Annotated in this window: 54 protein-coding genes (2 of these 54 only partly in view); 5 read left to right on the top strand and 49 right to left on the bottom strand. The window is 39.0% G+C overall.

The window, feature by feature from the left end:
- The 34 genes from topA to MHH88_RS04965 form a co-directional block, all read right to left on the bottom strand.
- Positions 1 to 1,396 carry the 5' portion of a type I DNA topoisomerase gene (topA, locus tag MHH88_RS05130; RefSeq protein WP_069510146.1) on the bottom strand. 683 nt of this gene lie to the left of the window's left edge, so 1,396 of the gene's 2,079 nt are visible here — the first part of the coding sequence; the start codon lies at positions 1,394 to 1,396; its stop codon lies beyond the left edge, outside the window.
- Positions 1,397 to 1,487: 91 nt separating this feature from the next.
- Positions 1,488 to 2,384, bottom strand: coding sequence for a DNA-processing protein DprA (dprA, locus tag MHH88_RS05125; RefSeq protein WP_339261733.1), 897 nt, complete (start codon positions 2,382 to 2,384; stop codon positions 1,488 to 1,490).
- A gap of 28 nt (positions 2,385 to 2,412) precedes the next feature.
- Positions 2,413 to 2,604: a hypothetical protein gene (locus MHH88_RS05120; protein ID WP_339261732.1), complete on the bottom strand. Its 192-nt coding sequence runs from the start codon at positions 2,602 to 2,604 to the stop codon at positions 2,413 to 2,415.
- Position 2,605: 1 nt separating this feature from the next.
- Positions 2,606 to 3,508: a succinate--CoA ligase subunit alpha gene (gene sucD, locus MHH88_RS05115; RefSeq protein ID WP_024362047.1), complete on the bottom strand. Its 903-nt coding sequence runs from the start codon at positions 3,506 to 3,508 to the stop codon at positions 2,606 to 2,608.
- A gap of 17 nt (positions 3,509 to 3,525) precedes the next feature.
- The gene (gene sucC / locus MHH88_RS05110; RefSeq protein ID WP_024362048.1) at positions 3,526 to 4,686 is read right to left on the bottom strand and encodes an ADP-forming succinate--CoA ligase subunit beta; all 1,161 of its coding nucleotides are present in this window, start codon (positions 4,684 to 4,686) and stop codon (positions 3,526 to 3,528) included.
- 140 nt (positions 4,687 to 4,826) lie between these two features.
- Entirely contained in the window at positions 4,827 to 5,150 is a 324-nt protein-coding gene (locus MHH88_RS05105) for an EscU/YscU/HrcU family type III secretion system export apparatus switch protein (protein WP_024362049.1), read from the bottom strand.
- Positions 5,147 to 7,042 (bottom strand): hypothetical protein, encoded by a 1,896-nt coding sequence (locus MHH88_RS05100; protein ID WP_339261731.1) that lies wholly within the window; start codon positions 7,040 to 7,042, stop codon positions 5,147 to 5,149. Before MHH88_RS05100 ends, MHH88_RS05105 begins: the two co-directional genes overlap by 4 nt.
- 15 nt (positions 7,043 to 7,057) lie before the next feature.
- The gene (locus MHH88_RS05095) at positions 7,058 to 7,813 is read right to left on the bottom strand and encodes a ribonuclease HII (protein WP_069510150.1); all 756 of its coding nucleotides are present in this window, start codon (positions 7,811 to 7,813) and stop codon (positions 7,058 to 7,060) included.
- A gap of 277 nt (positions 7,814 to 8,090) precedes the next feature.
- Positions 8,091 to 8,966, bottom strand: coding sequence for a ribosome biogenesis GTPase YlqF (gene ylqF / locus MHH88_RS05090; protein ID WP_069510151.1), 876 nt, complete (start codon positions 8,964 to 8,966; stop codon positions 8,091 to 8,093).
- A gap of 121 nt (positions 8,967 to 9,087) precedes the next feature.
- Entirely contained in the window at positions 9,088 to 9,654 is a 567-nt protein-coding gene (lepB, locus tag MHH88_RS05085) for a signal peptidase I (RefSeq protein WP_024362053.1), read from the bottom strand.
- Positions 9,655 to 9,760: 106 nt separating this feature from the next.
- Entirely contained in the window at positions 9,761 to 10,105 is a 345-nt protein-coding gene (gene rplS / locus MHH88_RS05080; protein WP_024362054.1) for a 50S ribosomal protein L19, read from the bottom strand.
- Between the two features lie 126 nt (positions 10,106 to 10,231).
- Positions 10,232 to 10,960 carry a tRNA (guanosine(37)-N1)-methyltransferase TrmD gene (gene trmD, locus MHH88_RS05075; protein WP_339262996.1) on the bottom strand — a complete coding sequence of 243 codons (729 nt, stop codon included), beginning with the start codon at positions 10,958 to 10,960 and terminating at the stop codon, positions 10,232 to 10,234.
- Positions 10,960 to 11,475, bottom strand: a complete 516-nt coding sequence (rimM, locus tag MHH88_RS05070; protein WP_024362056.1) for a ribosome maturation factor RimM — start codon at positions 11,473 to 11,475, stop codon at positions 10,960 to 10,962. Before rimM ends, trmD begins: the two co-directional genes overlap by 1 nt.
- A gap of 222 nt (positions 11,476 to 11,697) precedes the next feature.
- Positions 11,698 to 11,931, bottom strand: a complete 234-nt coding sequence (locus MHH88_RS05065; protein WP_004269410.1) for a KH domain-containing protein — start codon at positions 11,929 to 11,931, stop codon at positions 11,698 to 11,700.
- A 15-nt stretch (positions 11,932 to 11,946) separates the two neighbouring features.
- Positions 11,947 to 12,219 carry a 30S ribosomal protein S16 gene (gene rpsP, locus MHH88_RS05060; protein WP_024362057.1) on the bottom strand — a complete coding sequence of 91 codons (273 nt, stop codon included), beginning with the start codon at positions 12,217 to 12,219 and terminating at the stop codon, positions 11,947 to 11,949.
- A gap of 94 nt (positions 12,220 to 12,313) precedes the next feature.
- Positions 12,314 to 13,672 (bottom strand): signal recognition particle protein, encoded by a 1,359-nt coding sequence (gene ffh / locus MHH88_RS05055; protein WP_069510152.1) that lies wholly within the window; start codon positions 13,670 to 13,672, stop codon positions 12,314 to 12,316.
- A 12-nt stretch (positions 13,673 to 13,684) separates the two neighbouring features.
- Positions 13,685 to 14,020: a putative DNA-binding protein gene (locus tag MHH88_RS05050; protein WP_024362059.1), complete on the bottom strand. Its 336-nt coding sequence runs from the start codon at positions 14,018 to 14,020 to the stop codon at positions 13,685 to 13,687.
- A 190-nt stretch (positions 14,021 to 14,210) separates the two neighbouring features.
- Entirely contained in the window at positions 14,211 to 15,455 is a 1,245-nt protein-coding gene (gene ftsY / locus MHH88_RS05045) for a signal recognition particle-docking protein FtsY (RefSeq protein WP_339261730.1), read from the bottom strand.
- Positions 15,452 to 19,033, bottom strand: coding sequence for a chromosome segregation protein SMC (smc, locus tag MHH88_RS05040; protein ID WP_339261729.1), 3,582 nt, complete (start codon positions 19,031 to 19,033; stop codon positions 15,452 to 15,454). The genes ftsY and smc overlap by 4 nt, the downstream gene beginning before the upstream one ends.
- A gap of 3 nt (positions 19,034 to 19,036) precedes the next feature.
- Entirely contained in the window at positions 19,037 to 19,795 is a 759-nt protein-coding gene (gene rnc, locus MHH88_RS05035; protein ID WP_172583037.1) for a ribonuclease III, read from the bottom strand.
- A gap of 280 nt (positions 19,796 to 20,075) precedes the next feature.
- Entirely contained in the window at positions 20,076 to 20,312 is a 237-nt protein-coding gene (acpP, locus tag MHH88_RS05030; RefSeq protein WP_024362063.1) for an acyl carrier protein, read from the bottom strand.
- Between the two features lie 60 nt (positions 20,313 to 20,372).
- Positions 20,373 to 21,119, bottom strand: a complete 747-nt coding sequence (gene fabG, locus MHH88_RS05025) for a 3-oxoacyl-[acyl-carrier-protein] reductase (protein WP_024362064.1) — start codon at positions 21,117 to 21,119, stop codon at positions 20,373 to 20,375.
- Positions 21,112 to 22,065, bottom strand: coding sequence for an ACP S-malonyltransferase (gene fabD, locus MHH88_RS05020; RefSeq protein WP_339261728.1), 954 nt, complete (start codon positions 22,063 to 22,065; stop codon positions 21,112 to 21,114). The genes fabG and fabD overlap by 8 nt, the downstream gene beginning before the upstream one ends.
- A gap of 19 nt (positions 22,066 to 22,084) precedes the next feature.
- On the bottom strand, positions 22,085 to 23,077 hold the full coding sequence (gene plsX / locus MHH88_RS05015) for a phosphate acyltransferase PlsX (RefSeq protein WP_069510161.1): 993 nt from the start codon (positions 23,075 to 23,077) through the stop codon (positions 22,085 to 22,087).
- Positions 23,074 to 23,652: a transcription factor FapR gene (gene fapR / locus MHH88_RS05010; RefSeq protein ID WP_024362067.1), complete on the bottom strand. Its 579-nt coding sequence runs from the start codon at positions 23,650 to 23,652 to the stop codon at positions 23,074 to 23,076. Before fapR ends, plsX begins: the two co-directional genes overlap by 4 nt.
- 127 nt (positions 23,653 to 23,779) lie before the next feature.
- Positions 23,780 to 25,825, bottom strand: coding sequence for an ATP-dependent DNA helicase RecG (gene recG, locus MHH88_RS05005; RefSeq protein WP_339261727.1), 2,046 nt, complete (start codon positions 25,823 to 25,825; stop codon positions 23,780 to 23,782).
- A 650-nt stretch (positions 25,826 to 26,475) separates the two neighbouring features.
- Positions 26,476 to 27,396 carry an L-serine ammonia-lyase, iron-sulfur-dependent, subunit alpha gene (gene sdaAA / locus MHH88_RS05000; protein WP_024362069.1) on the bottom strand — a complete coding sequence of 307 codons (921 nt, stop codon included), beginning with the start codon at positions 27,394 to 27,396 and terminating at the stop codon, positions 26,476 to 26,478.
- A 14-nt stretch (positions 27,397 to 27,410) separates the two neighbouring features.
- The gene (sdaAB, locus tag MHH88_RS04995) at positions 27,411 to 28,073 is read right to left on the bottom strand and encodes an L-serine ammonia-lyase, iron-sulfur-dependent subunit beta (protein WP_339261726.1); all 663 of its coding nucleotides are present in this window, start codon (positions 28,071 to 28,073) and stop codon (positions 27,411 to 27,413) included.
- A gap of 348 nt (positions 28,074 to 28,421) precedes the next feature.
- Positions 28,422 to 30,077 carry a DAK2 domain-containing protein gene (locus tag MHH88_RS04990; protein ID WP_339261725.1) on the bottom strand — a complete coding sequence of 552 codons (1,656 nt, stop codon included), beginning with the start codon at positions 30,075 to 30,077 and terminating at the stop codon, positions 28,422 to 28,424.
- Positions 30,078 to 30,095: 18 nt separating this feature from the next.
- On the bottom strand, positions 30,096 to 30,458 hold the full coding sequence (locus MHH88_RS04985) for an Asp23/Gls24 family envelope stress response protein (protein WP_024362072.1): 363 nt from the start codon (positions 30,456 to 30,458) through the stop codon (positions 30,096 to 30,098).
- 410 nt (positions 30,459 to 30,868) lie between these two features.
- The gene (locus MHH88_RS04980) at positions 30,869 to 32,500 is read right to left on the bottom strand and encodes a M20/M25/M40 family metallo-hydrolase (protein ID WP_339261724.1); all 1,632 of its coding nucleotides are present in this window, start codon (positions 32,498 to 32,500) and stop codon (positions 30,869 to 30,871) included.
- A 39-nt stretch (positions 32,501 to 32,539) separates the two neighbouring features.
- Positions 32,540 to 33,910, bottom strand: a complete 1,371-nt coding sequence (locus tag MHH88_RS04975) for an amino acid permease (protein ID WP_339261723.1) — start codon at positions 33,908 to 33,910, stop codon at positions 32,540 to 32,542.
- A gap of 159 nt (positions 33,911 to 34,069) precedes the next feature.
- Positions 34,070 to 34,831: an arginine deiminase family protein gene (locus tag MHH88_RS04970; RefSeq protein WP_339261722.1), complete on the bottom strand. Its 762-nt coding sequence runs from the start codon at positions 34,829 to 34,831 to the stop codon at positions 34,070 to 34,072.
- Between the two features lie 16 nt (positions 34,832 to 34,847).
- Positions 34,848 to 35,720: an arginine deiminase family protein gene (locus tag MHH88_RS04965; protein WP_339261721.1), complete on the bottom strand. Its 873-nt coding sequence runs from the start codon at positions 35,718 to 35,720 to the stop codon at positions 34,848 to 34,850.
- 212 nt (positions 35,721 to 35,932) lie between these two features.
- Between MHH88_RS04965 and MHH88_RS04960 the strand changes: the two genes are divergently transcribed.
- Together MHH88_RS04960 and rpmB are read left to right on the top strand one after the other, a co-directional pair.
- Positions 35,933 to 36,673 (top strand): IclR family transcriptional regulator, encoded by a 741-nt coding sequence (locus tag MHH88_RS04960; RefSeq protein WP_339261720.1) that lies wholly within the window; start codon positions 35,933 to 35,935, stop codon positions 36,671 to 36,673.
- Between the two features lie 208 nt (positions 36,674 to 36,881).
- The gene (gene rpmB / locus MHH88_RS04955) at positions 36,882 to 37,070 is read left to right on the top strand and encodes a 50S ribosomal protein L28 (protein ID WP_024362078.1); all 189 of its coding nucleotides are present in this window, start codon (positions 36,882 to 36,884) and stop codon (positions 37,068 to 37,070) included.
- Between the two features lie 119 nt (positions 37,071 to 37,189).
- Here rpmB and spoVM read toward each other — a convergent pair whose 3' ends face one another.
- The 15 genes from spoVM to MHH88_RS04880 all read right to left on the bottom strand — a co-directional run bounded on the left by spoVM (position 37,190) and on the right by MHH88_RS04880 (position 51,624).
- On the bottom strand, positions 37,190 to 37,294 hold the full coding sequence (gene spoVM, locus MHH88_RS04950) for a stage V sporulation protein SpoVM (protein ID WP_103977638.1): 105 nt from the start codon (positions 37,292 to 37,294) through the stop codon (positions 37,190 to 37,192).
- Positions 37,295 to 37,312: 18 nt separating this feature from the next.
- Positions 37,313 to 37,966 carry a thiamine diphosphokinase gene (locus MHH88_RS04945; protein ID WP_339261719.1) on the bottom strand — a complete coding sequence of 218 codons (654 nt, stop codon included), beginning with the start codon at positions 37,964 to 37,966 and terminating at the stop codon, positions 37,313 to 37,315.
- Positions 37,963 to 38,631, bottom strand: coding sequence for a ribulose-phosphate 3-epimerase (gene rpe / locus MHH88_RS04940; RefSeq protein ID WP_069510176.1), 669 nt, complete (start codon positions 38,629 to 38,631; stop codon positions 37,963 to 37,965). Before rpe ends, MHH88_RS04945 begins: the two co-directional genes overlap by 4 nt.
- A gap of 2 nt (positions 38,632 to 38,633) precedes the next feature.
- The gene (gene rsgA, locus MHH88_RS04935) at positions 38,634 to 39,518 is read right to left on the bottom strand and encodes a ribosome small subunit-dependent GTPase A (protein ID WP_339261718.1); all 885 of its coding nucleotides are present in this window, start codon (positions 39,516 to 39,518) and stop codon (positions 38,634 to 38,636) included.
- 11 nt (positions 39,519 to 39,529) lie between these two features.
- A complete protein-coding gene (gene pknB / locus MHH88_RS04930; protein ID WP_069510180.1) occupies positions 39,530 to 41,500 on the bottom strand; it encodes a Stk1 family PASTA domain-containing Ser/Thr kinase in 1,971 nt (656 codons plus the stop codon).
- A 2-nt stretch (positions 41,501 to 41,502) separates the two neighbouring features.
- On the bottom strand, positions 41,503 to 42,252 hold the full coding sequence (locus MHH88_RS04925; RefSeq protein ID WP_024362083.1) for a Stp1/IreP family PP2C-type Ser/Thr phosphatase: 750 nt from the start codon (positions 42,250 to 42,252) through the stop codon (positions 41,503 to 41,505).
- Between the two features lie 6 nt (positions 42,253 to 42,258).
- A complete protein-coding gene (gene rlmN / locus MHH88_RS04920; RefSeq protein WP_339261717.1) occupies positions 42,259 to 43,401 on the bottom strand; it encodes a 23S rRNA (adenine(2503)-C(2))-methyltransferase RlmN in 1,143 nt (380 codons plus the stop codon).
- On the bottom strand, positions 43,401 to 44,762 hold the full coding sequence (gene rsmB, locus MHH88_RS04915) for a 16S rRNA (cytosine(967)-C(5))-methyltransferase RsmB (protein WP_069510183.1): 1,362 nt from the start codon (positions 44,760 to 44,762) through the stop codon (positions 43,401 to 43,403). The genes rlmN and rsmB overlap by 1 nt, the downstream gene beginning before the upstream one ends.
- Positions 44,759 to 45,700, bottom strand: coding sequence for a methionyl-tRNA formyltransferase (gene fmt / locus MHH88_RS04910; RefSeq protein ID WP_339261716.1), 942 nt, complete (start codon positions 45,698 to 45,700; stop codon positions 44,759 to 44,761). Before fmt ends, rsmB begins: the two co-directional genes overlap by 4 nt.
- Position 45,701: 1 nt before the next feature.
- On the bottom strand, positions 45,702 to 46,196 hold the full coding sequence (def, locus tag MHH88_RS04905) for a peptide deformylase (protein WP_069510187.1): 495 nt from the start codon (positions 46,194 to 46,196) through the stop codon (positions 45,702 to 45,704).
- Between the two features lie 123 nt (positions 46,197 to 46,319).
- Positions 46,320 to 48,734 (bottom strand): primosomal protein N', encoded by a 2,415-nt coding sequence (priA, locus tag MHH88_RS04900; RefSeq protein ID WP_339261715.1) that lies wholly within the window; start codon positions 48,732 to 48,734, stop codon positions 46,320 to 46,322.
- Entirely contained in the window at positions 48,731 to 49,738 is a 1,008-nt protein-coding gene (coaBC, locus tag MHH88_RS04895) for a bifunctional phosphopantothenoylcysteine decarboxylase/phosphopantothenate--cysteine ligase CoaBC (RefSeq protein WP_069510191.1), read from the bottom strand. The genes priA and coaBC overlap by 4 nt, the downstream gene beginning before the upstream one ends.
- 129 nt (positions 49,739 to 49,867) lie before the next feature.
- Entirely contained in the window at positions 49,868 to 50,095 is a 228-nt protein-coding gene (gene rpoZ / locus MHH88_RS04890) for a DNA-directed RNA polymerase subunit omega (RefSeq protein WP_024362090.1), read from the bottom strand.
- A gap of 4 nt (positions 50,096 to 50,099) precedes the next feature.
- The gene (gene gmk / locus MHH88_RS04885) at positions 50,100 to 50,717 is read right to left on the bottom strand and encodes a guanylate kinase (RefSeq protein WP_024362091.1); all 618 of its coding nucleotides are present in this window, start codon (positions 50,715 to 50,717) and stop codon (positions 50,100 to 50,102) included.
- A 43-nt stretch (positions 50,718 to 50,760) separates the two neighbouring features.
- Positions 50,761 to 51,624 (bottom strand): YicC/YloC family endoribonuclease, encoded by an 864-nt coding sequence (locus MHH88_RS04880; RefSeq protein WP_339261714.1) that lies wholly within the window; start codon positions 51,622 to 51,624, stop codon positions 50,761 to 50,763.
- A gap of 317 nt (positions 51,625 to 51,941) precedes the next feature.
- On the opposite strand from MHH88_RS04880, the gene MHH88_RS04875 reads away from it, so the two are divergent.
- The 3 genes from MHH88_RS04875 to MHH88_RS04865 form a co-directional block, all read left to right on the top strand.
- Positions 51,942 to 53,636, top strand: coding sequence for an NFACT RNA binding domain-containing protein (locus MHH88_RS04875; RefSeq protein ID WP_339261713.1), 1,695 nt, complete (start codon positions 51,942 to 51,944; stop codon positions 53,634 to 53,636).
- A 721-nt stretch (positions 53,637 to 54,357) separates the two neighbouring features.
- On the top strand, positions 54,358 to 56,043 hold the full coding sequence (locus MHH88_RS04870; RefSeq protein WP_339261712.1) for a methyl-accepting chemotaxis protein: 1,686 nt from the start codon (positions 54,358 to 54,360) through the stop codon (positions 56,041 to 56,043).
- An 851-nt stretch (positions 56,044 to 56,894) separates the two neighbouring features.
- Positions 56,895 to 57,671: the start of a peptide ABC transporter substrate-binding protein gene (locus tag MHH88_RS04865; RefSeq protein WP_339261711.1), read on the top strand. The gene runs 879 nt beyond the window's last position; the window shows 777 of its 1,656 coding nt (coding positions 1-777); the start codon lies at positions 56,895 to 56,897; its stop codon lies beyond the right edge, outside the window.

Raw genomic sequence — 57,671 nt, 5'->3', positions numbered from 1 at the left:
GACGTGCTTCTGAATAACGAGGTGGAGGCTGCGTAAAGTGCTGCTTCGGTTCGATTTCAAGTGATGTCACCTGATCCCCGATTTCCATTTCCGGTAGAAGTTTCGTCGTTTCTTCAGTTTGATCATCTGTACCTTCAATATAGAGTTTCATAAATCCGGCAAATTTGACCTGTGAACCGTTTGCACGGAATAAAGCATCGTTATTCTGAAGATCTACAGCTACTGTATCTAAAACAGCAGGTGCCATTTGACTCGCAATAAAGCGCTCCCAAATCAAACGGTATAAGCGTAGCTGATCGCGACTAAGCACTGTTTTTAACTCATCTGGTGTTCGCATCGTACTTGTAGGACGAATGGCTTCATGGGCATCTTGCGCATTCGATGCTTTTTTTGCCTGCTTCGTTTCTGTTGAGATATATTCTTTCCCATACTTTGTCTCAATATAAGAAACCGCTTCCGCTTTGGCAGTTTCAGATATACGTGTTGAATCTGTACGCATGTACGTGATTAAACCGACTGTCCCTTCTTTTTTACCAATATCAATACCTTCATACAATTGCTGTGCAAGCATCATCGTTTTCTTCGCACGGAAATTTAACTTTCGGGCTGCTTCTTGTTGTAAAGAAGATGTCGTAAAAGCAGGCGCGGCATTTCGTTTACGTTCTTTTTTCGTCACATTGACAACTTCAAATGCTGTACCTTTGACATTTTTTAAAACCGACTTTACTTGCGCTTCATTCGATAATTTGATTTTATCTTTGCCGTTACCATAATACAGTGCATCGAATGTCTTTTTGCCCTTTTCAAAAGAGCCTTCAATCGTCCAATACTCTTCTGGTTGGAAGTTTTTAATTTCATTTTCACGATCAATGATCATACGAAGTGCAACTGATTGTACACGACCTGCTGATAAGCCCTTCTTTACCTTTTTCCAAAGTATTGGGCTTATATTATAGCCTACTAGACGATCTAACATCCGACGTGTTTGTTGAGCATCCACTAAGTCCATATTAATGGCACGTGGGTTTTTAAAGGAATCTAAAATCGCATCTTTTGTAATTTCATTAAAAACAACTCGACAGTCTGAATTAATATCAATATTTAATGCAGTCGCAAGGTGCCAAGCAATCGCTTCTCCCTCGCGGTCTGGATCGGCCGCTAGATAGACTTTCTTCACTTTTTTAGCCGCAGACTTCAGTTCCTGCAAAACAGGTCCTTTTCCGCGAATCGTAATATATTTAGGTTCGTAATTATTTTCAGTATCTACACCCATTTGACTTCGTGGTAAGTCCCGCACATGCCCAACAGATGCTTTTACTTTATATTTTTTTCCTAAATAACGTTCAATTGTTTTTGCTTTTGCTGGTGATTCTACAATCACTAAATAATCCGCCATCTATGTCTCCCCCTTAGCGAGGTCTATTGCTAATTTTTTAAGTTACCTGTTGCAAAATGTATAACAGATTTTAAGATAATGCAACTTTTTTTCAATTTTTGCTAGAAAAGAGCGAAAGTGTTTCAACGATTTGGTGACCATCGCACACGGGTATGGCTCCTTCTATAAGTAATTTATTTGTTCCTTTTGACTGCTCTTTATTAATCGGTCCTGGAACGACAAATACATCTTTACCTTGCTCTAATGCGCATTCTGTCGTAATTAATGTCCCACTTTTTAGTGCAGCCTCCGTGACAACGATTGCTTGAGTTAGACCACTTATTAACCGGTTACGCATAGGAAATTGCCATTTTGCCGGTCGCATATAAGGTGGATACTCTGTAACAAGTAAATGGTTTTCTGCCATGTGCTGAGCAAGTGCTTGGTTTTCCTTAGGATAGACATAATGAAAACCATGACCTAACACGGCAATTGTTTGTCCACCAAATTTAATCGTCGCTTCATGAGCCATTGTATCAGCACCTCGTGCAAGCCCACTGACAACCGTATATTCGTGCGCAACAAGCGGAGGGACGATTAAGTCCATTGCCGTTCTTGTATAGGCTGTAGCCTTTCGAGAGCCTATTATAGCTATCCGTTTATCTCTTGCTAGCAGCGCAGACTGACCTTTCACATACAATACAGTAGGTGGACTAGGTATTTCAAATAATTGCGCCGGGAAATATGGGTGATTAAATGGTATGGGGAAAATATTTGCTTGTGCGTAAGCCTCTTCAAATGGCAAATTTCGAACACGTTGAAAATTCCGAATCATTAGCAGCGCTTTTTGCCACGTTATTTGCAATGCACCCGCAATCTCTTCAGGGTGCGCTTCTTCAAAATAACTCAATACATCCACCGGGGACAATAATTGTTGAAGTTTTTGGAGTGGTAATGGATATACATAATGCATAGCTAGTAATCTCTGTGTATCTACTGAGAAAATCATTTAAAAACCTCCTTTATAATAGAAGAAATTAAATGACCGCAATTGTTATTTCAGCACAAAAAATAGAATATGAGCCGTCCTGTAGCTTCGCCTTGTCGACTTTTGTTGTGTGCGTTTCGCATGTAACTGTCCAAACACCGCCGTTTGTAAAGCTACGAACAGGTTTACCATCTACCGAAACAGAGAAAAAGATGTAGCCACAATGTGCTACATCTTCCATTTTAATGGGTTTTACATTTTTCGTATAGCCCTTTTTCTTTAATTACCTTAATAAGTGTTTCGCCGATAACAGATGGTGTTTCAGCGACTTCAATACCAGCTTCGTTCATTGCTTTAATTTTTTCAGCAGCCGTTCCTTTACCGCCAGAAATAATGGCACCCGCATGTCCCATACGTTTCCCTGGAGGTGCTGTTTGTCCACCAATAAAGCCAACAACCGGTTTTGTCATATTTGCTTTAATCCACTCAGCTGCTTCCTCTTCAGCAGTACCACCAATTTCCCCGATCATGACAACTGCATATGTTTCAGGGTCATTGTTGAATGCTTCAAGGGCATCGATAAAGTTAGTCCCATTTACAGGGTCTCCTCCGATACCTACAGCCGTTGTTTGACCAATACCCGCTTGCGTCAATTGGTGTACCGCTTCATACGTTAATGTGCCAGAACGTGAAACTACACCAACATGCCCTTTTGTATGAATATAACCAGGCATAATACCAATCTTACACTCATCAGCCGTAATAACACCTGGACAGTTCGGACCAACTAGGCGTGTTTTTTTGCCTTCCATAAAGCGTTTAACCTTCACCATGTCAAGGACAGGAATATGTTCTGTAATACAAATTGTTAATTCTAGCTCAGCATCAACAGCTTCTAAAATGGCATCTGCTGCAAAAGGTGCTGGTACATAAATAACCGATGTTGTTGCACCTGTTGCTGCTACAGCCTCAGCTACAGTATTGAACACAGGTACGCCTTCAATTTCAAGACCTCCCTTACCAGGTGTTACGCCTGCTACGATTTTTGTACCATAATCAAGCATTTGCTTCGTATGGAATAGCGCTGTTTCGCCTGTAATCCCTTGTACAATTACCTTTGTATCTTTATTAATAAATACAGCCATTGTTCTCCCTGCCTTCCTTAGCCTACTAGTCCCACAATTTTTTGTGCACCGTCAGCCATTGAGTCTGCTGCCACGATGTTTAAACCTGATGCATTTAAGATTTCTTTACCAAGCTCTACGTTTGTACCTTCTAAACGTACTACTAACGGTACAGATAAACCGATTTCTTTGGCTGCTGTTACTACACCATCAGCGATAATGTTACACTTCATAATGCCGCCGAAAATATTAACGAAAATACCTTTTACATTTGAGTCAGAAAGGATAATTTTGAAAGCTTCTGTTACTTTTTCGGCTGTTGCGCCGCCCCCAACATCAAGGAAGTTAGCGGGACTTCCGCCATAATAACTAATTGTATCCATTGTTGCCATTGCTAGGCCCGCACCATTTACCATACAGCCAATGTTGCCATCTAGTGAAATATAGCTAAGGTCATATTTCGATGCTTCGATTTCTTTTGGATCTTCTTCATCAAAATCGCGTAATTCGACAATATCTTTATGACGATACAACGCATTGGCATCAAAATTAAATTTAGCATCTAGTGCTACAACCTCTCCTTGTCCAGTGACAACAAGTGGATTAATTTCTACTATTGAAGCATCTTTGTCGATAAATGCTTGATATAAACCTAACATTAATTTAACAGCTTTCCCTACTAGGTTTGCTGGAATATTCATATTAAACGCCATACGACGTGCTTGGAAGCTTGTTAGTCCAATTACAGGATCAACCACTTCTTTGAAGATTTTTTCTGGATTTGTTTCAGCTACTTCTTCAATATCCATACCGCCTTCTTCTGAACCCATAAATGTTACACGAGAAGTAGCGCGGTCTAATACTAAACTTAAATAATACTCTTTTTGAATATCAGAGCCCTCTTCAATATACAAGCGTTTTACTTCTTTACCTTCTGGACCTGTTTGATGAGTTACTAAAATTTTACCTAATAACTCTTTTGCGTATGTACGCACCTCATCAAGGTTTTTTGCGATTTTGACACCACCAGCTTTACCGCGTCCACCTGCATGAATTTGCGCCTTGACCACGGTTACATTTGAGCCAAGTTCCTTCGCTACCTTCACTGCCTCATCAGGGGAAAAAGCAACTTTTCCATTGGGTACTGCAACACCATATTTTCTCAGAATCTCTTTCCCTTGATATTCATGGATATTCATAATACATCCTCCCATCAAACATTTGCATAAAATTGTTTTACTAACATAATCTATTCTAACGAAAGATTCTGATAAAGTCTACACTTTGTCTTTTGTTCGGATTTTATCTAAAATTATGACGTTTTCTTCTACTTCGTGTACTAAAACAGAGAATTCTTGAAATCAGAATTCTTTATTTTTTCTATATTTTTGCTATGTTGTTGGTCTAGATGATAAATAAAAGCAAACACTTCAGCCACCGCTTGATATAATTCTTCAGGTATTGACTCATTTAAATCTAATTGTCCAAGTAATTGCACAAGATTCGGATCCTCATATATCGGCACATCATGTTCACTTGCACGTGCCAATATATTTTCAGCCACTTTCCCTTTTCCTTTTGCTACGACAGATGGGCTATCAAATTGTCCTTGTTTATAAGTGAGGGCAATCGCTTCTTTACGCGTCTTTTTTTCTTCACTCATATACGGAAATCCACCCCACTAATTTCCTCCTGCTGTTGTACTACAGGGGTTGTTTTTTCAAGTTGGGCTTTTTCAAATTGTTTAATAAAGACTCCCGATAGCTGATAATTTTTTTTTGCAAGCCCTAATTTCAATGCTGTTTTTAGAGATTCTGCCTGAAAAGCAATATCTGAATTTTCGTTAAATACTGTGACAGTGACGACACGATTTTGAACTTGCATATCAATTACGGTTTCTTTCATTGACTCCATTTGTAAATAAAACAATATACGTGCGTAGTTGGCATCAATCTTTCCGTCTTCTTTCATACGGCCATTCCATTGTAACGTGGCATCCATTTTCTTCCCAAAAAATTCAAGGGGCACTTGCATCACGAGCTGGTGTTGATGACCATTTTCTCCTGACACAAGTTGCATACCATTCATGCGTGTCATTAACAGTTCAGCCGCTTCCCTTAGTTGTGGCGTTATTTGAGCTTCTTGAAGCAATGTATGAAGCTGTGGTTTTAATTGGTGCGCAATTGCTTGTAAATCCGCTGATTTACTATTAAGCGTCGCCTCGTAACTAATGCCTAAACTTTTCAATACCGTTTTAAGAGCATGCTCCATCGCTTTACTATCCATTGAATTTCGTACATGTGCATCAGCTTCTGTAAGCATTTGTTGAATAGTTGGTTGTGGCGCCTCCGTACTTTGTTTTACAAGATTTCGCATCAGCGCTTCATTTTGTACTGGAATTGTCGACTCTTGCTTAAACAATGATAATAAATGTTCTTTTACAGAAAGCCCATTGCCATCTTGCGTAAATAACCGTTCAGGTGCATTGTGAGCGAACGCTTTGACTAGCTGCTCTTGCATTTGCTTCGCAAAAATCTCCAATGTTTGTTTATTAGTTGGTAATTGATTAAATCGATCAATCATTTGGTTCAGCTGTTGCTTTTGCTCATTGGACAATAAATTTTGACTCGCTGTCCAAGATTTTAGCTGTTCAATAAGCTGTTGTTTCTGTTCTGGTTTTGTCGCTAAAATTGTTTGGATTACTTGGCCCGCCTGCTGAAGTTGACCTTGTTGTACAGGTTTTGCTTCATTTAGGGACGACCAATTTTGTAAAGTTGCTTGTTGCGGTAAAATCCCCGCTTCTTTTAATAAAGTTAAAACTTGTAATCGTTCACTTGCTGATGCTGCGTTATTAGTTAAAAGTTGAATCGATTTTGCGAGCAGTAACGTACCTGTTTCTGCCTCGAAAGGTTTTGCAATGGCTAACACTTGTTGCATCAAATTTTGTTTCACATTAGCTTGTAATGCTGAATCCTTCGCTAATAATTGTGTAAAATTATCCATTATTGCCGACATACCGGATGTTTTTTGCCCACTAACAAGTGCTTGAAACACATCTTGCGTCATTGGCATTTTTAGCTCAACCATTTTTTGAAGCGCTTGTAAGGCATCTATCTTTGTCACACCTTCAGGCAATGCCTTCATCCACATTTCAGCTTGCATAAGTTGCTCTTTAGAAATCGGTATTTGAGCCTTGATAAAGTGCGCTAACACCTGTTGCATTTCTGACGTTTTGGGCAAATTCATCGAATCTAGTAGCTGATTTATTTGTTGGTTTGTAGAAACCTCTTGCCCCATCGGTCCTGTAACAACTTTTAACTCTGTTTGAGGACTTGTCCCTGTTACTTGAAAGAAATGGGCGTCCCCTGCTTTTAGCGGTACTTCCAGTTTAGCAATCAGTTTTTGATTGCCTACTTGGACCTCTGCCGTTTGATCTGGATATAATTGTTTAATCGTGCCATGAAATACTTGTCCTTGCTTTAATGCCAGCGGTTGATTTGCTGGAGTTAAAGTAGTTTGTTGCATTTGTATTGGATTAAACGATGTTGCTGTCATCTAATTACTCCTTTCTTACATTGATTTTATAGGTTCAAAAGACTTGCGATGATGTATCGTTGGTCCGAATGTTTCAAGTGCCTCTAAATGTTGTTTTGTACCGTAGCCCGCATGTTGTGCAAAGCCATACATAGGAAATTCTTTGTCCAATTGTTCCATATATTCATCCCTAGCTGTTTTCGCTAAAATAGAAGCCGCTGCAATGGCTAAACTTTTTGCATCGCCTTTAATAATCGAATCCTGTGGCATCGTGATTGGTAGTGTCATAGCATCCACTAGCACATAATCCGGTTTAATTGACAAGGATTCCACACTTGTTTTCATTGATTGCTTTGTCGCTTCATAGATGTTCAATTCATCAATCGTTTGCGCTGATTGGAAATGAATGAAATAGCTAATAGCATGTTCTTTCACCAATGCCGCAAAAACATTGCGTTTTTCCTTTGTTAATTGCTTCGAATCATTTAATCCTACAAGAGCTTCACAGTTTTTTGGCAAAATAACAGCTGCTGTTACAACAGGTCCCGCTAAAGGCCCGCGCCCTGCTTCATCTACACCGGCGATGAAGGCATTTTCACCACCATAGCACTGATCGAAATCTATCTTCGCTTGATGCTCTTCCAATAGCTGTCGTTTCTTTTCTTGGCGTTTATTCCAACTATGCCACGCTTTCTGCACACCTGCACGCTCGTCGGTTGCAATTTCCGCCATCCATTCTTGCCATTCTTCAGCTATTTTTAGTGCTGCTGTAATCTCTTTAATCGTTTTCATCATTTTACTCCCTTTTCTTACTCTATATCATTTATCGGCAATATCTACTGTTCCTAAAAGAAAAAGGCTAGGACAAAAGGAAAAAGTGTTAGATTGACGGCAATCAATCTAACACTTTTTTGCATTGCTGTGAATGTTCGTTACGGTGTTTGCTTTTCACCTGATACCTCTTACACTATTACCTCCCAGGGTTCACTAACTAGCGCGCCCTCTGCAAAGGGAAGTTACGAGCAATTTTGTCTCTTTTAAAGGTTTGTCCCTATTACTTTTTCGCACGTTATTGCTGTGTCGCTTCTTTTTCAAGCTGCTCATCCACAAAGTCAAATGTTAGCTTCCCTAATAGTAATCCACGAATATCTCGTACGATTAGTTGCGCTACTTGATCGTAGTCGATTTCTCCACCTGCTCCAAAAACACGACGAAGCTTGCCAATATGGTCAAACGTTTCCACTAGATCGTCATGCATAAACTGAAAACCATAGCGTTCTTCCATACGTGTTGGATAATGTGTCGATAAAAACCGTAACCCATATACCGCCAAATCTTCCATATTAGTAATGGTATCTTTAATAGCACCTGTTAAAGCCAGCTTATAGCCTACTTCTTGGTCTTCAAACTTAGGCCATAAAATTCCTGGTGTATCTAGTAATTCTAGTTCCTTGCCGACTTTTATCCATTGTTGCGCCTTTGTCACACCAGGCATATTGCCTGTTTTCGCAATATTTTTCTTTGCTAAGCGATTAATAAGTGTGGATTTTCCCACGTTTGGAATTCCAACAATCATTGCTCTAATGGCTCTCGGCTTCATCCCTCTTGACTTCATGCGGTCAAATTTTTCTTTTAATATTTCTTGTGCCGCCTTGGTCACAAGTTGTAGTCCTTTTCCTTCAAGCGAATTGATTGCCACTGCTTTATGGCCATGCTGTGCAAAATATTCTACCCATTTGCGTGTTTCGTGCTCATCCGCCATATCTGATTTATTTAAAATAAGTAGACGCGGCTTTTGGTTAATGACCTCATCAATCATCGGATTTCTCGAAGATAATGGTAAGCGTGCATCGATTAATTCAAATATAATATCTACTAGCTTTAATTTTTCTGTTACTTCTCGGCGTGCCTTCGCCATATGCCCTGGAAACCATTGTATAGTCATTTCTATACCTCCTAAATAAGAAAAGCGCATTCGCCCAATTCAGTGCGAATGCCTTCAAATCGAATAAGAAAACGTATGCTCTTAGACGTCAAGAAAGGGAGTATTAGCCCCCTTTCAAACATTACTTCACAATTTTAATATCACTATACGGCCAGAAAATTAGGCTCGTATTACCTATAATTTCTTTTTGATCGACAATACCTATGTGACGGCTATCTTTGCTATATCGACGATTATCGCCCATCACAAACACATAGCCTTCCGGAATTACATCATGCAGTGATGCATCAATGTCATTTAACGTAAAATCTTCCGTTAATGTACCTTCAGTAATTTCAGCTTTGTATGCATCTAAATAAGGCTCATCTATCGGTTCTCCGTTAATGTATAACTGATCGTCTTTATATTCCAATGTTTCACCAGGTAAGCCAATTACACGTTTAATGTAGTTTTTTTGCTCTGGTGCATGGAACACCACGATATCAAAGCGCTTAGGCTCTCCAATTTTATAACCAATTTTGTTGACAATCATTCGGTCGCCATCTTCAAGGGTTGGCATCATGGACTCACCGTCAACTGCAATTGGTGTAAATAAAAAATAACGAATAACTGCTGCAATCGCAAATGCAATTAAAAGAGCCTTTGTCCATTCCCATAATTCATTCTTTTCTTTCACTTGTTTTTCCATTATGAATTGCCCCCTTGTCTATCTTCATTTTAGATGATTATTATTTAAGATGACAAGCAAAAAGAAAAGGAGCTTGCAATACAAGCCCCTCACTTTTAAGTCATAATTATCGAATTTCTTTAATACGAGCAGCTTTACCACGTAGGTTACGTAGGTAGTAAAGTTTAGCACGACGTACTTTACCACGACGTACAACTTCTAAGTTAGCGATTTTTGGTGTGTGTACAGGGAATGTACGTTCAACACCTACACCGTAAGAAATTTTACGAACTGTGAAAGTTTCGCTAATACCGCCACCGCGACGTTTGATAACTACACCTTCGTATACTTGGATACGTTCACGAGTACCCTCTACTACTTTCACGTGTACCTTAACAGTATCACCAGGACGGAAAGCTGGTAGATCAGTGCGAAGCTGAGCTTTAGTAATTTCTGTAATAATGTTTGACATTGTTTTCTCTCCTTAGACAGATGCTCTTGCACGCAATCTATGCCACAGCGGAACACCGTAATTCAGCACTTCACATAGAAGCACAGATTAGATGTTATCACATATATGGCATGCAAGCAAGCATCTTTATTGTTGTTTTTTAAGTTTTTCCAAATACAATTTTTGCTTGTCTGTTAATGGATAATGCTCGAGTAAATCAGGTCGACGCTCGAATGTTCTTTTTAACGATTGTTCCTCGCGCCATTGTTCGATTTTCGCATGATTGCCTGATAATAATACTTCGGGTACTTGCATGCCTCGGAATTCAGCAGGACGCGTATAATGCGGATGTTCTAACAGACCCGTTGAAAAAGAATCTTGAATATGGGAATCTGCTTGTCCTAACACGCCCGGTAAAAGGCGTACGACACTATCTATAACCGTCATTGCGCCTAACTCACCACCTGTTAACACAAAATCACCAATCGATATTTCATCGGTAACGAGGTGCTGGCGAATGCGTTCATCATAGCCTTCGTAGTGACCACATAAGAACACTAATTCACTTTCTTGCGCTAGCTCTTCCGCTTTTTTTTGGGTGAAACGTTCACCCTGCGGACACATTAAGATAATACGTGGCTTTTTACCTGCTGTAATGGCCTCTACAGCACTAAACATCGGCTCTGGCTTTAACACCATCCCTGCACCGCCACCATACGGATAATCGTCTACCTGATTATGCTTGTTGCCAGAAAACGTACGAATATCTGATACTTCTAGCTTTACAGCCCCTTTTTCTTGAGCTTTTTTTAGTATCGATGCACCAAATACACCCGAAAACATATCAGGAAATAGGCTTAATACGTGAATATGCATCATAGTAAGCCTTCCATCACATGAATAACAATTTTCTTTTCTTCCACATCAATATTTTTGACGATGTCTTCAATATATGGAATGTAATGCTCTTTTTTAGCACCCTTCACTACCCATACATCATTGGCACCTGTTTGCAAAATATCTTTGACTTCGCCAATTGTTGCACCTTCTTCAGATACAACCGTACAGCCTATAATTTCATGGAAGAAAAATTCATTTTCTTGTAATAAATCATCGGTCATTTGATCTTTCGTGATTTTGAGCATTCCTTCTTTGAACGGCTCGACAAAGTTGATATTATCCATACCTTCAAATGTTAATAAAATAAAGTTTTTATGGCGGCGTACGGATTGAATTGTTACCCACGTTGGCTTTTTATCGTCTTTTTTAAACGCTGCAAGCTTATTCCCGACCGCAAAGCGTTCTTCTTCAAAATCTGTCGTCGATAAGATACGTACTTCACCACGAATTCCGTGCGTGTTTACAATACGACCTACATTAAACCATTCCATTCATTTCACCTCTATACCGTTATATATCCGTACTATATAAAAAAAGGAAGGAACCAGCAAGCTCCCCCCTCTTCTATCCAGATTTTACGCTACACATTTACAGCTCCTTCGAATTCTAGCAACAACATAGTCGTTAAAATTGTTCAGTGCAAAATGGCGACAGGTTGCATAATTGCTACATTGTTACCTTATTGCGCGTAAACGAGCGTGAAAATCTTTTTATCAATCCAATATATCGACGTAAGTCTTTTTTTGATGGTGACTACCTGCCGCTGAATAAACAATTGTACGAATCGCTTTCGCTACTCGCCCTTGTTTGCCTATGACTTTCCCTCGATCCTCTGGATGAACAAAAAGTTTATAAACAATTCGATTTGCATTTTCGTCCGTCTCAATACGGACTTCTTCTGGATAATCGACTAACGGTAAAACGATTGCTTCAATCAGCTGCTTCAAAGACGTCTCCCCCGATTATTTACTGAATTTTTGGTTATGGAATTTTTCCATGATACCTTGTTCTGAGAACAAGTTACGTACTGTATCTGATGGTTTTGCACCGTCAGCTAACCATTTAAGAGCTTTCTCTTCATCAATGTTTACAGTAGCTGGTTGAGTTAGTGGGTTGTAAGTACCAACTGTTTCGATTGAACGACCGTCACGTGGTGAACGAGCGTCTGCAACTACGATACGATAGAAAGGAGATTTTTTAGCTCCCATACGTTTTAAGCGAATTTTAACTGCCATTTTAATAGCACCTCCGAATAAGTTTCACACAAGATAGTATATTATCAATGTTTATGTTGTTTGTAAAGTGTTTTTTCTTAACACCTATAAAATATTATTTAAACAATGAATCAAAGCCTGGTAATTTCATCTTTTTCTTGCCTTTACCTGTTGCCATACCTGTCATTTGCTTCATCATTTTTTTCATTTCATCAAATTGTTTTAACAAACGGTTGACCTCTTGAATAGACGTACCTGAACCTTTGGCAATGCGCTTTTTACGGCTACCATTAATGATTTCGGGATTTGTCTTTTCAGCAGTTGTCATAGAGTAAATAATGGCTTCTACACGGCCCATTTGCTTATCGTCTACTTTGACATTGTCTAAGCCTTTAATTTTGCCTGCACCTGGTAGCATTTTTAATATTTCGTCGAGTGGACCCATTTTTTTCACTTGTTGTAATTGCTCAACAAAATCATCGAGTGTAAAGCTTTGCGTTTTGAACTTTTCTTCCAGTTCTTTCGCTTTTGCTTCATCGACGTTTGCCTGCGCCTTTTCAATTAGGGATAACACGTCACCCATGCCTAAAATACGAGATGCCATACGCTCCGGATGGAACGGTTCAAGCGCATCCATTTTTTCGCCCATACCGACAAATTTAATTGGTTTCTGTGTCACCGAACGAATGGATAATGCTGCACCACCGCGTGTATCGCCATCCAGTTTTGTTAAAACAACCCCTGTAATGCCGACAGCCTCATTAAAACTTTCTGCAACGTTTACAGCATCTTGCCCCGTCATGGCATCTACCACAAGGAAAACTTCATCAGGCTCTTTTAACGCACGGATATCCTTTAATTCTTGCATTAAATCTTCATCAATATGCAAGCGACCTGCTGTATCGATAATGACAACATCATGATGTTCTTCTTTCGCCAGTTCAATTGCCTGACGAGCAATTTCAACTGGTGATACATCTGTGCCTAAAGCAAAAACAGGTAAAGATAATTGCTTTCCTAATGTTTGTAATTGCTGAACCGCAGCAGGGCGATAAACGTCCGCAGCCACTAGTAATGGTTTACGATTATATTTTTTACGTAAAACATTTGCTAATTTCCCAGTTGTTGTTGTTTTACCCGCACCTTGCAAACCGACCATCATAATGACAGTTGGCGGCTTTGTATTAAATTTAATCGGGCTTTGTTCGCCGCCCATCAGCTCCGTTAATTCGTCTTGAACGATTTTAATAACTTGTTGACCTGGTGTTAAGCTTTGCATAACATCTACACCAACAGCGCGTTCACTTACTTTTTTAACGAATTCCTTGACTACTTTTAAGTTAACATCCGCCTCGATTAAAGCAAATCGGACTTCACGCATCATTTCTTTAACGTCTTGTTCCGATACTTTACCCTTACCTTTAATCTTTTGGATCGTTCCTTGGAGTCGTTCCGCTAATCCTTCAAAAGCCACTGCTTTCGCCTCCTAATCCCATTCTTTCAACTGTTCAATAAGCGCCAACTGCTCCTCAACCGGCATACTTTTTTCTGTAATTCCAGCTGTAAGGCGCGCAAGCATTTGCGTACGTTGTTGAAATTTTTCCAGTAAACATAGTTTTTCTTCATATTCTTCAAGCATCGCTTCAGTTCGACGAATATTATCATAAACAGCTTGACGTGAAACTCCATATGATTCAGCGATTTCTCCAAGTGAGTGATCATCTAAATAATACAGTTCCATATAACTTCTTTGCTTATCTGTTAGTAATGCTTGATAAAAGTCGAAGAGAAAGTTCATGCGTGTTGTTTTTTCAAGTAGCATCGAGTTTCTCCCCCCGTTGTTAGTCATTTGTATCATAACGAAAATCGCCCGTCTGTGTCAAGGTAATCTCCTTGTCTAAAAGCATTCTATTAGCTGAATAACGTTATTTCACCATTCGCTAGTATTTCTCTTTTAAACAATGTGTTTCACCTTTTAACAGTCGAGCGACCATTCTTTCAACTACAATCTTTTACTCTTCGCTATTTTGCAGTTCTTTATCTAAGCCTTCAGCAAATAAGCCGTATACATAGCGTTCTGCATCAAATGGTTGTAAATCATCCATTTTCTCACCAAGACCTACAAATTTTACAGGAATGTGTAATTTATTTCGAATGGCAAGCACAATACCACCTTTTGCAGTACCATCGAGTTTCGTTAAAACAATACCTGTTACATTTGTTACTTCTTTAAATGTTTGTGCCTGCACAAGTGCATTTTGACCAGTCGTTGCATCTAGTGCTAATAATACCTCATGAGGAGCATTCGGTATTTCCCGTGAAATAACTCGGTGTACTTTTTCAAGCTCATTCATTAAGTTCACTTTGTTTTGTAAACGGCCCGCCGTATCGCAAATTAAAACGTCCGCTCTACGATTTTTGGCCGCACGTATTGCATCATACATAACAGCTGCTGGATCCGAACCTTCTGATTGCTTAATTACTTCACAACCAACACGGTCTCCCCAAACTTGTAATTGGTCAATTGCCCCTGCACGGAACGTATCTCCTGCAGCTAAGACAACTGTTTTTCCTTCTGATTTTAGACGATGTGCTAACTTACCAATTGTTGTTGTTTTCCCAACACCGTTTACACCTACGAATAAAATAACTGTTAACTCACCATTAGGCTGCATATTTAGTTCGATTAAATCTTCTTCCCCTTGCTCGTAAATTTCCACAAGTTTTTCAGAAATAATCGCTTGAATACCATTTGTATCTTTAATATTTTTGCGCTGTACTTCAAAGCGTAATTTATCCATTAACTCCATAACTGTTTCAAAGCCAACGTCTGCTTGTAATAATAGATCTTCTAGTTCTTCAAAGAAGTCTTCGTCTACTTTACGGTAACGTGCTACTAAATCATTCACCTTAGAAGTAAAGGAATTACGGGTTTTTTCAAGACCCGCTTTAAATTTTTGTGTAATAGACCAGGCTGAAGGTTTTTTTTCTTTTACAGGCTCCTCTACTATCGCAATTTCCTGCACTTCTTCCTGTTTTTCTTCTTCCACAACATTCGAAGCTTGTGAAACGATGAAGTCCTCACTTGATGATTCTTCTACTTTTTCTTGCACTTCTTCATGACTTGATTCCTGTTGAACTGGCTCTTCCGTCTCTTCAAGCTTTAATTCGGCAGATGGCTCTTCGACTAAATTTTCTACTTTTTCTTCTGTTGGATTTCCAATTAGCTTATCTTTTAAACGTTTAAAAAAACTCATGCTTGTTCGCTCCTTTGCTCCGCAAGTACGGGTTCATCTTCTAATTTTACTGATACAAGTTTTGATACACCTGATTCCTGCATCGTAATACCATACAGTACGTCAGCTCCCTCCATTGTACCTTTACGGTGTGTAATAACAATGAATTGGGTATTGCGACTAAACTTTTTCAAGTATTCGCTGTATCGAACAACATTTGCCTCATCCAATGCCGCTTCTACTTCGTCGAGTATACAGAACGGCACAGGTCTTATATTTAAAATAGAGAATAGTAAAGCAATCGCAGTAAGTGCACGTTCACCACCAGAAAGTAAACTTAAATTTTGCAACTTTTTCCCTGGTGGTTGTGCAACAATTTCAATGCCTGTATCAAGCATATTGTCTGGATCTAGTATTACTAAATCTGCCTGACCGCCCCCAAACAATTCACGGAATACCCGTTTGAATTGCTCTCGAATGGCAAAAAAGGTTTCACTAAAACGAATTGTCATTTCTTCATCCATTTCTTTAATAGCTTCGTGTAAAGTATCCTGCGCTTCGAGTAAGTCCTCACGCTGCTCTGTTAAAAAAGAATGTCTTTCTTGAACACGCTCGAATTCCTCAATCGCACTTAAGTTTACAGGACCTAATTCTTCAATGGATTTTTTTAATAACTTGACGCGACGTCGCATATGCTCTTCGTCTTCAATGGTTAAAGCGACTTCCAGTGCCTCTTCAAACGTTAGTTGATAGTTTTCTTCGAGCTGATTTTTAAAATTACTCATCTCAAATTCTACGCGATTGCGCTTTAATTCATTCGCACGTATTGCTTCAATGAAGCCTTTATGTATACGTTGCAATTCCTTTAGCTGCTCTTCTAACGTTGTTAATTCCTGTTGTTGCGCCGCTTTATCTTCCTTTTTCTGGGTAATCGTAACTTGTAACGTTTCTCTTCTAGCTTTCCAAGTTGCGACTTGCTCCTCTACTTCTTCATCACTCAATAATTTTGTCGATTCATCAGATTGAAGCCAGATTATTTCCTGAGAAATATTGTCGACTTTTTGGCGAGCTTTGTTTAATTGTAGAGCAAGTTGTGCGGTCGCAATTTGTACTTGTGACATTTGCTCCTGCATTACCGCTAACTCTGAACGTTTTTCTGCCGTTTGTTCGCGCAGAACATCTTTTTCTGTTTCACTTTGTAGTTTAACTTTACCTAATTGCTCTACCGTCTCGTTAATCGCTACTAATTCTTCAGCAAGCGCTGCTAAACGTGCAGTAGCTACTTCCTTTTGAGCAAGCAGCGCTTCCTCACGTGTCTTCACATCTTGCGTTTCATTTGAAGCAAAGGACACTCTGGCGGATAGACTTTTTTCTACAACTTCTAATTCTCGAAGGCGACTTGCCTGTTGCATTTCATCTTTACGCAATTGTTCGCCCTCTAGTTTTAATTGTTCTACTTTGTCACGTAATGTAGCCAATGTCTCTTTTTCCGTTGCTACAGCCTGCTCTGCACTATAAATCGACGTTTCTAATGCTTCTAGTTTGGCAATAAGACCATCGAGCTCGGCTTTTCTTGTAAATAGGGAAGATTGCTGTTTCGCTGCACCACCCGTTAAAGAACCTCCAGCATTGACAATATCCCCTTCGAGCGTTACGACACGGTAACGGAAACCACATAATCTTGCAATTTGACTTGCCCCTTCTAAATTCGCTGCGACGATGACATTGCCAAGCAAATTTTCAACAATGGAACGATTGTCCTCATCGAACGTGACAAGGGCATCTGCCATTTGTACGAACGCTGGATGCTCCGTAGCAAGCTGAATGGCTGACGGATTGATTTTGCGTGATTTCATAACCGTTTTTGGTAAGAATGTTGCACGCCCTGCTCTTTTTTGCTTTAACCAACGGATAGCTTGTTGGGCGTTCTGTTCGTTCGTCGTCACAATATGTTGGGAGGCGGCACCTAAAGCCGTTTCTATCGCTTGTGAATATTTTCCATTAACCTGAATCAATTCAGCCACTGCGCCTTCAATGCCAACTAATTCACCTTTATCACGTGCCAGCAATACTTCTTTAACACCATGGAAGAAGCCAGAGAAATCAGCTTCTAGCTCTGCTAATGTATCTTTTCTGGCTTTTAATTGTTGCTGGTGCTGATAAGCCTTATACAGCATTTCTTGCTTATCATTAAAAGAAAGATTCACTTTTTTAAACTGCATTTGCAATGCTTCATATTGTTCGAGCTTCTGTTGCAATGCAGTCGTTGTTGCCGTATGTATGCCAACAAGTGTTTCTTTCTCCGCCACAACTTCAATCAACTCTTGACCAATCTCATCCGTTTGGTCAGTCATACGTGCTGCCATTGCTTTCTGTTGTGATAATTGTTGTTCGATATTTTTTAATTCATTTTTGACTGTAGCTTCTTCGTTTAATGAGTCGATATAGCGGTTTTTATGCTCTTCCATTTCCTGTTCAATTTCTGTAACTGAACGATTTAAGGATTGCTCTAATTGCTTAATGATTTGCTTGAGCTTTAAAACTTCTTGTTGTTTTTCTACAAACAATTGTTTTTTCTCAAGTTCTTGTGCAACTAATACCTCTACTTCATTTTGCGCTTCAAGTAATGATGTATTCAACTGCTGTAATTGGTTCGTGGCATTTTGGCGTTTTTCAGCCATTAAGGCTTTACGGCCATCCCAACGTTCCATTTCCATCGTTGCATCTACAAGCTCAGATTGGGCAGCATCCAATAAAACATCCAATTCTTTTAAATGTTTGCGAATACCCGTCGTTTGTGTTTCTAGCGCTTGAATATCCCTAGCTTGTTTTTGCTCTGTTTCAGATAGCTGCGCATACTCTGCTTTCAATGCATGCAAAGATTGTGCACAATTTTTTAAATCGTGCACAAGGATTGCAATATCAAAATCCTTTAGTTCCGTGGACATTTGTACATAGTCTCTTGCGCTAGAAGCTTGTATTTGCAAAGGCTCCAAACGGCTATCCAACTCATGTAAAATATCTAAAACACGGTAAAGGTTTTCATCTGTTTCTACTAGTTTATGCTCTGCTTTTTTCTTTCGTAGCTTGTATTTTAAAACACCAGCCGCCTCTTCAAATATTGAGCGGCGGTCGTCCGGGCGGCTATTTAAAATTTCATCGACACGGCCTTGTGAAATAATTGAAAAAGCCTCTTTCCCAAGTCCCGAATCCATAAACAAGTCCGTAATATCCTTCAGGCGACACTGCTGGTTATTTAATAAATATTCACTATCACCTGAACGGTATACGCGTCTTGTTACGCTGACCTCTGTATACGAAAAAGCAAGCTGTTCATCAGTATTATCTAAAATTAATGTTACCTCTGCAAAGTTTAGTGGCTTTCGAGAGTCACTCCCAGCAAAAATAACATCTTCCATCTTTGCCCCACGTAACGACTTTGCCGATTGCTCCCCGAGTACCCAACGAATAGCATCAGTTACATTACTTTTCCCACTGCCATTAGGACCAACAACAGCTGTAACACCTGGTACAAAGTCAATACCAATGCGCTCCGCAAAAGATTTAAAGCCAATCACTTCGAGTCGTTTTAGGAACATCTATTAAGCCTCCTCTTTAGCAGTATGCTCACGCATTGCGCGCATCGCACATTGTGCTGCTTGTTGCTCGGCTTCTTTTTTTGATTTTCCTCGACCAATACCAAGCTCTTGTCCATTTAATAACACGCTTGATACAAAGGTACGGTTATGCGCTGGGCCCTTTTCATCAATAATTTCATAATGAAGTAAACCGTTGTTTGTTTGCTGTACCATTTCTTGTAACTGGCTTTTAAAATCCATCACATGCGAAAAAGCACCGACTTCTACCTTTGGGAACACGATTCGTTCTAAAAATGTCACGACCGTTTGCAAATCCTGATCTAAATAAAGAGCACCTACAAATGATTCAAAAACATCTGCAAGTAGCGCTGGGCGTTCCCGTCCACCTGTTAATTCTTCACCTTTTCCAAGCAATACAAAGCGACCAAATCCTAATTCATTTGCAAAAATAACAAGGGATGGCTCACAAACGATTGATGCTCGTAATTTTGTTAATTCGCCCTCACTCATATGCGGGTATTTCTCAAAAAGGTATTTAGAAACAGACAGTTCAAGTACAGCGTCGCCTAAAAACTCGAGACGCTCATTATCCGTAAACAATTTACGGCGATGCTCATTCACATAAGATGAATGCGTGAATGCTTGATACAATAAATTTTTATTAATAAATGTGATGTTTAATTCATGCTGTAATAGCTCGAATTGATTGCGTACTTTTTCAGGAAGTACGCCTGATTTCTGCATAGTTCCTTTTCTTCTCATAGCCATTGAACAATCTGCCTTCCTAATAGTTTCTACCGTCTTAGTGTACCTTTTTCAAGGCATTTATGCAAAAGTATTTCGGCATAAATACAATGTTTTGGAAGTTTTTTCGTATTTTTTTAACAAAAATAAAAAAAGGTACTTCCATCGTTCGAAAAACGAACCATTTCGTACCTTTAAAATACATCAAAGCATATAAGCTTTTGCCATTATGCTTTGATGTAAGTCTACAATGGTATCAGATTTTGTATTATCAAAATCTGTGTCATCTACCAGAAAATTAGTTAATTTTACCTTCGATGTATGAAATAGCAGAACCAACTGTTGAAATTTTTTCAGCATCTTCATCAGAAATTTCCATATCGAATTCGTCTTCAAGCTCCATTACAAGCTCAACAACGTCTAATGAGTCTGCACCTAAATCATCACGGAAAGAAGCTTCTAGTGTAACTTCACTTTCCTCAACACCTAAACGGTCTACGATTACTTTTGTTACGCGCTCTAATACTGTAGTCAAAACGTTCACCTCCCCTCAAATGATTATACAAAAAATTTAAAATTATGCTATAGCATATTATTACATCACCATGCCGCCGTCAATATGTAGCGTTTGGCCTGTCATATAGTTTGCATCTTCAGAAGCTAAAAACGCAACTGCTTTCGCAATATCCTCAGGTTGCCCAAGTTTAGCGAGAGGAATTTGTGTCAGCATGCCTTGTTTTAAATCTTCTGGAAGCTGTTCAGTCATTTCAGTTTCAATAAATCCTGGTGCAATGGCATTTACTAAAATATTACGTGACGCAAGTTCTTTTGCCGTCGTTTTTGTTAAGCCAATAACGCCCGCTTTTGCCGCTACATAATTAGCTTGCCCTGCATTACCAGCAACACCAACGATAGAAGATATATTAATGATGCGCCCTGCACGCTGCTTCATCATTTGACGAGTGACTGCTTTTGTACAAAGGAACACACCTTTTAAGTTTGTATCGAGTACATCGTCCCATTCTTCTTCTTTCATGCGCATCAATAAATTATCGCGAGTAATTCCTGCATTATTTACTAAAATATCAAGCGCGCCAAATGTTTTGACTGCCGCATCCATTAATGCAGTAACTTCCTCTGTTTTGGAGACACTTGCTTGAACGGCAATCGCCTCGCCACCATTTGCTTGAATTGTCGCAACGACTTCCTCTGCTTTTGCCTGTGAGCCGCTATAGTTAACAACAACCTTTGCACCTTCATCCGCAAGCTTCAATGCAATCGCACGTCCAATTCCTCGTGAAGCACCTGTTACAACTGCAACTTTACCTTCTAATTTACGCATTGATTGACCACTCCTTCGACGCTTCTAATACTGCTTCTAATGACGCTTCATCATATACACAATACGTTGCCACTGAACGATCTATTTTCTTAACTAAGCCACTTAACACTTTACCAGGGCCACACTCGATAAATACATCCACGCCTTGTGCAATCATTTCGCGCACGGATGCTTCCCATTGTACAGCGCTATACACTTGTTCAACTAACTCTTGTTGAATAGCTGGTACATCTTGTAATTCTTTCGCCTTCACGTTGCTAATTACCGGAATTTGTGGTTCAGATAAAGTAATTTCGGCTAGCGTAGCTTGTAATTGTTCTGAGGATGGTCGCATTAATTCTGAATGGAAAGGTCCACTGACTACTAACGGAATTGCACGTTTTGCACCCGCTTCTTTTGCAGCTACAGAGGCCTTATCAACGCCTTCCTTAGTACCAGAAATGACAATTTGTCCTGGACAGTTGACGTTTGCAACTTGAACTACATCACCTTCAGCTGTAACTTTAGCAGTAACTGCATGTAACGCCTCAAGCTCCATGCCAAGAATAGCTGCCATTGCACCTTGCCCTGCTGGTACCGCTTCGTTCATGTATAAACCACGTTTATGAACAACAGCTACAGCATCCTCAAACGATAGCACACCTGCGATGACTAATGCACCGTATTCTCCAAGAGAGTGACCAGCGGCATAATGTGGCGTAATGCCAGCAGCACGCAATTTTTCAGCAACCATAACACCTGTCGTTAATAATGCTGGTTGCGCATGGTATGTTAGTGTTAACTCTTCAGCAGGTCCCTCTAGCATTAATTTAGATAAGTCAAAACCAAGTGTTTTGTTAGCACTTTCGTAAAAAGCCTTGCTTTCTTGCGAATTGCTTATAAATTCTTGACCCATACCAACCGTCTGTGAGCCTTGGCCTGGAAAAATAAATGCAATTTTCGTCATGTCTTACTAATCCCCTTTGTTAATCAATTTCTAAGTGACGTACTGTATCAGTAATCGTTGATATCACTGTATGCTCAACCATTGTATTGGCTTGACGGATTGCACTAAAGATTGCTTTCGCATTGGATGATCCATGCGCTTTAATTACAGGTGCTTGTAAACCAAACAAACCTGCACCGCCATACTCTGTGTAGTCCATTTTATTTTTTAAGTCACGTAAATTATTTTTCATCAACATTGCTGAAATTTTCGTTTTGGTAGAAGACATAAAGGCCTCTTTTAGCATTGTAAACAACGCACCCGCTGTTCCTTCTATTGACTTCAGTACCATATTGCCTGTAAATCCATCTGTCACAACAACGTCTGCTACCCCATCAAGTAAATCACGCGCCTCAACGTTGCCGATAAAATTCAAGTCTGCTTCTTTTAGTAATGCAAAAGCGGCTTTCGTTAAATCATTGCCTTTTTTATCTTCAGTTCCGATATTTAAAAGACCAATACGTGGCTTTTGTAAACCGCCTACCTTTTTGGCGTATATATCACCCATAATCGCATATTGCAGTAAATGCTCTGGTCGTGCATCTGCATTCGCTCCTAAATCAAGCATTAAAAACCCTTTGCCATCAAGTGTCGGTAATGTCGTAGCTAGTGCAGGTCGTGCAATACCTTCAATACGTCCTACCTTAAACAAACCACCTGCCATTAATGCACCTGTATTTCCAGCCGAAAGACAAGCGTCTGCCTTCCCTTCTTCCACTGCATCCATCATACGTGCCATCGATGAATCTTTTTTACGTCGTACAGCACGTGCAGGGTCATCTGTGCCCTCGACCACTTCTTCACAATGAATAACCGTTAAACGGTCATGCATTTTCAAATAAGGATCAAGCTTTTCTTGCTGTCCATATAATTGAATTTCCAAATTTGGAATTTGTTCTAATGCTAATAATGCACCTTCCACTACTGACTTTGGCGCATTGTCGCCACCCATTCCATCAAGTGCTAATTTCATTCTTGTTCACCTTTACCTTTCGTGCGGTACATATCGAATTCACCAACCAAAACTGTTTCACCATTTACAGTAGATACTATTTCTACTTTTGTACGATGGCGTTCATCATCTCTTCCAACAACGACCGCCTTAGTAATAACACGATTTCCGGCTTTTACAGGTTTCACAAATGTAATATTGGAGTGCACTGTTAATGCAAGTTCATCATCAATAACCGCTACAGCTAATGAGTTTGCTTGTGCAAATAAATGATGTCCACGAGCAATGCCATTGCGTTGAAAAACGTGCTCATCTTTTACGTCAAAAATTGATAATGCACGATTGTCTAATTCTATATCAATAATTTCACCGATTACTTCGTCAATCGGTAACGATTTCACTTCATTTTCATAAGTTTTCGAAGCCACATCTTTAATACGTTCACGCAATTCGGGAATTGCTAATTCCATACGATCCAATCGTATTGTTTGAACACTTACCTGAAACTCCGACGCGAGTTGTTCATCTGTGACGAATGGATTTTCCGCAATCGTTTCAGATAATAATCGCTGTCGCTCTTTTTTCGTTCGTCTCAACGTCATTCGCCACCTTTTGAGTTGTTATTAGCACTTGGTACTAATATCAGTATATAGAGTATAAAAAAAGAATGCAAGACTTGTTTTCAAAAACAAGCCCTCACATTCCTTATTACACAACGCTACATTAATCAAATCGTTCGCCTTGAAGGACGCCAGACTGTTGTAGCATTTCACGCAAATATCGATACGTCTCATCATGCCAAAATGCATCTGTTTCAATCATTGCTGTTGCATCTTTCCGTGCCGTCTCCAGGGTTCTATAATCATGTACTAAATCAGCTACTTTAAAATCAGGCAAGCCGCTTTGCTTACGGCCGAAAAAGTCTCCTGGTCCACGAAGCTCTAAATCTTTTTCAGCTAGACGGAAACCATCATTTGTTTCGGTCATAGACTGCATTCGCTCTTTCCCCTCATCGGATTTTGGATCAGCAATTAATATACAATAGGATTGATGCTCACCACGTCCTACACGACCGCGGAGCTGATGTAGCTGCGCTAAGCCAAAACGTTCCGCATCGTAGACTACCATAAACGTTGCATTGGGCACATTTACGCCGACTTCAACAACAGTCGTAGATACTAAGACGTGAATATCACCCTCGCTAAAGCCTCGCATTATCGCATCTTTTTCATCTGCTGGTAAGCGACCATGCATTAATCCAACTTTAAAGCGTCCAGTAAAATACGATGCGAGTTGCTCATAAATCTCTACGGCATTTTGTACATCCAGTTTATCCGACTCTTCAATCAAAGGACAAATGGCATATGCTTGTCTACCTGCTGTCAGCTCTAACTCTAGTTTAGCTAATACAGAACCGAGTTGTTCTTTTTTCATCCAATGGGTTTCAATTTCTTTACGCCCTGCTGGCATTTCATCAATTAACGAGACGTCCATTTCACCGAATGCTGTAATCGCCAGTGTTCGCGGGATAGGCGTTGCCGTCATAAAGAGCACATCAGGGTTTTCTCCTTTATCACGCAAAATTCTACGTTGCTCCACACCAAAGCGATGCTGTTCGTCCGTTATAACAAAGCCAAGTCTCTTGAAGAGAACATCAGGTTGAATAAGAGCGTGGGTGCCTATAACAATATCAATTTCTCCATCAGCAAGTGCAGCTAATAGTAGACGGCGCTCCTTCGTTTTCGTTGAGCCTGATAATAATGCGACACGTACACCAAATGGCTCAAACCAAGCGATTAAGTTTTCAGCATGTTGCTCTGCTAATATTTCCGTCGGTGCCATTAACGCCCCTTGAAATCCAGCTGTCACAGCAGCATATAAACAAATAGCTGCTACGACCGTTTTTCCCGACCCAACATCGCCTTGTAGCAAACGATTCATGCGATGCGGAGCTTTTAAATCCTTACATATTTCATTGACAACACGCTTTTGAGCACCTGTTAACTCGTATGGTAATGAAGCAATAAATGCCCGTAGTTTTTGCAAGTCAAATTGTATAACCGTACCGTGTTCAGTATCCTTACGTAGTTTACGTAAAGCTTGAATACGAAGCTGAAAGTTTAATAATTCTTCATAAGCAAAGCGCCTTCTTGCTTGTTTCGCGTGTTCAGCATTTTGCGGAAAATGAATACCTTCCAGCCCATCGTGTATTGAGACCAACTTATAGGCATCCTGCAAATGCTGTGGAATCGCATCTGGTAGCACTGCACCAAAGTCATCTAACACTTGTCGCATATATTTACGAAACCGTTTTTGTGGAATTAAACCTTTCAAACTATAGACAGGTTCAAAGTCTACTTGGTCGATTTTCGGTCCAAAAGTGACAGTGGTGCCATTAATAACTTGTCTGCCTCTATCCCATTTGCCCGTCACTGTCACAATAGTACCTGGTATAAGCTTTTGCTTTAAATAGTTTTGATTGAAAAATACGACTTTTACTAAATGTCGCCCCGCAAGCACGGTTACTTGCAAGCGAGATTTGTTGCGTCCTAAAAACAACACAGTCGGCTCACGTTCTACTTTACATTCCACGGTAACTCGCTCATTATGTGGTGTTTGCGCTAAATCCTTTAAACGGAAATCCTCATGCCGATGTGGAAAGGTCCATAAAATATCGTTTACCGTCTCGATACCCAGTGTTTCTAAGTGTGCTGCGGTTTCTTTCCCGACTCCTTTTAATTCGGAGACAGGACTGGTTAATTCAGTCACCTTTTACAACAGCTCCTTTCATTAACAAAGTTGCAAGCAACAGCATTTTTAAACTTTCGTTAATCAAAAGAGCCTACCTCCCTTCTATCCAAGTCCCTGTTTGTGCTCATGGAATCTCTAAGCTATTTACATTTTATTTTTACGTATGTACAGCACTTTTCTTTTCAACTGTATCATAAAACTTTTCTTTCGTGTTATCGTAGTAACTACTAAAAGATATAGATACTTTTATCCAAAAATAAATTTGGAAAAATATTCATAAAAAGTTAATATACAATAAGAATAATAGTTAATTTATTATTCCCGAACTAAAGGAGGTTCACATGACTAAAAATAAACACATTAACAACGGTTTGTGGTTATTGGCTATTCTTATACTCGGCATCTCTTTATTAATACATTCAACGAGTTATTTTAATACGAAAGAAATTAATTCAGCAAGTTCACAATGCTATAAAGTTGGCGGACAAGTAATTTTAAAAATTTATAATAATGTTACAAACACATATTATTTTGAGTGCAAACGAAACTAGCTAAGATGACCGATATGAATTAATGAATTGCCCGTAACCTATTAGGAAGCATTCGTCTTACCAAATCATAACAAAAAAGCGTTAGATTGATTGCAGTCAATCTAACACTTTTACAATTTACTCTATTGTGATTCTTGCTTTTAGTATGCTTTGTAAATCGCCATTATTAAGAATCGCATTGCTAATTGCTTTGCCTGTCGGCGTCGCTGCAAGTCCACCACGCGCTGTTTCTTTCAAGTTCGGGCTCATTGACTGACCGATGCGATACATCGCTCCAATGACTTCATCACATGGGATACGACTCGTAACACCCGCTAAAGCCATATCTGCTGCTACAAGCGAATTCGCTGCCCCCATTGCATTACGTTTAACACAAGGCACTTCGACTAAGCCCGCTACTGGATCACAAACGAGACCTAGCATATTTTTCAGCGTAATAGCAAATGCTTCTGCACATTGTTGAGGTGTCCCTCCTGCCATTTCCACTATTGCTGCCGCCGCCATGCCGGCTGCCGAACCAACTTCAGCCTGACAGCCACCCGCAGCACCCGAGATAGAAGCATTATTTGCTACCACAAAACCAAAGGCGCCTGAAGTAAATAAATAGCGAATCATTTGCTCACGCGTTGGGTTTAGCTTATTTTTCACTGCAAATAAAGTGCCTGGCACTACTCCCGCAGAGCCTGCTGTAGGTGTTGCACAAATTGTGCCCATGGCAGCATTTACTTCATTCGTAGCAACTGCTTTACTGACCGCATCCAATAATAAATCTCCAGAAAGCGATTTGCCTTGTGCAATATAATTTTGAAGCAGGACAGCGTCACCACCAGTTAAACCTGTAACAGACTTTACTCCTTGTAAGCCTCGTTCAACTGCTTCCTCCATCACTGTTAAGTTTTGATCCATTTGTTGCATAATTTCTTCACGTGTTCGTCCACTTATTAGTATTTCTTGTTCAATCATTAGCTCAGAAATTTGTTTTTCTTCACGCTCCGCTCGTTCTACAAGCTCACGGACATTATGAAATAATACATCCATTTTGCGACACCCCCTTAGTTATTAATTTTCGATACTTTTGTAATATGTGGTATTAATGAAATTTGTTGAAGTACTTTGTCCTCAATATTTTGATCTATCTCAATCACCATTAAAGCCGTTAAGCCACGTTCGATACGTGAAACTTCCATATGGCCAATATTGACATTATGCATTGCTAAGCAATTTGCCACATTGGCAATACAGCCCGCGCGGTCATCATGTACAACAAGAATGGCAGGCATGCCACCCGTTAAGCGAAGCTTGAAGCCATTGACCTCGCTTACTTCAATTTTCCCCCCGCCAATTGAAATACCGACAATTGACATTTCGCCATCATCGTCACCAAATACTAGTCTCGCTGTATTCGGATGCTCTGTATTAGCTGTTTCCGGAATAAATTCATATTGCATTCCAGCTCTTTCTGCATGCTCAAAAGCCGTTTTGATTCGCTCATCAAATGTATCAAAATCTAATAAACCACCAATTATTGCTACATCTGTCCCATGCCCTCTGTATGTTTCTGCAAACGAACCATATAGATGGATTTTCACCCATTTCGGCTGTCTGCCAAATAAATCTCTTGCAACACGGCCAATACGCGCTGCACCTGCTGTATGAGAAGAAGATGGACCAATCATGACAGGTCCAATAATATCAAAAACCGATGTAAACTTCATACAAGCACCCCTCTATTCTATTCATATAATAATTTTACTTTTACTTATATCATGCTTGATAGTTACTATAAAAGTAAAGCACTACTTTATCAACTTTCAGAAAATTAAAACGACTATAATTTCTTAATCATTTATATTATTTCTTTATTGTACTCCCTACAAATACAAGCACTCTAAAGAGCTAATATTCCAGCATTTACAAGTTAACTGTCCTTTGAAGAAATACACAAAACAATCTATTTTGCTTATTTCTCCTTGTATTCAACGCTGGCATTCCTTGTACCATAAACAAAAGCAGTACACAACTTGTGCACTGCTTCGTCTACTCATTCACTCTGCAACCTAATATTATTCTACCGAAATAATATATGGATATAATCCTTGTTTACCATTAAATAACTCCACTTCGACATCTGGATAGTTTTCTTCGATAAATCGGATTAATTCAGAGGCTTTTTCTTCAGACGTATCTTCGCCATAAATAATTGTTACGATTTCCGTATTTGCATCTACTAAATCTGTAATAACTTTCTCAGCAGCGTCTTTTAACGCTGGTGTAGAGAGCACAATTTTCCCTTCAGCAAGCGCCATAAAATCATCTTTATGAATTTCTACGCCATCAATCGACGTATCACGCACTGCATAAGTGACTTGCCCTGTTTTTACATGAGCAAATGCTTCTGTCATCGCTTTTTGGTTTGTTTCCACTGTTGCTTCTGGATTAAATGATAGAATGGCTGCCATCCCTTGAGGAATTGTTTTTGTTGCCACAACTGCAGCTTCAATACCCAATAACTCTACAGCTTGCTCTGCTGCCATTACTATATTCTTGTTGTTTGGTAAAATAAGTACTTTTTCAGCACCAATTTCCTGTACAGCTTTCACAATATCTTCAGTTGAAGGGTTCATCGTTTGTCCGCCCTCAATCACATAAGAAGCACCGATCGAGCGTAGTAATTCAGCCACACCTTCTCCCATTGCAATCGTAACAATTGCATAAGGATGCTTTTCAGCTTTTTTCGCTGGAGCTGGTGCAGATGCTTTGTGATCCTCGCCAACGATAGCGGAATGTTGCTCACGCATATTATCAACTTTGATTTTAATAAGACTACCATATTTTTGCCCCATCGCTAAAACAGTGCCCGGTTGCTCAGAATGAATATGCACTTTCGCAATTTCTTCATCTGAAATAACAAGCAACGAATCACCTAATGGGCTTAATTCATTACGGAATTGTTCCTCACTGAACGGCTCTTTATCATCTTCAAAACGAACCATAATTTCCGTACAATAGCCAAATTCAATATCTGCAGTATTCATAAAGTCTTGGGCTCTATGATGTTCGGCATTAATTAAATCATCTAATGTTGCATCATTTTTCTTTGGTAGTGGCTCGCCTTTTAAAGAGGCTAAAAAACCTTCGTAGACAAATAGTAATCCTTGACCACCACTATCCACGACGCCCACTTCTTTTAACACCGGTAAAAGGTCAGGTGTGCGCTCTAGTGAAGCCTTTGCTTCCGCCGTAAATGCTTCCATAACAGCAATGATATCGTTTTCACTTTCAGCAACTTCTACACCTTTTTTGGCCGCTTCACGTGCAACAGTTAAGATTGTTCCCTCAACTGGTTTCATTACTGCTTTATAAGCTGTATCTACACCTGCTTGGAAGGCACCAGCAAATGCTTTTGCATTAATTGTTCTTTCTTTTTCTACAAATTTACCGAAACCTCGGAATAGTTGCGATAAGATTACACCTGAATTTCCACGTGCACCCATAAGCAACCCTTTTGATAACGCTTGTGCCGTTTTCCCAATATGCTCTGACGCTTGAAGTTCTGTTTCCTTAGCACCAGATGTCATCGATAAGTTCATGTTTGTCCCTGTATCTCCATCTGGTACTGGAAATACATTTAAAGAATCTACATAATTTGCATTTTGGAATAGGTGATGAGCACCCATTTGCACCATTTCAGCAAATTTTAATCCGTCTAAAGACTGCATTCGAATTTGTTCCTCCTCTTACTCATTCGCTACACGAACGCCCTGCACAAAGATATTGACAGATTTAACGCTCATACCTAATGTTTTATCCACTGTATATTTCACTTTCGACTGTACTTGATAAGCAACTTCCGAAATTTTAGTCCCGTAACTAACAATAATATACATATCAATATGTAAATCTTCCTCTTGTTGTCGAATTACAACACCTTTTGCAAAGTTCTCTTTACGTAAAATATCAGTTAGACCATCACGAATTTGATGTTTAGATGCCATGCCAACAATACCGTAGCATTCTATAGCAGCGCCACCAGCAATTTGTGCAAGTACATCTGTTGAAATATCAATTTGGCCGAATTCATTATTTAATTCAATTGACATAGAAATGCCCCCTTGGCTCTTTTTGACTAAATTATATTGTACCACTTCGGGTATACATTAAGCAACCTAAGTTGCCTTGAAAGCGCTTTGTGTCAACGTTTTTAGCGTTCCATTCCTACCCAATTAACTTGCAGTATTTATGGTAATCTGTTCTGAACGACCTATTAAACAGCATTTCCTTAAATGTCACGGTCAAAACATTTTCATTAAATGTATTGGTAGACAAAAAAGCTGATGTATTTAAACATCAGCTTTTTTGCGGGATTCTGCTAACACCTAAGATGATCTCTTTACTACTGGTGTTCAGTTGTTTCTCGGGTATTTTACTTTGATTCGCGGGTATTTGCTTTCTTTTCGCGGGTATTTCCCTCTACTTCGCGGGTATTTGCTTTCTTTTCGCGGGTATCTCACTACTCCGCGGGTATTTCACTCTCTGCTGCATATAAGCTTTTTATCAGGGTTTCAATCATCACAGGCATTTCTTTAAATGCACTATCTACATGTAAACGCTCTGTCTTTTGATGTGCATCTTTGCCGAATGGCCCCACATTTAACACTGGACCCTTTAATGCAGACATAGCTTCAAATGGAATACTATACGTATCACCATAAACAGGTGTGTTGCGCTCAAATGCCGTCCAGCCATTGGAATCATCTGAATAATTGACATAACTTAAATCACAAATGCCATTGAAATAGTGTATTTGCTCGACTTCAATAGCAAATGTTTTGGCTGTTTTCTTCATTAATTCGATTGATTGCTTGACGAGCGGATGCTGTGAAGAATTAATAGCTGGGTAATACGGAGGTGCGTACAACAGCACCGTTGCTGGTGTTAGCTCCTGACATCGAATCATCAATTGATCTACAATACGAATCGACTTCTCCCGATCATCCCATGCTGTATTTGCTAGCACTTGGTTTTTAATATGCTTTACTTCATCTGCGCCAAGTTTTTGAATAGCATGTTCTAAAACTGCCTCATAGCGAAGTACATTTACTTTCCCAACACCTTGTACTTGTTCGCGTTCACAAATTTGCTTATATTGCATATTACAAGCAGCCATTGCCTCCAATGCAACTTGTTCAAAAATTTCCATGACCTCTGTTGCCGTCCGCTTTAACAAAAATACATTATAAAGTGCGGCTGCGCGATATGGCGTCTGTGTAGAATACTCCATTTTTAAATCCTTTAATTGTAAGGATACTGGCAATGGTGTACTTTCACCGAGATCTGTTTCGCGGAAAACTGGATTCCACTCCATATGCTGCGTCATAAAGGATGCAATATAATTGGCTGTCATGCCTTTTAATGGCTCACCTACATGCGTCTCTTTTCCATAAAATAAAGCAGCCGGCATAATCTTACCGATTGTACCTGAATATATATATTCATTAATATCAGAAGGTCCTTGTGAAAACGAAGGTTCACTATTTAAATATAACTTATAAGTTAAATCGTATTGTTCACGTAACCTTACTAACTCGACTACGGCTGCACGCATACCAGCAGAATTGACTTCCTCATCCGGAACTGCTGTTAAAATTAGATTGATTGGCCATTGTTCAATACTCGCTTTTTCAATTAATTGCATGTGCAAAGCGAGCCCCATTTTCATATCCATTGTGCCACGACCAAATAAATAATTTCCCGACTCTAAATCAATTCTAGCCGCCTCTGGCAAATCTTTTTTATATTTAGGTTCCATCAGCATACTCGTCAACTCTTCTGGTCGACAAGCAAATGGCTCAAGCTCTCCATATTCCTCCGTATGAACCGTATCGAAATGACTAATTAAGACTACTGTTTCAGTAGCCGTTGGATGCTTGTACAATGCTGTAACCGCATGGCGACCAAGTCCCGCATCATGCAGTTCTATAAAGTTAGGATTATCTTGAAAATAAGAAAGCGTTTGTAACATCTCTCTTAATTTAAAGGCGAATTCATTTTCACCTGCTGTTAATGTTCTGCTTTCCCAGCTTACAATTTCACATAATAATGCCCGCAGTTTGTCTGGTGTATTCCATAAATAATTATTCATATTTAAAATCTCCTTTATCCACTAAAAATGAAACATCCATTAAGCATTCAGTGACTCTTCTTTGTCAGAAGTGATGGGGCTCACTTTACTCAATTTCACTTTATAAAATAGCATACACGCTACAAAGAACCCTATGCCGTATAACAACCCTATTCTTTGAGTCGGATCAAACGCTAAAAACACTAATATAATGACACAAAAAACAATACAAAATATTGGAATTAACGGGTACAATGGTGTTTTAAATTTCAAATCTGCCACATTGCCTCCCCCTTTTACATAACGGTATCGGAACATTAATTGAGACATTGCAATACCCATCCAAGAAATAGTCACCGAAATTCCGGCTATAGACATAAGCAACACAAAAACTGCGTCAGCTTCCATCACACTTGTTAATAACGATAGCAGCGAAAATAGCATCGTAAAAATAAGCGCATTTAATGGCACTTTATTTTTTGTTAATCGACCAAAGTACTTTGGAGCCATGCCTTCTTTTGACATCGACCATAGTAATCGTGTGGACGCATATAAGCATGAGTTCCCTACAGACAATATTGCTGTTAAAATAACGAAATTCATAATGCCCGCCGCATATGGAACACCCGCTATTTTCATCAATGTAACAAAAGGACTTTCAAGTAGCCCAAGTTCAGATGATGGGAAAATGGCAGACAGTACTATTATAGAAGCAATATAAAATACGATAATTCTAAACAAGATTGTCCGTATTGCTCTTGGAATGTTTTTTTCTGGATTTTCTGTTTCACCAGCAGCAATTCCTACAAGCTCGGAACCTTGATACGAGAAAATAACATTCATCATCGTGACAAAAATAATTGTAATACCTGCTGGGAATAATCCTGTCGGTGCTAAATTCATTAAATGAGGTGTCGGCCAATCTGCCAAAGGAATTAAGCCAAAAATAGCAGCTACACCAATTATTATAAAGGCAATTACAGCCACTACCTTAATACTTGCAAACCAGAACTCCGCTTCTGCAAAACCTTTCGTTGTTAAAGCATTTAATGTAAACAGAAGCACCATAAAGACCGCACACCATATCCAAATCGGCACATTTGGGAACCAATGTTGCATTAATATGCCCGCTGCTGTAAACTCCACCCCCGCGGTGGCAGCAGATCCAACAAAGTACATCCAACCTAACGAAAAGCCTGCTGACGGACTGATAAATCGTGTTGCATATGTTTGGAAAGAACCTGTGACAGGCATATACACTGCCAATTCACCAAGACAGTTCATCACCATATATAAAATTAAACCACCAAATAAATAACCAATTAGTGCTCCACCAGGGCCAGCTTGATTAATTGTATAACCTACATTTAAAAATAAACCTGTGCCAATCACACCACCAAGTGATAACATCAATAAATGTCGACTCTTCATAGAACGCTTCAATACATTATTATGCTGTTGCTCCCCTTTGCTCAACGTGTTTCCCCATTTCCGTATTTTATCAAATTATTCAATTTTCAGATATTTAAAGTACTAAAACACCCAATCAATTTTTCCCCTACAAATTGATTGGGCATGTTTTTTATTGACTTAAAATCGTAGTGACAAACAGCTTAATCCGCCATCATGCTTTCTAAATTCAGACATTTCAAGTTCAATCGTTTGATAGCCTAAGTCATTTAGTTTGCGATTGGTATCAGGATAACCTGCTGGAATAATGATAGCATCGTTTACTTGAATGCAGTTTGCAGAGTATTCATCTTGTTGTGGAATAACAATTTTCTCATAAGATTCAAATGCTGGATGATCGATAAACTCTCCAGCTACAACCATACGATTTTGCCCAACATATGCGATGCCCGTTTTTAAATGGAAGAAATCTTGTAATGGAATAATCGTTGCTTCATAGCCTTCCTTTTCAACGATTTCTTTAAATTGTCGTGCGCCTTCTTCATTTGTACGAGCTGAAATCCCTACATAAAATTTCTTTTCAGCTTGCAAAACATCACCGCCATCAAGTGTTCCAGGTCCTTCAATATAATATAGCTTGTCATAGAAATTTTTAACTGCTGGTTCGATTGCTTCAATTTCCCGATTGCGTGCTTCTGCTCCTGGATTTGTGATAATCGCAAATTCAGAAGTTAGTACCGCTGTATCTTCTACAAAAGTTGCATCTGGAAAAGCTTCATCTGCATCAAGTTGAGTAACCTCTACACCACATTTTTTTAATGCTTCTACATAGCGTTCGTGCTGTTCAAATAATTTTTCTAAAATAGGTTTTCCTAGATCACTTGTTGTTAACCCGTTAACAAAACTATTGCCTGGTGTTTTTACAATCACATTTTTAAACATATCATCCGTCCCCTTTTTATCCTCTGACTACTGGGCAAGTTAGACATGTAGGTCCACCTGTGCCTTTTACCGTAATTTCGTTACCTTTATATTCATATACTGTTGCACCCGCATCTAATAACTGCTGTTTAGTAGAAGGATTACCTTCAGGAATAACACATACTCTCGGCGCTAACGCTAACACGTTACAGCCCAAATTATCATACTCAGCTTTTGGTACTTCCACTAATTGAATTCCTCTTTCGATTAGAAGCTGACGGAAAAATACTGGCATTAAACGCGAATGTACAACAGCCAAATCCTTGTCTACCATACTAATAAACGACATTAGATGTAAGCACTCTGCTTCACCTAAATCATGAGGAAGTTGCACAACGATAAATTCATCGACCATAGTAGCTGTCATTTCCTTAATTTGACGAATCGCTTCATCGTTCGTGCGGTATCCTCGACCTACTGCAAGCGTACGGTCATCAAGCCAAACCAGATCCCCACCATCTGAAACAGCATCACCCGACAATTCTCCAATTATCGCAATCCCTTTGTCTTGCAAAAATTCCTTATAAACAACTGCCTCATGTTGTCTTAACTTTTTACCAGATTTCAAAATAATTGCGCCCTGTGGTGTGAATTTCACAGGATCATGTGCATAGAGCGAATCTAATCCTACTTTATTTGACGCCGGTAAATAATCAATTTGTTCAACATACTTCTCTAGAACGGCTATAAACTCAGCATATTCTATAAGAGCCTCCTGATAATTAGGTTCTGATAAATAGTTGAAAGTTTTCCATTCATTCGCAAGATGCTCTTGGCTTTTAAAAGCGTCTTTTGGATGTTTAATGATTACATGTTTTAAAGGTGCATACATGGATGAACAATAATGCATACCTTCACCCCTTTTCCGTTTAGTGGAAAGCGTTTCCGTTAAGAGGAAAGTTTATATAAAAAATATAGGTGTTTTATGATATACTGTCAATATATTTAGAAAAATTTTAATATTATCTTTTCCAAAGAGAAAACTAACTATGGACAACAATGAAGGAACTAGACGAACAGGAAGAATAAAAATAAAATAAGATTAGAGGAGGTGGGACCATTATGCAATTATTAGAACGTGCAATGACAATTGCGAAAGTGTTAGCTTCAGAAGCATCCGAAGGCAGTTTGTCTATTTCAGAGCTTTCCACCAAATGCGATTTACCATTGAGTACATTACATAGAATTTTAAAAGCGATGATTGCGCAAGGAATGATTGAACAAGACACACAAACGAAGCATTATCGTCTCGGCACCATATGGATGGAGTTAGGTTTGCAAGTGTATGATACGATGGACTATATTAGCAAAATTAGGCCGGAATTAGAAAGACTCGCTAGAGAAGTTGAGGAAAGTGTTTATTTAAGCAAACCTGCGGGGTTAGATACGATTATTATCGAACGTATTGATAGTGCTGCAAACCCGATTCGTATTTATGATCAACTAGGTATTCGCATTCCAATGCATATTGGGGCAGCCAATAAAGCGTTGTTAGCCTCTTTACCGCCCGTAGAAGCAAAAGAAATTATGCAGCAACTCGTTCCTATGGAAGAAATGGCTGAATTAGAAGCGCAATTAGAACAAATTCGATTACAAGGCTTTGCCATTAGCCACGGGGAGCGAACAGCCGGTACTTCCTCAGTCGCTGTAGCCGTTTTTAATGGCTTTGGTGAAATTATCGGTGCCGTCAGTATTGGTTTTGTTAGCTTTAACGTCAGCGATGAACATATCAACTTTCTTATACAACGTCTTGTAGAAACAGGGAAACGCGTGTCTACAAAACTTGGCTATCGCGGAAAATAATCTATTAAAAAATCCACTGCGCAATGAATCGAGTAACCATTGTTCAGTGTTTTTTTTATAGCTGTTTTTGCCTGTAAAGGTTTTTTTCTTGAAAGGTTATGTGAAAACTGTTGCACTGAACGACTTGGTATGTTAAATTATTATGGTATGTGAAATACCGAACTGAAATAATAATCTTTCAGCATCAACTGTAAGGAGGGAATACAACATGCCAAAACAATGTGTAATCACTGGACGTAAAGCTCGTACTGGTAACAACCGTTCCCACGCTATGAACGCTAACAAACGTACTTGGGGCGCTAACCTTCAAAAAGTTCGTATCCTAGTTAACGGTAAACCAAAACGTGTATGGGTTTCTGCTCGTGCTTTAAAATCAGGTAAAATCGAGCGCGTTTAATAGCCGCTTCTAAAAAATCGATTTCGCATAAAGCGTAAATCGATTTTTTTCTTTCATTTTTCAAGGCACACTACCAACCGCCTTTATATAGCTATTAAACAGGAAAAATCCGACTGGCATCAGTCGGATTTTTTAGCTTCTTTCTTATCTTTTTTAAATAGATTAATACACGTACGCGTAATGCTACTAACAAATTTCGGCAGTTGGAACGTATATACTTTCAGGACTCTCTCCCCCTTACGCTAATCTATGCTTCTTATCATTAAACATATGCCTTGCGTGAAGGATATAGACCCTGAAGTGCCTATTATTTCATTACTTGTAAATCGAGTTGAACCTAACGAAATTTCTTCGTTCGTTGTTTCATATTTTACATGCCTTAAAGTAACGCCCTGTATTGCTTGCTCATGGGCAAAAAAAGACAAATAGCGATAACGCTCATCCGCTTGAATTGTGTGGGTGCCTGGCACCAAAAACTGTATCGTGTTGGCATGGTTGATAATTTTCAACACAAGATCAGGATGTTCAAGCTGTAATCGATAAATGGAACGCACAGCCGCCTCATAATGATCTAAACGCCCACCTGTAACCCCTGTTAACACAATTTCGCTAGGAGCGTAGGTTAACGCTTTTAACAGCGCTAAATCCGTATCGGTTTCATTTTTTTCTTCACGGAAGCGTTGGGCATCCTGCGCATGTTTCATAACATATTGATATTCCTCTTGTGATAACGAGTCAAAGTCGCCAACAATGGCATGCGGTGTAATACCTTGCTCAATTAAATACAGTGCACCTCGGTCCGCACCAATAAATAGGACATCATGTTGTTTACTATACGATTCTAAGGAACAAAGCTCCTCTTTCGGACCGCCTGCACAAACGACAACAGTAGTCATCCTTTAATCGCTGCCTCACCAGCAGCTAAAATCTCTTGAAGTGCCGCTGTACGATCCTCTTTACTATAAATCGCTGAACCTGCTACAAAAATAGTTGCACCTGCTTTGGCACATGGAACAATTGTTTCTGCATTAATACCACCATCAATTTCAATCGCAATGTCTAAATTACGCTCTTTAATAATTGTGGATAATGCTTCAATTTTAGGTACAACAGAATGAATGAATTTTTGACCACCAAATCCAGGATTCACTGTCATGAATAACACCATATCAATATCTTCTAATATGTGCTGAATCGTTTCAATCGGTGTATGTGGATTTAAAACAACACCTGGCTTAACACCGTAAGAACGAATTAATTGAATCGTACGATGTAAATGGCGACAAGCTTCTACATGTACCGTAATATAATCCGCTCCTGCTTTGGCAAATTGTTCAATATATTGATCGGGATTTTCAATCATTAAATGAACATCTAATGGTAAATCAGTTAAAGGACGAATCGCATCCAACACAATGGATCCAAATGAAATATTCGGTACAAAATGACCGTCCATTACGTCGATATGAATAAGCTTTGCACCTGCTCGTTCTACATCTTTTACTTCTTCTCCTAGTTTAGCAAAGTTTGCTGCTAAAATTGATGGTGCTATTTGTATCATAATTAATACCTCGGCTTTCGATCCATAATTTCTTGCATAAATTGTTCATAATGTTTGTAACGGTACTCGCGTATTTCGCCAGCTTCGACTGCAACTTTAACCGCACATTTTGGTTCTTTTAAATGCAAACAGCCTCTGAATTTACAGTTCTCAGCAATTCGCGTTATCTCTGGGAAACATGCCCCTAGCTCTTCTTTTTCAATTTCATCAAAATCAAACGAACTAAACCCAGGCGTATCCGCCAATAAACCATCACATACTTCTATCAGCTCAACATGGCGGGTCGTATGCTTTCCTCGTCCTAAGCTCTGTGAAATAATGCCTGTTTTTAAATTTAAATCAGGTATTAGCGTATTGAGAAGCGTTGATTTCCCAACACCAGATTGTCCCGCAAGCACCGATGTCTTTCCTTTTAAAATCGGCTGAAGACGTTCTACTAATTCTTCTTCATCTTTATAAGTTTGAAGCACCGTATACCCTATGTTTTCATAATCTGCGATATAGCCCTGTAATTCCTCACGCTCATCTTCTTGTAATAAGTCCATCTTTGTCAGACAGATAATGGGGTGTACATGAAATGACTCTAAAACAACTAGAAAGCGATCCAATAAAATCGTATTAAAGTTCGGCTCTTTTACTGAAAATACTAAAATGCCTTGATCGATATTGGCGATGGGCGGACGAACTAGTTCATTTTGACGATCCATAATTTTTTGAATCGTACCATCCGAGCCTTCCGTTTCAAGTGTATACTCTACAAGATCACCGACGAGTGGCGATTCTCCCCGATTGCGAAAGACGCCACGTCCTCGGCACTGTATAAGTTCCTTCCCATCGTAAACATAATAATAACCACTTAACGCTTTACGGATTTGGCCTTGCGCCATCCAATTCCCCCTTATTTAACATCATCATAATTAAAGCTATCCGACTCAATAATTTCTGAATCACGGATAATTTTATAAGCCGCTTCTTCGCCTTCTACAATGACAAGTTGTATTTTGTATTGTTGGTCACTAGTAATGGTGAATTCATCAAAAGCTTTCACCATGGTATGATTTTTATCTTGAATTTCAATGCGTATTACTTGTTCAGCGCCTTCTTCTGTCGGTTCATATGGAATTAAAACATTTTTAATAAGTGTTTTCACTGGTTTTTCTGCAGGTCCTTTACTTAAAACAACTGCAATTGTATCGCCTTCCATTAAGCTGGTACCTGGTTTTGGCGTTTGCGAAATAACACTACCTGCTGCAACGGTATCACTATACTCTTCGCGAACAGTGCGCCATTTCAGCCCTACTCTTTTTACGTAATCATCCATTTGAGCTTTCGTATAATTCGCTACACTATCAACTGTAATCATTTTTACACCTTGGCTAATTGTAAATGTAATCGTTGCATCTTTAGCGATTATTTCCGCTCCTTCTTGCGGATCTTGCTCAATAATTTGCCCTTCAGGCAGTTTGGAATGCACATAATTTTTTTGGATGATTAGTTTATCCTTTAACAAAGCCTCAACTTGACTAATTTGTTGTCCAGTATAGTCATCAATTTTAACCGTTTCGACACCAAGACTAACTATTAATTCTATTTCTGTTCCTTTAACACGCTTTGCATCTTTTTCCGGATCAGTTTCAATGACTTTGCCCTTCTCAACATCTTCAGAATTTCGCTCTTCTTGTTGTTCAGCAACAACAAAGCCAGCTTCTTGTAATTTCTTTGTCGCATCTTCGACCGTTAAATTGGTCACATCAGGTACGGCAATTTTTTTCGGACTAAATAAATCTGTTGCAAATAAAAAGAAAAGGAACATTGCAATCACGACGATGAATAACCCTGCCACATACTTTGGCCACTTTTTCTTTTGTTTGACCGGCTCTACTTTTTCAACAGGTTTTTTCGCCTCTACCTTCTTTTGTGCGATAGGTTCCATTGCTCTTGTTTTAGTCAAATCTTCATCTTTTCGGATAAACTGTTCTTTAATGATTGGGATGGCTCTTGTCGCATCATTATCAATAGGAATTGTAAATTTTGGTTCATTGATACGAGCTGATGATAATACTGTTTCCAAGTCCTCTTGCATTTCTTCTACCGTAGCATAGCGATGAGATGCATCTTTTGCAGTTGCCTTTAACACGACATTTTCAAGACTTTGTGGAATGGTACCATCAAATGCTCGAACAGATGGTGTCTCTGATTGCAAATGTTTAAGGGCAATTGAAACAGCGGACTCACCAGAAAACGGCAATTCGCCAGTAAGTAATTCATACAAGACAATTCCAAGCGCATAAATATCTGATTTATTTGTTGCCGTTCCACCACGTGCTTGCTCTGGTGATAAATAATGGACAGTGCCCAACACAGAGTTTGTTTGGGTGAAAGATGTGGCACTTAGCGTCATAGCTATTCCAAAATCCGTTATTTTCACATTTCCTTCCGCATCCATTAAAATATTTTGCGGTTTAATGTCACGGTGAATAATATGATTTTCATGAGCATTGGCAATCGCTGACGTTAATTGCTTCATAATATGCACACTTCGAGCAGGAGAAATCGGTGCAAATTCCTGTATGTACTGCTTTAACGTCTTTCCTTGAACATATTCCATGACAATATAATGTAAGTCTCCATCATCACCTACATCATAAATACTAACAATATTCGGATGTGTAAGGCTTGTAACTGAAAGTGCCTCACGTTGAAAACGTCGATGTAATTCATCCTCATTGGTAAAATCATAGCGTAATATTTTTATCGCTACGTCCCTATTTAATATCATATCATGCGCCAAGTATACATTGGACATGCCTCCGCCACCAATGAGTTCTATAATTTTATAGCGGTCACTAATTCGTTTTCCTACAAGCATACTTACACCTCCTCATCTTGCCTTGTGAGTAACACGAGGGAGATATTGTCTTCCCCCCCGCTTGCATTTGCTAGTTCCACAAGCTTTCGCCCTTTTTCTTCAATTACATCTGGATAGGTAATGATAGATGCCATTTCATACACTGATAGTTTATTACTTAAACCGTCAGAACAAATGAGTAAATACGATTTTGGCGCTAGCTCTACTTCATAAAAGTCTGGTTCAATAGTTTCCTCTGTTCCAACAGCTTTTAAAATGAAATTTTTCTTTGGATGCGTCAATGCTTCCTCTTCGCTAATTTCACCATTTTCAAGCAGAACATTAACATAGGAGTGATCTCTTGTTATTTGTTGTGCGCCATCATCAAAGAAATAATACACGCGACTATCCCCAACATGTGCAATGAAGCAATAATTCCCTTCAATTAACACGGCGATAAACGTCGTCCCCATTCCTTTACAGTCTTCGTGTGATAAAGAATAGTTGAATATATTTGTATTTAAAAGCTTAACTGCTTGTCGTAACCATTCTTTTTTTGATGTCATAGTTGCAAAATGATGTGCCTCTGCTTGTAAAAACACAGTTTCCATTTGTTTCATTGCCATATCACTCGCTACATCGCCAGCATTATGACCACCCATGCCATCCGCCACAAGTGCGAGTGCGAGCCCATCTGGACGTTTAAAAAAGGCAGCGCGGTCTTCATTAATTGCTCGTTTTAAACCAATATCACTTTCGACTGTGTATTTCATCACTGGTCACCTCGTTTCTTCAGATCTCTCTTTCGCACGTAATTGTCCGCAAGCCGCATCAATATCAGAACCTTGCTCTCTACGGATTGTTACATTGATACCATTTTTCTTTAATGTTTTTTCAAAAGCAAAAATTTTACTGCGAGATGTGCGAATATAATCACGTTCTGGTACGTAGTTTACAGGAATTAAGTTAACATGGCATTTTATACCTTTTATAAGAGCCGATAATTCTTCAGCCACTTCAACGGAATCATTTTCACCAGACATTAAACCATACTCAAAACTAACACGACGTCCCGTTTTTTTCGTATAGTAACGAACGGCTTCCATCAGTTCCTCTAATTTGTAGGCACGTGCAATAGGCATTAATTTTTGACGAGCCTCTTGGTTCGGTGCGTGCAAGGAAACAGCAAAGTTAATTTGCAGCTGTTCATCAGCAAATTGATAAATTTTTGGTACAATACCTGATGTTGAAACGGTAATATGACGGGCCCCAATGTTTAAGCCCTTTTCATGATTGATTACTTTTAGGAAGTTCATCATGGCATCATAGTTATCGAAAGGTTCGCCTATGCCCATAATAACGATATGAGATACACGTTCGTTTACTTCATCTAAAGCTTGCTGTACTTTGACAACTTGCTCCACAATTTCCCCCGCTAATAAATGACGTTTTAGTCCACCTAACGTTGATGCACAGAACGTACAACCAATTCGACAGCCCACTTGCGTTGTGACACAAACGGAGTTGCCATATTCATGGCGCATTAAAACTGTTTCAATGGAATAGCCATCTTGTAATTGGAATAAAAATTTAATCGTACCATCTTTTGATTCTTGTTTAATAATCGTTGACAACGTTGTTAAAGCAAAGCTTGCGTCTAACTTGTCACGTAATGCTTTAGATAGATTAGACATTTCCTCAAATGTTTTTACTCGTTTATTGTATAGCCAATCAAAAATTTGTGCCGCGCGGAATGCTTTTTCCCCATTTTCTATTAGCCATTCTTCTAATTGGTACGGTTGTAATGAATAAATGGATTCTTTTAAATTTGGTTTTTCTTTTTTCGCTCGTCGAACAGGCTTATCTTCCGCTTCCTCGACTAAATCGTTAATACGTTCATTAAATTGCTCTTGATCCACCATTAGTTGGATTCTCCTTTTTTACGAAAGGCCGCGACGAAGAAACCATCGCTGCCGAAGTCTTGTGGAAAGACTTGAAGCATGCCATTTGCTTGCTTTTCCGCTAATTTTGTTGGTAAAGATTCTAGTTGTATAGCTTCCATTTCTGGATGCTCTGTTAAAAAGGCCTCAACAGTGCCTTCGTTTTCTTGTTTATCGACTGTACATGTACTATAGACAAGCTTGCCATCTTGTTTTAATACTTTCGTTGCCGCATCGAGGAGCGCCAGTTGAATTTTTTGAAGATTTTCTAAATCCTCTTCACGCTTCGTATATTTAATATCTGGCTTACGACGCATAACCCCTAAGCCACTACAAGGTGCATCGACTAACACCGCATCGAATGATTCCAATTGTAAAAAGTCTGGAGCCTTGCGTCCATCAATCGGAGCCGTTTCTACAATATCAAGTCCTAGACGTTCTGTATTATGGTCGATTAAATCTAATTTATGTGGATGTAAATCCGTTGCCAAAATAGAACCTTTATTGCCCATTTTCTCCGCTAGATGCGTTGTTTTACCACCTGGTGCTGCACACATATCTAAGACGCGCATACCAGGAGAAGGATTCAACACATTTGCAGGAATCATGGAGCTTTCATCTTGAATGGTAATCACACCATCTTGAAATGCCTTTGTACGAGCAGGTTGCCCATTTGTGACATGAAGACATTCTGGCATTAGGTCACTTTGCTGTACTGTTAAGCCTTCCGCTTGTAAACTGGCAATCGCTTGTTCTGGAGTCGCCACGGTTCTATTGACGCGCACCGTTTGCACCGGTGGAACATTATTTTCGTGAAGCATTGCTGTCGCTACTTCCAGACCATAATTATGAACAAAGCGTTCAACTAACCATTGTGGATGACTCGTTGCAATAGCAAGACGTTCGATAGGGTCTGTTATATCCTCTATCGCTCTTACGCCTTGACGCAAGATAGAACGCAAAATACCATTGACTGTCGAAGCAATCCCCTGGTGCCCACGACGTTTTGCAATTTCTACCGCTTCGTTTACGGCTGCATGCGGTGGTATACGTGTTAAAAAGTGCATTTGATATAGCGACAAACGCAGTAGCCAACGCACCCAATGATCTAGTTTACCACGAATAAATGGCTCTAAATAGTAGTCAAGAGTCATTTTATATTGAAGCGTCCCATACGTAATTTCTGTTAAAAGTGCACGATCCTTTGCTTCTATTTTATGGCGTTTAATCGTTTCGTGTAAAAGTAAATTACTATACGCTTGGTTTTTATCAACTGCTAATAGGATAGAAAGTGCGGCATCTCGTACATTGCCATCCCAAATTACTACGCTTTTTTTACTCATTTAAATTGGTCCCCGATCTGTAATTTCGAACCTGTGCCTCGCAAATAATCCTCTGCCGTCATTCGTTTTTTTCCTGCTGGTTGAATATCGTATAATGCCAGTGCTGTCCCATTGCCAGCCGCAACTTCAAAATGATCCTTTGCAATTGCTACCACTGTACCAGGTGTCACGTTATGTTTCGCTTGTCCAACTTGTGCCCACCAAATTTTAAAGTTGCCTTCTTCAAATGTTGTATAGGCTACTGGCCAAGGGTGTAATCCTCGCACTTGATTGTAGAGAGTCGTGGCATCCTTTGTCCAATCAATCCGCTCCTGTTCACGCGATATATTGCTGGCAAATGTCACTTGTGTTTCATCTTGTACTATCCGGCTATTTGTTCTATTAATAATAGAAGGAAGTGTTTCTTTTAATAGCTCACACCCTACAACACTTAATTTATTAAATAGACCACCTGTATGGTCATCTTCTTCAATAGCGATTGCCTTTTGAGATATGATGTCGCCTGCATCTAACTTCTCCGCCATATACATAATCGTTACGCCTGTTTCTTTTTCACCATCCATAATGGCTTGGTGAATTGGCGCTCCTCCACGATATTTCGGTAAAAGGGAGGCATGCACATTAATGCAGCCAAGTGGCGGTGCATCAAGCAATTCTTTCGGTAAAATTTGTCCAAAAGCTGCTGTAATAACGATATCTGGTTGTAAATCTAGTATTTGCTGTAATTCCTCAGAGCCACGCAGCTTTTCTGGTTGAATAACAGGCAGTCCTAATTCCAATGCCGCTGCTTTAACAGGTGGCGGTGTTAGCACTCGCTTACGTCCAACTGGTCGATCTGGTTGCGTCACAACAGCCTTGATATCATACCCCTCATTGTGTAGCATACGCAAAATTGGCGCTGAGAAATCAGGTGTCCCCATAAAAATAATTGACGTCATATTATTCCTCCTCTTCTGCGTACATTTCTTCTAGCTCTTCTTCTGTCACAATGCGTTTAATTTTGGAATCAAATAAAATGCCATCTAAGTGGTCGATTTCATGTAAAATCGCTCGCGCTTCAAAGCCGCCAGCTTCAAGCTCATAGACACGCCCCTCTCGGTCACAAGCTTCAATTTTTACATAATCAGGACGTTCAACTTCTCCATATAATCCAGGGAAGCTTAAGCATCCTTCGATATCCACTTCTGCTCCGTCTGTTTTAATAACAGTAGGGTTAATCATTTCTAAAATATCTCTTTCTTCACCTAGTTCGACAATTGCCACGCGTAGTCCAACATTAATTTGTGGTGCGGCAATCCCCACACCATCATATTCCACCATCGTGTCATATAAATCATCAAGTAATGCAATAATCTCTTCGTTAATTTCTGTTACTTCAGCACATGGTGTAGATAATACTTTTGCTGGATGTTCGATCACTTTTTTAATCGCCATTTCTCGTTCCTCATTTCTATTATATAAGGCGCTCTCTTGCCTTAATTTCAATATTAGGCAAATCGCCATTTGAATCAATTATGATGTATTCAAGCTTGCTAAAAAAGCAGCTATTGCACCTCTTTATATTGTAGACGGGTCTAAATCAACCGTCATTAATATCCCCTGTTTAATCCAATCTGCTCGATACATCGCAAGTAAACGTTGCAAGACAGGTATCAGATTTGGTTCAATTTTATATTTTATCAAACATTGATAGCGATATCTATTTTGGAGACGGCTAATACTCGCCACCGTTGGGCCAATAATGGACACTTGATTGGATAAATTCCCTCGAAGCCAATCTGCTGCGCGCCCCGCATACTCTGCTGCCATCATGACATCTTCATGGGATACTTGTATAAGTGCTACGAAATAATAAGGTGGGTAGCCAGAACGACGGCGTAAAAACATTTCTCGTTCATAAAATGGCTCGTAATCTTGTACTTTAGCTAATTCAATTGCATAATGCTCAGGCGTATAGGTTTGGATTACGACTTCGCCCGCTTTATCATGACGGCCTGCTCTACCACTTACCTGTGTAAGTAATTGGAAAGTTCGCTCCGCCGCACGGTAGTCTGGTAAATGTAAGGATGTATCGGCACTAAGCACACCAACAAGTGTAATATTAGGAAAATCAAGTCCCTTTGCAATCATTTGCGTACCGAGTAAAATATCAGCTTGCCCCTCACCAAATGCTTGCAAAATCTCTTCATGTGCCCCCTTGTGCTTTGTTGTATCAACATCCATTCGTAGTACTCTTGCTTCTGGAAATAATTTATAGATTTCTTCTTCTACCTTTTGTGTCCCTGTACCAAAATATCGAATATGCTCACTTTGACATTGCGGGCAAATTTGTGGCACCTGTTCTTCATAACCACAGTAATGACATTTAAGTTTTTCAGTTGTACGATGATAGGTTAATGAAATATCACAGTTCGGACATTGTACAACCGTTCCACAATCACGACATAGCACAAAGGACGAATAACCTCTTCGATTTAAAAACAACACCATCTGTTCTCGTCGTTCAAGTCGCGTCCGTATCCCTTCAATCAGTAGTTCAGAAAACATTGAGCGATTTCCTTTTTGGAGTTCCTCTCGCATATCTGCGACATATACAGTTGGCATTGCTTGATGCAGCGCACGCTGTTTTAACGTTAATAATGTATAGACCCCTTTTTTCGCACGAGCATATGACTCAAGAGCGGGTGTCGCACTACCTAAAATAACAGGACAACGGAAGTATTGGCTTCGCCAAATGGCTACATCTCTCGCATGGTAACGGGGTGAATCTTCCTGCTTGTAAGTCGATTCATGTTCTTCATCTAAGATAATTAACCCTAAATTAGTAAAGGGGGCGAAAATGGCTGAACGAGCACCTACGACGACGCTTACTTTCCCTTGTTGAATTTTGCGCCACTCATCATACTTCTCTCCAACAGATAACCCACTATGCATTACGGCAACCATCTCACCAAAACGACTACGAAAACGCTCCGTCATTTGGGGCGTTAACGAAATTTCAGGCACTAGCATAATGGCTTCCTTGCCTTCATTTAAAACCTTTTGGATTGCTTGCAAGTAAACTTCCGTTTTGCCACTACCTGTAACACCTTGCAATAAAAAGGTGGAAGCAGATTGTGTATCAATAGCATGCGTAATTGCCTTTAATGCAACTGCTTGTTCGTCCGTTAATTGTAAGGACTGTGTACGTGCAACATCCTTTGTAAAAGGATCGCGATACACTTCTTCCTGTATAAAACTTGCTGCGCCTTTTTCAATAACCCCTTGCAATACAGCAGCAGAGACAGCAGTTGCTTCATAAATTTGCTGTGGTGTAAAAACTTCACCTAAATGCGAAGCCATCCACTCAATTAAAGAACGTTGCTTCACAGCTCTTGATGCCTCTTGCAAAGCTTTGCTTAATGCTTGTTCGTCTTCAGAAATCTTTACCATACGAACTGCTTTTACATTGCCTTGTTGCTTTACAACATTTTCTATTTTTACAATTTTATCGGTAATTAACGTTTTTAAGAGCGGCAATAATCCAGCCCGTTCAAATTCCTTAAAGTTTGCCTGTTGTCGCTTCCCGAAAATTTGTTGAACTGCCATTGGCAAAATCGTTTGATGATTGAGTAATTTGACGATTTTTTCATACTTAGCTCTTAATGCGGATGGTAGCATTACTTGCAATGCATCAATTTCATAGCAAATTGTTTCATTTTTAAGCCACTTTGCCATCAACAACATTTCTTCAGTAAAAACAGGCTCTATATCTAAAATTTGAGCAATCGGCTTTAGTTTATTTGTCGGAACTTCTGTTTCATGTTTTAAACCTACAACAAATCCTAGTACATTTCTCGGTCCAAATGGTACTTTTACACGACAGCCTTTCTCTATAACAGCTACCCATTCTGCAGGAACCGCATAGTCAAAAGAGCGATCTACATGGTATGTTGAAACATCCACTATGATTTCTGCATATAAAACGCTCATTGCAACTCACCTTGTAATATATGCTGCCATAAAACCTTTGCAAATTGTGTCGTATCTGAAATATTGACAATTTGTCCGTTTATTGTTGCTGTTTGACTATCATCAATCCATTCATCGGCTATTACTTGTAACATCGGATTCCCTAGTACTTTTTGTCCAAATGTCACTGCCTCTGTACCTTCAATGGATAGAATAGGGGCACTTTCAATTGTTGGTATGTTGGCTGCGTGGATAAATAAAAGCTGTGCGTTTTGCTTTTTAACGTTCTCTACTTGCGTTATAAGGTCATACACATTTGTTGCTTCTTCACCTAACAGAATGACATGTGCCCCTAGTGCTTGCGCTTCTCTCGCTAACGCTTGTCCAATCTTACCATTGGCCTTTGTGCTAATCACATGCTGATTATCCATAGGGATATAACTTGCTCCTGCTGTCACAAGCACCGTTCGTCCTACTAATGGCTTTGGAGCGAAAAAATACTGTTGCACAAGTGCCGTAATTTTCTCTGGCTCTTCTAAACGACCTTTCCCAACATAGCCACATGCTAAAAAGCCTTCTGACGGTTCGATAAATTGATAACCATCTGTTGCTAGTTGTGCCAAATTGCGCTTTACCGCTGGATGATCATACATATGGACATTCATCGCAGGTGCAATCCAAACGGGTACAGTAGTGGCAAGTAATGTCGTTGTCACCATATCATCTGCAATACCGTTTGCAAGTTTGCCAATCACATTGGCAGTTGCAGGTGCGACTAATATTAAATCTGCCCAGTCAGCTAAATCTATATGGGCAATGACATTGGAATCTTTTTCATCAAATGTATCGAAGTAGACATCATTTTTTGACATGACTTGAAAGCTTAATGGATTGACAAACTGTCGAGCTGATGCTGTCATGATGACCTTTACACGAGCACCCGCCTGTGATAGCTTACTCACTAGCGCTACAGCTTTATAAACCGCAATACCACCTGAAACACAAAGTAAAATATTTTTATTCATCTACAATGTCGTCCTTTCAAACGATAAGCTCCCAAAGGACAATTCCTCGGGAGCTCTCGACATTTTTGTATAATCAAAAAATCACTGCAGATTTTAACATTAACTGGCAAAAGCTTTATACCATCAATGTTAGATTTCGTCTTCGTACACAGCGGACTCATCCTGTGATACTTTCGTAAGTACACCTGCTGCTACCTCTTCAAGTGCTTTTCCTACATATTTATAGGAAACATATTTGTGTAGGCGTTCAGTACCTTCTACTTCTTGCATTTGACGAGCGCGCTTTGATGCTAAACTTACTAAAGAATATTTTGAATCAATTTCTTTCTTTAAGGCATCTACTGATGGGTATAACATTGGTTTATTCTCCTCTCAACATTGACAAATATCTTTTTTCAACACGTTCTCTTCGACAATGCTCGGCTTTAATAATCGCATTTATACGATCACAGGCATTTGTCACTTCATCATTTTCAACTACATAATCGTATAAGCTCATCATTTCAAGCTCTTCACTTGCAGTTGCAATACGCTTTGCAATAACATCCGCTGTTTCTGTCCCACGGCCAACTAAACGATCTTTTAATTCCGTTAAACTTGGAGGGGCTAAGAAAATAAATAAGGCATCCGGTGCTTTTTTACGAATTTGCGCTGCTCCTTGTACTTCAATCTCCAAAAATACATCACGACCAGCATCAAGTGTTTCATTTACATAGGCTAACGGCGTGCCATAGTAATTTCCTACAAATTCAGCGTGTTCTAATAAGCCACCTTGGTCAATTAACGTTTCAAACTCTTCACGTGTCTTGAAAAAATAGTCTACACCATCTACTTCACCTTCGCGAGGATTTCGTGTTGTCATTGAGATGGAATACTCATAATTCGTATTCGGTTGAGAAAATAATTCTTTTCGCACTGTCCCTTTTCCTACACCAGACGGGCCAGACAGAACAATTAATAATCCACGTTCTTTTATCATTTATTCTCTATATCTCCCTTAATTTATAACAGATGCAGGCATGTTATTCGATATTTTGAACTTGCTCACGCATCTTTTCTAAAATTGTTTTTGCCTGAACTACTGCAACGGCTGCTTCTGTCGATTGATTTTTAGAACCTATCGTATTGATTTCGCGATGGATTTCCTGCATTAAAAAGTCTAATTTACGCCCGATTGAAACGGTTTCTAGCAACGTTTCTTCCAGTTGGTTAAAATGACTATCTAATCGATCCAATTCTTCCGTTATGTCCACTCGTTCTGCAAATATCGCTACTTCTGCGAGTAAACGATCTTCTAAAAGCGCTACTTCTGCAATTTCAGCAATCCGTTCTACTAAACGTGTACGATATTTTTCAACAGCAAGTGAAGAACATGAACGTATTTGATTCACTTGTTCCATTAGCTGTTCTTTATATTGTACAACAACCTCTTGCAATTCTTGCCCTTCACGCTCACGCATTTGAATCAACTGTCCAATGGCTTCTGTTACCGCATGTTCCACAGCACCTAATAAATCTTCTGGCGTTAGTTGCGGCTTTTCTTGCACTAATGCTTTCTCAAGCGCTAGTAGCTCCTGCATCGTCCATTTTTCTTCTAGCGGTACTTTACTTGCTAATTGTTCTTTTGCCTTACGATACGCTTCAATTAATGACCAATTAATTTCAATAGATTGCTCGACATTTTCTAAATCTTTTACATATACCATCACATCAATTTTTCCTCGGGATAAAGCTTGTGAAATTAATTTCTTAGCAAAAACTTCTGCTTCAAGCCATTCTTTCGGAAATTTTGCATGAATTTCTAAAAAACGATGGTTGACCGAGCGTATTTCTACGGTTAACTGAAAGTCTCTTGTTGTTGTGACACCTCTGCCAAAACCAGTCATACTACGCACCAAGGTTCGTCACACCTTTCTTTGCATACTGGGATAATTATAACATAAGCTCTGTCATTTATGACGTCTCTCCACAAAAAAATCGCTAGAGCAAAAATTAATTCTACCACATCTGTAGCTATATTTTAATATTCACCTAAAAAATGCTATGATAAACATACTAAAAAAGCATTCTTGCTTGAAATGGCTGTTTTGGGAACACTTTATAAAATCATGAATTGCACCATTGTAGTTCGTTTCAGCAGACCTTTTCAGCGCAAATACGAAAAATACAATGATGCAATATATCGTTGGAAAGAGGAATTAAAATGGCATTTGATGGTTTATTTACTTATTCAATGACAACAGACCTACAAAAATTAGTAACAGGTCGTATTACGAAAATACATCAACCTAACGCGCAGGAAGTTGTTTTACAAATCCGTGCAAATGGAGGGAACCATAAATTATTATTTTCTATCCACCCTTCCTATGCACGTGTACATCTTACAGAGCAAACAATCGAAAACCCTGCTGAACCCCCTATGTTTTGTATGCTTTTACGTAAGCATCTAGAGGGTGGTTTTATTTCTTCTATTAAACAGCATGAGTTAGATCGTATTATTATAGTAGAAATCCAAAGTAAAAATGAAATCGGTGATCCCATTGTACGGGAATTACATGCAGAAATTATGGGTCGCCATAGTAACCTGTTATTAATAGATACAGAACAAAATAAAATTATCGACAGTTTAAAACATTTATCACCTTCGATGAATAGTTTCCGAACAATATTACCTGGACAGCCTTATATCGCCCCACCTGCACAAAACAAATGGCAACCTCTTACGGTCACTGATGAGCAAGTAGCTGCATTTTTCGCAGAGCCAAAAACCGCTAAAGAAGTTGTGTCGCAATTTATTGGCTTTTCTCCTTTACATGCAGAGGAGTTGCTATTTCGTTTAACAGTTGCGTCAAACAAAGTTGGATGTTTCAAAGACTTTATGGCAGATTTTAATGATGGTGGCAAAGAACCGATGTATGTATCCGCACATAATAAAACATACTTCTCCCCAATTGCTTTAACACATTTACAAGGAGAGAAAACGGTCTATCCAAATGTCCATGAGCTTCTTGACCGTGTATTCTTTGCTCGCGCGGAACGAGATCGTGTGAAGCAACAAGCAGGAGATTTAGAACGTTGGTTACAAAACGAAATCGACAAACTATCATTAAAAATCAAAAAACTGACGAAAGACTTTGAACGCGCCTCCAAACTAGATCAGTTCCAATTGTATGGGGAACTATTGATGGCCAATATTTACGCTTTTGAAAAAGGTGTGAAGGAAGTGACCGTCACAAACTATTACAGTGAATCTGCTGAACAAGTAACGATTCCGGTAAGCGAGCGCAAAACTCCGATTGAAAATGCACAAAGTTATTACACGAAATATACGAAGGCTAAAAATGCCCTTATTATGGTGCAAGAGCAACTCGAAAAAACAAGAGAAGAAATTACTTATTTCGAAATGTTAGCACAACAAGTGCAACAAGCATCACCAGGTGATATCGAGGAGATTCGTGAAGAATTAGCGGAACAAGGCTATTTAAAACTTCGTCACGCCAAGAAAAAGAAAAAACAGCTTAAACCTGAACCCGAACATTATCTATCTTCTACAGGAACACCAATTTCTGTAGGGAAAAACAACAAGCAAAATGATATGCTGACATTTAAAATAGCAAAGCGTACAGATATTTGGCTTCATACAAAAGATATACCAGGCTCTCATGTAGTCATTCACGATGCTAATCCAGATGATACGACATTGCGAGAAGCCGCAACCCTTGCCGCATATTTCTCAAAAGCTCGTGACTCATCCTCTGTTCCGGTAGATTATACAGAAATACGACAAGTCAAAAAGCCTAATGGTGCTAAACCTGGATTCGTTATTTACTTCGAACAAAAAACATTGTTTATAGACCCAGATGAAACGGTTATTTTACAATTAAAGAAACAGTCTTAAAAATAGCATTATAGAAGAAGAGGCTGAGACAAAAGTGAAAAGGTGTTAGATTGATGGCAGTCAATCTAACACCTTTTTGCTGCGTCGTGTTGTCCGCTTCGGCGGTGCTTTCCGCTCAGCACACGTAAGAAGCAACCCTCGCTAACAAGCAGAATGCCCGCGTCTTACGTTGTGTGCGTTCTGGAGCAGGAGTCACCGCCTCCGCTACCAACAACTAGTTATTGCAAAAGCAAGAATAGCTAAGTTCTCCATATAGCAAAAATTTATGAACACCTTTCCTCTGTTCCTTTATTTTTTAGTTATACCCCAGCCATGCCGTTGCTATCGGCAAGAGGATTGCTTTACGCAGGTACACCGTAAAGCGCTACAACATGTAGTATGCTCTTCTATTATTCCTAATTACAAAAGAAAAAATAGCTAAGTACTTGTGCATACTCAATAGCAATCTTGCACCGAAATCATGCGTTTTTATAAAAATTTTATCGTTATGTCCTAGCCCCTATTTTTTTCTGTTGTTCATCCACAGCAATCCGTACTATATAACGATAAAAATTTGTGTCCATTTCAATTTTCACAGGCAATGTGCCCTATCCTAAAATAAAAAGATTTTTAGCATGAATATTCTGAACTGTTTCTATCTCCGGTTATTGACTTCTCGCTTCTACGATGTCTTAATTTAACTATAAAAAATTTTAAAGCAATTTAGAAAGGGCGTATTACTATGTCTGTTGGCAAAAAATTAAGCTTCGGTTTTTTCTCAATTATTTTGATCTTATTTATGTCTTTGCTTATTTTGTTCAACCAATTTTCCAATATTGAGAAGAAAGTTGAAGCTGCATTAGAAGACCGCGTTTCCCAAGTAGAACTGTCAGATAGTATTCAATTTGAAATGGCAATGCAAGGTCTTTTTATTCGCGCAATGTTTATAGAAGATACAGCAAGTAATAAGGATAGTTTAATTAAACACGCTGGATTGTTAGATGAGCACGTTGCCGAAATTGCAAAAAAAGCAGATTCGCCCGAAATGGTTGAATATGCCAAAGAGCTTATTACATATAACGATGCTTTTAACAAAGCAGCTGATCGTGCTTTAGCTTTACATGATGAGGGAAAATTAGATGAGGCATTAAAAATAGTCAATAGTGATGCACAACAAGCAAATCGAGGACTACTAGAAGTCTCAAATAAAGTTGTCGATTACCAAAAAACACAGCTAGAAAATATTACAGCAGAATCTAAAGAAGCAGTAAAAAATTCACAAATCATTTCGATTATAGCGATTATTATTGGTGTAGCACTTGGCATATTCCTAATGCTTTATGTACATCGCAAAGTTACTAGCCCTTTAAAATCTGTTGTAGCCGCTGCCAACAACATTGCAAACGGTGAATTATATCATCAAGATATTACCAATCAATCCAAAGATGAAATTGGACAACTAGCGATAGCCTTTAATACGATGAAAAGTAACTTAAGTAGTTTAATGACACATATTCAAAATAACTCAGAACATTTAACAGGCGCAGCCGAGGAGTTAACGGCCTCTACTGAAGAAGTTTCTGCTACAACAGAAGAAGTATCTTCACGCATTAATGAAACCGCCGCCGCGGCCGAAACCGCAACAATTGCTGCAAAGGAAAGTGCTGCCGCCATGGATGAAACAGCTACAGGTGTACAACGTATTGCAGAAGCAACACAACAGCTTCACCATAGCGCCATCGCCACATCAGAAACGGCCAATACAGGCAACAATATAATAGAAGAAGCCCAACAGCAAATGAATGTAATCAATGATTCTACTCAACTTATTAACACACTCGTTCAAAAACTAAGTAAACAATCAGTAGAAATCAGCAATATTACGGAAGTTATTACAGCAATTACAGATCAAACCAACCTGCTCGCTCTAAATGCCGCTATCGAAGCAGCACGCGCAGGTGAACACGGGAAAGGCTTTGCTGTTGTAGCAGATGAGGTGCGCAAGCTAGCCGAAGAATCAAAACAATCCGCTAATAAAATTGTCGTTTTAACACAAGATATTCAGCAAGATACAAAAAATGTAGAAAAAGCAGTAGTCGACGGTCTTCACTCTGTAAATGATGGTGTTAAAATGATTGGAGAAGCAGGCATTGCTTTCGAATCCATTGTCCAAGCAATTACGACGATGTCCGATCAAATTGAAGATATTTCAGCAACATCAGAAGAAATATCTGCCAGCGCTGAACAAGTAGCCGCATCAGTTGCTGAAATTGCTTACGGCGCTTCAGCAAGTGCGGATAATACAAAGATTATTGCCGAAGCAATGAAAGAACAAGCAGCTACAATTCAACAAGTAAACTTCGTTGCCACAGAATTAAGCGAGAAATCATTAGAGTTGCAAAATCAGATTCACCAATTTAAGTTATAAAACAACAAGTAAACATTCTAGGTAAACGCTGAAAACGAGACAGCGTTCATCCTAGAGTGTTTTTTTACATGATTTTTTTAGAAATAATTGGATAAACTGATTGAAAAAGCGATATATTTTGACATGAAATCATTTTTATACAAAATATAGCTGACTTTGTTGATTTCTGTCGAAAAGAAGAACCCGCAAAAACAAAAATCTATGCTTAATTAAAAAACACACCCCATTTTATATGAAAAAAACCCATTATAAAGGTAAATGAATTATTTTAAAAAAATATTAAACTACTTCCTTGCGCTAAAATCCGCCTATAAACAACATAAAAAGTCATGTTAAATCAACCAAATTTCTCTCATTTTCCCTTTTTTTCTCTCCCAAAGCTAAATACTAGATAAATACAAAACAAAATTTTTATATATCATTTATAGATAGTATTATTTCTATTTTCAGATTAGAAACTGCAAAAAATTACCTAATAAAAAATCATATTCACTTAGTTTTACAATGATTTTCTACAAAACTATAAAAATTCTTCAAGGTAGAACATCTATGACTTTAGAATCATTTTTTATTTCGTGATAATATTATCAAAAAAATAGGAATTTTCCGTATAGTAAATCATTTTTTTGATTTTGTTTCATTTTTGATATTTTTAGCTATTTTAAATCAAATTCTCATTATTTAAACACTTTTGTACTCTAAAGTGATAAACAGAAGAAAATTATTATTCTTGTAAATGTCAGATAATACTATATAAATTTGAATCTTTTTTATTTTGTGCACAATGACTTTTTTGGTATATTAAATAGGAGCTTCACAAAAGGCTTAAAAATTGTATAAGGGGGATTCACATGAATAAGAACAAAAAGTTTTTATTACTAACTGTCCTTGCAGTATTTTCATTAGTACTTGCTGCATGTGGCTTTGGTGGAGATTCGTCTGACAAAGCAAAAGACGATAAAAAAGATTCTGGTTCATCAGAAACAGCAAAAGAGCTGAACTTAGTAATACCTTCTGAGCCACCATCTTTACACCCACAACTTGCAACAGATTCTACATCTAGTGCAATTTTAATTAACGTATTTGAGGGTCTAACTCGTGCAGACGCTGATGGACAACCACAACCAGCTATGGCTGAAAAATGGGATGTAAGTGAAGATGGTTTAACTTACACATTCCACTTACGTGATGCAAAATGGACAAACGGAGATCCAGTAGTTGCTGGCGACTTCGAATATGCTTGGAAATGGGCTTTAAATCCAGAAAACCTATCTGAATATGCTTCTGTATTCTACCCAATTAAAGGTGCTGAAGCTTACAATACAGGTGCTGGTTCAGTTGATGAAGTAGGAATTAAAGCTGAAGATGAAAAAACACTAGTTGTTACTTTGGCAAACCCAACTGCTTACTTCTTAGAGTTAACTGCATTCAAAACTTACTCACCAATCAACCAAAAAGTGGTTGAAGGTAAAGATGATTGGTACGCTGAAGCTGGTGAAAACTACGTAACAAACGGACCATACACATTAGATACTTGGAAACACAGTGATTCAATCGTGCTTAAGAAAAACGAAGGTTACTGGGATGCTGCAAACGTAGCAGTTAATACAGTAAACATCGGTATGGTT

This window comes from Lysinibacillus sp. FSL K6-3209 (assembly GCF_037976175.1).
Taxonomy (GTDB): Bacteria; Bacillota; Bacilli; order Bacillales_A; family Planococcaceae; genus Lysinibacillus; species Lysinibacillus sphaericus_D.
The sequence above is the reverse complement of the archived record's forward strand: the minus strand, read 5'-3'. Positions and strand labels throughout refer to the sequence as shown.

What these genes read in the sequence shown, in the direction of transcription:
- dprA (WP_339261733.1), bottom strand. Translation starts at nt 2,384, where the DNA reads ATGATTTTCTCAGTAGATACACAGAGATTACTAGCTATGCATTATGTA.
- MHH88_RS05120 (WP_339261732.1), bottom strand. Translation starts at nt 2,604, where the DNA reads ATGGAAGATGTAGCACATTGTGGCTACATCTTTTTCTCTGTTTCGGTA.
- sucD (WP_024362047.1), bottom strand. Translation starts at nt 3,508, where the DNA reads ATGGCTGTATTTATTAATAAAGATACAAAGGTAATTGTACAAGGGATT.
- sucC (WP_024362048.1), bottom strand. Translation starts at nt 4,686, where the DNA reads ATGAATATCCATGAATATCAAGGGAAAGAGATTCTGAGAAAATATGGT.
- MHH88_RS05105 (WP_024362049.1), bottom strand. Translation starts at nt 5,150, where the DNA reads ATGAGTGAAGAAAAAAAGACGCGTAAAGAAGCGATTGCCCTCACTTAT.
- MHH88_RS05100 (WP_339261731.1), bottom strand. Translation starts at nt 7,042, where the DNA reads ATGACAGCAACATCGTTTAATCCAATACAAATGCAACAAACTACTTTA.
- MHH88_RS05095 (WP_069510150.1), bottom strand. Translation starts at nt 7,813, where the DNA reads ATGAAAACGATTAAAGAGATTACAGCAGCACTAAAAATAGCTGAAGAA.
- ylqF (WP_069510151.1), bottom strand. Translation starts at nt 8,966, where the DNA reads ATGACTATACAATGGTTTCCAGGGCATATGGCGAAGGCACGCCGAGAA.
- lepB (WP_024362053.1), bottom strand. Translation starts at nt 9,654, where the DNA reads ATGGAAAAACAAGTGAAAGAAAAGAATGAATTATGGGAATGGACAAAG.
- rplS (WP_024362054.1), bottom strand. Translation starts at nt 10,105, where the DNA reads ATGTCAAACATTATTACAGAAATTACTAAAGCTCAGCTTCGCACTGAT.
- trmD (WP_339262996.1), bottom strand. Translation starts at nt 10,960, where the DNA reads ATGCATATTCACGTATTAAGCCTATTTCCTGATATGTTTTCGGGTGTA.
- rimM (WP_024362056.1), bottom strand. Translation starts at nt 11,475, where the DNA reads ATGGAATGGTTTAATGTAGGTCGTATTGTAAACACGCACGGAATTCGT.
- rpsP (WP_024362057.1), bottom strand. Translation starts at nt 12,219, where the DNA reads ATGGCAGTTAAAATTCGCTTAAAACGTATGGGAGCTAAAAAATCTCCT.
- MHH88_RS05050 (WP_024362059.1), bottom strand. Translation starts at nt 14,020, where the DNA reads ATGCTACTTGAAAAAACAACACGCATGAACTTTCTCTTCGACTTTTAT.
- ftsY (WP_339261730.1), bottom strand. Translation starts at nt 15,455, where the DNA reads ATGAGTTTTTTTAAACGTTTAAAAGATAAGCTAATTGGAAATCCAACA.
- smc (WP_339261729.1), bottom strand. Translation starts at nt 19,033, where the DNA reads ATGTTCCTAAAACGACTCGAAGTGATTGGCTTTAAATCTTTTGCGGAG.
- rnc (WP_172583037.1), bottom strand. Translation starts at nt 19,795, where the DNA reads ATGAGAAGAAAAGGAACTATGCAGAAATCAGGCGTACTTCCTGAAAAA.
- fabG (WP_024362064.1), bottom strand. Translation starts at nt 21,119, where the DNA reads ATGCGTAAATTAGAAGGTAAAGTTGCAGTTGTAACAGGTGCTTCACGA.
- fabD (WP_339261728.1), bottom strand. Translation starts at nt 22,065, where the DNA reads ATGACGAAAATTGCATTTATTTTTCCAGGCCAAGGCTCACAGACGGTT.
- plsX (WP_069510161.1), bottom strand. Translation starts at nt 23,077, where the DNA reads ATGAAATTAGCACTTGATGGAATGGGTGGCGACAATGCGCCAAAGTCA.
- sdaAA (WP_024362069.1), bottom strand. Translation starts at nt 27,396, where the DNA reads ATGGATGTATTATTTCATAATGTCCGTGAGCTTGTAGAACGAGCGGAG.
- sdaAB (WP_339261726.1), bottom strand. Translation starts at nt 28,073, where the DNA reads ATGAAGTTTACATCGGTTTTTGATATTATTGGACCTGTCATGATTGGT.
- MHH88_RS04990 (WP_339261725.1), bottom strand. Translation starts at nt 30,077, where the DNA reads ATGCAGTCTTTAGACGGATTAAAATTTGCTGAAATGGTGCAAATGGGT.
- MHH88_RS04985 (WP_024362072.1), bottom strand. Translation starts at nt 30,458, where the DNA reads ATGTCAATTGAATTAAATAATGAATTCGGCCAAATTGATATTTCAACA.
- MHH88_RS04980 (WP_339261724.1), bottom strand. Translation starts at nt 32,500, where the DNA reads ATGAATAATTATTTATGGAATACACCAGACAAACTGCGGGCATTATTA.
- MHH88_RS04975 (WP_339261723.1), bottom strand. Translation starts at nt 33,910, where the DNA reads ATGAAGAGTCGACATTTATTGATGTTATCACTTGGTGGTGTGATTGGC.
- MHH88_RS04970 (WP_339261722.1), bottom strand. Translation starts at nt 34,831, where the DNA reads ATGTTTAAAAATGTGATTGTAAAAACACCAGGCAATAGTTTTGTTAAC.
- MHH88_RS04965 (WP_339261721.1), bottom strand. Translation starts at nt 35,720, where the DNA reads ATGCATTATTGTTCATCCATGTATGCACCTTTAAAACATGTAATCATT.
- MHH88_RS04960 (WP_339261720.1), top strand. Translation starts at nt 35,933, where the DNA reads ATGCAATTATTAGAACGTGCAATGACAATTGCGAAAGTGTTAGCTTCA.
- rpmB (WP_024362078.1), top strand. Translation starts at nt 36,882, where the DNA reads ATGCCAAAACAATGTGTAATCACTGGACGTAAAGCTCGTACTGGTAAC.
- MHH88_RS04945 (WP_339261719.1), bottom strand. Translation starts at nt 37,966, where the DNA reads ATGACTACTGTTGTCGTTTGTGCAGGCGGTCCGAAAGAGGAGCTTTGT.
- rpe (WP_069510176.1), bottom strand. Translation starts at nt 38,631, where the DNA reads ATGATACAAATAGCACCATCAATTTTAGCAGCAAACTTTGCTAAACTA.
- rsgA (WP_339261718.1), bottom strand. Translation starts at nt 39,518, where the DNA reads ATGGCGCAAGGCCAAATCCGTAAAGCGTTAAGTGGTTATTATTATGTT.
- pknB (WP_069510180.1), bottom strand. Translation starts at nt 41,500, where the DNA reads ATGCTTGTAGGAAAACGAATTAGTGACCGCTATAAAATTATAGAACTC.
- MHH88_RS04925 (WP_024362083.1), bottom strand. Translation starts at nt 42,252, where the DNA reads ATGAAATACACAGTCGAAAGTGATATTGGTTTAAAACGAGCAATTAAT.
- rlmN (WP_339261717.1), bottom strand. Translation starts at nt 43,401, where the DNA reads ATGGTGGATCAAGAGCAATTTAATGAACGTATTAACGATTTAGTCGAG.
- rsmB (WP_069510183.1), bottom strand. Translation starts at nt 44,762, where the DNA reads ATGAGTAAAAAAAGCGTAGTAATTTGGGATGGCAATGTACGAGATGCC.
- fmt (WP_339261716.1), bottom strand. Translation starts at nt 45,700, where the DNA reads ATGACGTCAATTATTTTTATGGGGACACCTGATTTCTCAGCGCCAATT.
- def (WP_069510187.1), bottom strand. Translation starts at nt 46,196, where the DNA reads ATGGCGATTAAAAAAGTGATCGAACATCCAGCAAAAGTATTATCTACA.
- priA (WP_339261715.1), bottom strand. Translation starts at nt 48,734, where the DNA reads ATGAGCGTTTTATATGCAGAAATCATAGTGGATGTTTCAACATACCAT.
- coaBC (WP_069510191.1), bottom strand. Translation starts at nt 49,738, where the DNA reads ATGAATAAAAATATTTTACTTTGTGTTTCAGGTGGTATTGCGGTTTAT.
- rpoZ (WP_024362090.1), bottom strand. Translation starts at nt 50,095, where the DNA reads ATGTTATACCCATCAGTAGATGCCTTAAAGAAAGAAATTGATTCAAAA.
- gmk (WP_024362091.1), bottom strand. Translation starts at nt 50,717, where the DNA reads ATGATAAAAGAACGTGGATTATTAATTGTTCTGTCTGGCCCGTCTGGT.
- MHH88_RS04880 (WP_339261714.1), bottom strand. Translation starts at nt 51,624, where the DNA reads ATGACTGGTTTTGGCAGAGGTGTCACAACAACAAGAGACTTTCAGTTA.
- MHH88_RS04875 (WP_339261713.1), top strand. Translation starts at nt 51,942, where the DNA reads ATGGCATTTGATGGTTTATTTACTTATTCAATGACAACAGACCTACAA.
- MHH88_RS04870 (WP_339261712.1), top strand. Translation starts at nt 54,358, where the DNA reads ATGTCTGTTGGCAAAAAATTAAGCTTCGGTTTTTTCTCAATTATTTTG.